Annotated in this window: 54 protein-coding genes and 1 pseudogene (2 of these 55 running past the window's edge); 30 read left to right on the plus strand and 25 right to left on the minus strand. The window is 52.1% G+C overall.

Features of this window, described 5'->3' with window-relative positions:
• The 3 genes and pseudogenes from HA51_RS03255 to HA51_RS03265 all read right to left on the minus strand — a co-directional run.
• Positions 1 to 363, minus strand: partial view of an ABC transporter permease gene (locus HA51_RS03255; RefSeq protein ID WP_084931837.1) — the beginning only. 504 nt of this gene lie to the left of the window's left edge; only the first 363 of its 867 coding nucleotides appear in the window; it begins with the start codon at positions 361 to 363; the stop codon falls past the left edge of the window.
• Complete coding sequence (locus HA51_RS03260) at positions 363 to 1,283, minus strand: ABC transporter permease (protein ID WP_084931838.1); 921 nt, start codon at positions 1,281 to 1,283, stop codon at positions 363 to 365. Before HA51_RS03260 ends, HA51_RS03255 begins: the two co-directional genes overlap by 1 nt.
• Before the next feature lie 3 nt (positions 1,284 to 1,286).
• A pseudogene (locus HA51_RS03265) lies at positions 1,287 to 2,821 on the minus strand (ABC transporter substrate-binding protein).
• A gap of 201 nt (positions 2,822 to 3,022) precedes the next feature.
• On the opposite strand from HA51_RS03265, the gene HA51_RS03270 reads away from it, so the two are divergent.
• The 3 genes from HA51_RS03270 to HA51_RS03280 are packed head-to-tail and all read left to right on the plus strand — an operon-like array spanning position 3,023 to position 7,396.
• Complete coding sequence (locus HA51_RS03270; protein WP_084931839.1) at positions 3,023 to 4,156, plus strand: ROK family transcriptional regulator; 1,134 nt, start codon at positions 3,023 to 3,025, stop codon at positions 4,154 to 4,156.
• A 10-nt stretch (positions 4,157 to 4,166) separates the two neighbouring features.
• A complete protein-coding gene (locus HA51_RS03275) occupies positions 4,167 to 5,609 on the plus strand; it encodes a M81 family metallopeptidase (RefSeq protein WP_084931840.1) in 1,443 nt (480 codons plus the stop codon).
• Positions 5,606 to 7,396 (plus strand): ABC transporter ATP-binding protein, encoded by a 1,791-nt coding sequence (locus HA51_RS03280; RefSeq protein ID WP_084931841.1) that lies wholly within the window; start codon positions 5,606 to 5,608, stop codon positions 7,394 to 7,396. Before HA51_RS03275 ends, HA51_RS03280 begins: the two co-directional genes overlap by 4 nt.
• Here HA51_RS03280 and HA51_RS03285 read toward each other — a convergent pair.
• The 3 genes from HA51_RS03285 to HA51_RS03295 all read right to left on the minus strand — a co-directional run bounded on the left by HA51_RS03285 (position 7,393) and on the right by HA51_RS03295 (position 8,672).
• A complete protein-coding gene (locus HA51_RS03285; RefSeq protein ID WP_084931842.1) occupies positions 7,393 to 7,851 on the minus strand; it encodes an acyltransferase in 459 nt (152 codons plus the stop codon). The two genes, HA51_RS03280 and HA51_RS03285, sit on opposite strands and share 4 nt — an antisense overlap.
• Before the next feature lie 108 nt (positions 7,852 to 7,959).
• Positions 7,960 to 8,364: a tautomerase family protein gene (locus tag HA51_RS03290; RefSeq protein ID WP_084931843.1), complete on the minus strand. Its 405-nt coding sequence runs from the start codon at positions 8,362 to 8,364 to the stop codon at positions 7,960 to 7,962.
• The gene (locus HA51_RS03295) at positions 8,364 to 8,672 is read right to left on the minus strand and encodes a carboxymuconolactone decarboxylase family protein (RefSeq protein ID WP_084931844.1); all 309 of its coding nucleotides are present in this window, start codon (positions 8,670 to 8,672) and stop codon (positions 8,364 to 8,366) included. The genes HA51_RS03290 and HA51_RS03295 overlap by 1 nt, the downstream gene beginning before the upstream one ends.
• Before the next feature lie 99 nt (positions 8,673 to 8,771).
• Here HA51_RS03295 and HA51_RS03300 point away from each other — a divergent pair, with 99 nt between their 5' ends.
• Both HA51_RS03300 and HA51_RS03305 read left to right on the plus strand, forming a co-directional pair.
• Positions 8,772 to 9,656 (plus strand): LysR substrate-binding domain-containing protein, encoded by an 885-nt coding sequence (locus tag HA51_RS03300; protein ID WP_084931845.1) that lies wholly within the window; start codon positions 8,772 to 8,774, stop codon positions 9,654 to 9,656.
• 9 nt (positions 9,657 to 9,665) lie between these two features.
• On the plus strand, positions 9,666 to 10,391 hold the full coding sequence (locus tag HA51_RS03305) for a GNAT family N-acetyltransferase (RefSeq protein ID WP_084931846.1): 726 nt from the start codon (positions 9,666 to 9,668) through the stop codon (positions 10,389 to 10,391).
• 12 nt (positions 10,392 to 10,403) lie between these two features.
• Here HA51_RS03305 and HA51_RS03310 read toward each other — a convergent pair whose 3' ends face one another.
• Positions 10,404 to 11,573: an ROK family transcriptional regulator gene (locus tag HA51_RS03310; RefSeq protein ID WP_084931847.1), complete on the minus strand. Its 1,170-nt coding sequence runs from the start codon at positions 11,571 to 11,573 to the stop codon at positions 10,404 to 10,406.
• A gap of 308 nt (positions 11,574 to 11,881) precedes the next feature.
• On the opposite strand from HA51_RS03310, the gene HA51_RS03315 reads away from it, so the two are divergent.
• The 5 genes from HA51_RS03315 to HA51_RS03335 are packed head-to-tail and all read left to right on the plus strand — an operon-like array spanning position 11,882 to position 16,864.
• Entirely contained in the window at positions 11,882 to 13,081 is a 1,200-nt protein-coding gene (locus HA51_RS03315; RefSeq protein WP_084932095.1) for an extracellular solute-binding protein, read from the plus strand.
• A 9-nt stretch (positions 13,082 to 13,090) separates the two neighbouring features.
• Positions 13,091 to 13,999 carry a carbohydrate ABC transporter permease gene (locus HA51_RS03320; RefSeq protein WP_084931848.1) on the plus strand — a complete coding sequence of 303 codons (909 nt, stop codon included), beginning with the start codon at positions 13,091 to 13,093 and terminating at the stop codon, positions 13,997 to 13,999.
• Positions 13,989 to 14,828, plus strand: coding sequence for a carbohydrate ABC transporter permease (locus HA51_RS03325; RefSeq protein WP_084931849.1), 840 nt, complete (start codon positions 13,989 to 13,991; stop codon positions 14,826 to 14,828). Before HA51_RS03320 ends, HA51_RS03325 begins: the two co-directional genes overlap by 11 nt.
• 8 nt (positions 14,829 to 14,836) lie before the next feature.
• Entirely contained in the window at positions 14,837 to 15,778 is a 942-nt protein-coding gene (locus HA51_RS03330) for a carbohydrate kinase family protein (RefSeq protein WP_084932098.1), read from the plus strand.
• 3 nt (positions 15,779 to 15,781) lie between these two features.
• Positions 15,782 to 16,864 carry an ABC transporter ATP-binding protein gene (locus tag HA51_RS03335; RefSeq protein WP_084931850.1) on the plus strand — a complete coding sequence of 361 codons (1,083 nt, stop codon included), beginning with the start codon at positions 15,782 to 15,784 and terminating at the stop codon, positions 16,862 to 16,864.
• A gap of 49 nt (positions 16,865 to 16,913) precedes the next feature.
• Here the strand turns inward: HA51_RS03335 and HA51_RS03340 are convergent, their stop codons facing one another.
• Complete coding sequence (locus HA51_RS03340; protein ID WP_084931851.1) at positions 16,914 to 17,837, minus strand: LysR family transcriptional regulator; 924 nt, start codon at positions 17,835 to 17,837, stop codon at positions 16,914 to 16,916.
• A gap of 100 nt (positions 17,838 to 17,937) precedes the next feature.
• Between HA51_RS03340 and aptA the strand changes: the two genes are divergently transcribed.
• Complete coding sequence (gene aptA / locus HA51_RS03345) at positions 17,938 to 19,269, plus strand: omega-aminotransferase AptA (RefSeq protein WP_084931852.1); 1,332 nt, start codon at positions 17,938 to 17,940, stop codon at positions 19,267 to 19,269.
• Between the two features lie 295 nt (positions 19,270 to 19,564).
• Here the strand turns inward: aptA and HA51_RS03350 are convergent, their stop codons facing one another.
• Positions 19,565 to 20,464, minus strand: a complete 900-nt coding sequence (locus HA51_RS03350; RefSeq protein WP_084931853.1) for a LysR family transcriptional regulator — start codon at positions 20,462 to 20,464, stop codon at positions 19,565 to 19,567.
• A 538-nt stretch (positions 20,465 to 21,002) separates the two neighbouring features.
• Between HA51_RS03350 and HA51_RS03355 the strand changes: the two genes are divergently transcribed.
• Both HA51_RS03355 and HA51_RS03360 read left to right on the plus strand, forming a co-directional pair.
• On the plus strand, positions 21,003 to 22,319 hold the full coding sequence (locus tag HA51_RS03355) for an MFS transporter (protein WP_084931854.1): 1,317 nt from the start codon (positions 21,003 to 21,005) through the stop codon (positions 22,317 to 22,319).
• Between the two features lie 52 nt (positions 22,320 to 22,371).
• Positions 22,372 to 23,835, plus strand: coding sequence for an amidase (locus HA51_RS03360; RefSeq protein ID WP_245840133.1), 1,464 nt, complete (start codon positions 22,372 to 22,374; stop codon positions 23,833 to 23,835).
• Between the two features lie 252 nt (positions 23,836 to 24,087).
• Here the strand turns inward: HA51_RS03360 and bamA are convergent, their stop codons facing one another.
• Both bamA and HA51_RS03370 read right to left on the minus strand, forming a co-directional pair.
• On the minus strand, positions 24,088 to 26,526 hold the full coding sequence (bamA, locus tag HA51_RS03365; RefSeq protein WP_084931856.1) for an outer membrane protein assembly factor BamA: 2,439 nt from the start codon (positions 26,524 to 26,526) through the stop codon (positions 24,088 to 24,090).
• Between the two features lie 204 nt (positions 26,527 to 26,730).
• A complete protein-coding gene (locus tag HA51_RS03370; protein WP_084931857.1) occupies positions 26,731 to 28,140 on the minus strand; it encodes an MFS transporter in 1,410 nt (469 codons plus the stop codon).
• Between the two features lie 116 nt (positions 28,141 to 28,256).
• Here HA51_RS03370 and HA51_RS03375 point away from each other — a divergent pair, with 116 nt between their 5' ends.
• On the plus strand, positions 28,257 to 29,126 hold the full coding sequence (locus tag HA51_RS03375) for a helix-turn-helix transcriptional regulator (protein ID WP_084931858.1): 870 nt from the start codon (positions 28,257 to 28,259) through the stop codon (positions 29,124 to 29,126).
• Here HA51_RS03375 and HA51_RS03380 read toward each other — a convergent pair.
• A complete protein-coding gene (locus HA51_RS03380; protein ID WP_084931859.1) occupies positions 29,113 to 30,015 on the minus strand; it encodes a LysR family transcriptional regulator in 903 nt (300 codons plus the stop codon). The genes HA51_RS03375 and HA51_RS03380 overlap by 14 nt on opposite strands.
• Positions 30,016 to 30,109: 94 nt before the next feature.
• Between HA51_RS03380 and HA51_RS27425 the strand changes: the two genes are divergently transcribed.
• Together HA51_RS27425 and HA51_RS03385 are read left to right on the plus strand one after the other, a co-directional pair.
• Positions 30,110 to 30,316, plus strand: a complete 207-nt coding sequence (locus HA51_RS27425; RefSeq protein ID WP_245840134.1) for a hypothetical protein — start codon at positions 30,110 to 30,112, stop codon at positions 30,314 to 30,316.
• Positions 30,261 to 31,118, plus strand: a complete 858-nt coding sequence (locus HA51_RS03385; RefSeq protein ID WP_245840135.1) for a zinc-dependent alcohol dehydrogenase family protein — start codon at positions 30,261 to 30,263, stop codon at positions 31,116 to 31,118. Before HA51_RS27425 ends, HA51_RS03385 begins: the two co-directional genes overlap by 56 nt.
• 174 nt (positions 31,119 to 31,292) lie before the next feature.
• On the opposite strand, the gene HA51_RS03390 is transcribed toward HA51_RS03385, so the two are convergent.
• Positions 31,293 to 31,814: a type 1 glutamine amidotransferase domain-containing protein gene (locus HA51_RS03390; protein ID WP_084931860.1), complete on the minus strand. Its 522-nt coding sequence runs from the start codon at positions 31,812 to 31,814 to the stop codon at positions 31,293 to 31,295.
• Between the two features lie 317 nt (positions 31,815 to 32,131).
• On the opposite strand from HA51_RS03390, the gene HA51_RS03395 reads away from it, so the two are divergent.
• Entirely contained in the window at positions 32,132 to 32,524 is a 393-nt protein-coding gene (locus HA51_RS03395; RefSeq protein WP_084931861.1) for a YgiW/YdeI family stress tolerance OB fold protein, read from the plus strand.
• 300 nt (positions 32,525 to 32,824) lie between these two features.
• Here the strand turns inward: HA51_RS03395 and HA51_RS03400 are convergent, their stop codons facing one another.
• Positions 32,825 to 33,025 (minus strand): hypothetical protein, encoded by a 201-nt coding sequence (locus tag HA51_RS03400; protein WP_084931862.1) that lies wholly within the window; start codon positions 33,023 to 33,025, stop codon positions 32,825 to 32,827.
• Positions 33,026 to 33,245: 220 nt separating this feature from the next.
• Positions 33,246 to 33,368 (minus strand): hypothetical protein, encoded by a 123-nt coding sequence (locus HA51_RS27645; protein WP_281253404.1) that lies wholly within the window; start codon positions 33,366 to 33,368, stop codon positions 33,246 to 33,248.
• Positions 33,369 to 33,653: 285 nt separating this feature from the next.
• On the opposite strand from HA51_RS27645, the gene HA51_RS03405 reads away from it, so the two are divergent.
• Together HA51_RS03405 and HA51_RS03410 are read left to right on the plus strand one after the other, a co-directional pair.
• Positions 33,654 to 33,851, plus strand: coding sequence for a hypothetical protein (locus tag HA51_RS03405; protein ID WP_084931863.1), 198 nt, complete (start codon positions 33,654 to 33,656; stop codon positions 33,849 to 33,851).
• Entirely contained in the window at positions 33,851 to 34,621 is a 771-nt protein-coding gene (locus tag HA51_RS03410; protein ID WP_084931864.1) for a hypothetical protein, read from the plus strand. Before HA51_RS03405 ends, HA51_RS03410 begins: the two co-directional genes overlap by 1 nt.
• Positions 34,622 to 34,694: 73 nt before the next feature.
• On the opposite strand, the gene zinT is transcribed toward HA51_RS03410, so the two are convergent.
• Both zinT and HA51_RS03420 read right to left on the minus strand, forming a co-directional pair.
• Complete coding sequence (zinT, locus tag HA51_RS03415) at positions 34,695 to 35,336, minus strand: metal-binding protein ZinT (RefSeq protein WP_084931865.1); 642 nt, start codon at positions 35,334 to 35,336, stop codon at positions 34,695 to 34,697.
• Positions 35,337 to 35,518: 182 nt separating this feature from the next.
• The gene (locus HA51_RS03420; protein WP_084931866.1) at positions 35,519 to 37,030 is read right to left on the minus strand and encodes a CoA-acylating methylmalonate-semialdehyde dehydrogenase; all 1,512 of its coding nucleotides are present in this window, start codon (positions 37,028 to 37,030) and stop codon (positions 35,519 to 35,521) included.
• Positions 37,031 to 37,161: 131 nt separating this feature from the next.
• Here HA51_RS03420 and HA51_RS03425 point away from each other — a divergent pair, with 131 nt between their 5' ends.
• From HA51_RS03425 to HA51_RS03450, 6 genes are all read left to right on the plus strand, one after another.
• Positions 37,162 to 38,163 carry a LysR family transcriptional regulator gene (locus HA51_RS03425; protein WP_084931867.1) on the plus strand — a complete coding sequence of 334 codons (1,002 nt, stop codon included), beginning with the start codon at positions 37,162 to 37,164 and terminating at the stop codon, positions 38,161 to 38,163.
• A complete protein-coding gene (locus tag HA51_RS03430; protein WP_084931868.1) occupies positions 38,160 to 39,605 on the plus strand; it encodes a PucR family transcriptional regulator in 1,446 nt (481 codons plus the stop codon). The genes HA51_RS03425 and HA51_RS03430 overlap by 4 nt, the downstream gene beginning before the upstream one ends.
• Positions 39,606 to 39,743: 138 nt before the next feature.
• A complete protein-coding gene (locus tag HA51_RS03435) occupies positions 39,744 to 41,168 on the plus strand; it encodes an amino acid permease (RefSeq protein ID WP_084931869.1) in 1,425 nt (474 codons plus the stop codon).
• A 24-nt stretch (positions 41,169 to 41,192) separates the two neighbouring features.
• Complete coding sequence (locus HA51_RS03440; RefSeq protein WP_084931870.1) at positions 41,193 to 42,578, plus strand: NAD(P)/FAD-dependent oxidoreductase; 1,386 nt, start codon at positions 41,193 to 41,195, stop codon at positions 42,576 to 42,578.
• A gap of 12 nt (positions 42,579 to 42,590) precedes the next feature.
• Positions 42,591 to 42,941: a cupin domain-containing protein gene (locus tag HA51_RS03445; RefSeq protein WP_084931871.1), complete on the plus strand. Its 351-nt coding sequence runs from the start codon at positions 42,591 to 42,593 to the stop codon at positions 42,939 to 42,941.
• A 286-nt stretch (positions 42,942 to 43,227) separates the two neighbouring features.
• Positions 43,228 to 44,076: a sugar phosphate isomerase/epimerase family protein gene (locus tag HA51_RS03450; protein ID WP_084931872.1), complete on the plus strand. Its 849-nt coding sequence runs from the start codon at positions 43,228 to 43,230 to the stop codon at positions 44,074 to 44,076.
• A 6-nt stretch (positions 44,077 to 44,082) separates the two neighbouring features.
• On the opposite strand, the gene HA51_RS03455 is transcribed toward HA51_RS03450, so the two are convergent.
• The 4 genes from HA51_RS03455 to HA51_RS03470 form a co-directional block, all read right to left on the minus strand.
• Entirely contained in the window at positions 44,083 to 45,063 is a 981-nt protein-coding gene (locus HA51_RS03455; protein WP_084931873.1) for a LacI family DNA-binding transcriptional regulator, read from the minus strand.
• 98 nt (positions 45,064 to 45,161) lie between these two features.
• The gene (locus HA51_RS03460; protein WP_084931875.1) at positions 45,162 to 46,307 is read right to left on the minus strand and encodes a Gfo/Idh/MocA family protein; all 1,146 of its coding nucleotides are present in this window, start codon (positions 46,305 to 46,307) and stop codon (positions 45,162 to 45,164) included.
• 10 nt (positions 46,308 to 46,317) lie between these two features.
• The gene (locus tag HA51_RS03465) at positions 46,318 to 47,373 is read right to left on the minus strand and encodes a sugar phosphate isomerase/epimerase family protein (RefSeq protein ID WP_084931877.1); all 1,056 of its coding nucleotides are present in this window, start codon (positions 47,371 to 47,373) and stop codon (positions 46,318 to 46,320) included.
• A 16-nt stretch (positions 47,374 to 47,389) separates the two neighbouring features.
• The gene (locus HA51_RS03470; RefSeq protein ID WP_084931879.1) at positions 47,390 to 48,628 is read right to left on the minus strand and encodes an MFS transporter; all 1,239 of its coding nucleotides are present in this window, start codon (positions 48,626 to 48,628) and stop codon (positions 47,390 to 47,392) included.
• Between the two features lie 255 nt (positions 48,629 to 48,883).
• Here HA51_RS03470 and HA51_RS03475 point away from each other — a divergent pair, with 255 nt between their 5' ends.
• The gene (locus HA51_RS03475; RefSeq protein WP_084931881.1) at positions 48,884 to 49,366 is read left to right on the plus strand and encodes a glutathione peroxidase; all 483 of its coding nucleotides are present in this window, start codon (positions 48,884 to 48,886) and stop codon (positions 49,364 to 49,366) included.
• A gap of 47 nt (positions 49,367 to 49,413) precedes the next feature.
• On the opposite strand, the gene HA51_RS03480 is transcribed toward HA51_RS03475, so the two are convergent.
• A complete protein-coding gene (locus tag HA51_RS03480) occupies positions 49,414 to 50,301 on the minus strand; it encodes a LysR family transcriptional regulator (RefSeq protein ID WP_084931883.1) in 888 nt (295 codons plus the stop codon).
• A 156-nt stretch (positions 50,302 to 50,457) separates the two neighbouring features.
• Between HA51_RS03480 and pckA the strand changes: the two genes are divergently transcribed.
• Complete coding sequence (gene pckA / locus HA51_RS03485; RefSeq protein ID WP_084931886.1) at positions 50,458 to 52,083, plus strand: phosphoenolpyruvate carboxykinase (ATP); 1,626 nt, start codon at positions 50,458 to 50,460, stop codon at positions 52,081 to 52,083.
• A 296-nt stretch (positions 52,084 to 52,379) separates the two neighbouring features.
• On the opposite strand, the gene HA51_RS03490 is transcribed toward pckA, so the two are convergent.
• Complete coding sequence (locus HA51_RS03490; RefSeq protein ID WP_084931888.1) at positions 52,380 to 53,099, minus strand: SDR family oxidoreductase; 720 nt, start codon at positions 53,097 to 53,099, stop codon at positions 52,380 to 52,382.
• Between the two features lie 237 nt (positions 53,100 to 53,336).
• Positions 53,337 to 53,969, minus strand: a complete 633-nt coding sequence (locus HA51_RS03495; protein WP_084931890.1) for a glutathione S-transferase family protein — start codon at positions 53,967 to 53,969, stop codon at positions 53,337 to 53,339.
• Between the two features lie 122 nt (positions 53,970 to 54,091).
• On the opposite strand from HA51_RS03495, the gene HA51_RS03500 reads away from it, so the two are divergent.
• The 3 genes from HA51_RS03500 to HA51_RS03510 all read left to right on the plus strand — a co-directional run bounded on the left by HA51_RS03500 (position 54,092) and on the right by HA51_RS03510 (position 57,090).
• Entirely contained in the window at positions 54,092 to 54,973 is an 882-nt protein-coding gene (locus tag HA51_RS03500) for a LysR family transcriptional regulator (RefSeq protein WP_084931892.1), read from the plus strand.
• Between the two features lie 123 nt (positions 54,974 to 55,096).
• A complete protein-coding gene (locus tag HA51_RS03505) occupies positions 55,097 to 55,864 on the plus strand; it encodes an enoyl-CoA hydratase/isomerase family protein (protein ID WP_084931894.1) in 768 nt (255 codons plus the stop codon).
• Between the two features lie 89 nt (positions 55,865 to 55,953).
• Entirely contained in the window at positions 55,954 to 57,090 is a 1,137-nt protein-coding gene (locus HA51_RS03510) for an alkene reductase (protein ID WP_084931896.1), read from the plus strand.
• Between the two features lie 193 nt (positions 57,091 to 57,283).
• On the opposite strand, the gene HA51_RS03515 is transcribed toward HA51_RS03510, so the two are convergent.
• Positions 57,284 to 57,381, minus strand: the 3' end of a protein-coding gene (locus HA51_RS03515; protein ID WP_245840136.1) for a LysR family transcriptional regulator. 814 nt of this gene lie beyond the right edge of the window; the window shows 98 of its 912 coding nt (coding positions 815-912); its start codon lies off the right edge, out of view — the gene reads right to left on this strand; it ends in the stop codon at positions 57,284 to 57,286.

Here is a 57,381-nt window from a genome sequence, read left to right on the forward strand (position 1 = left end):
ATCGATTTTACGTCCCGCCAGGCCGGAGATGATGCCAAGCGGAATACCGATGACCATCGAGATGGCGACGCTCAAGCACACTTCCAGCAGCGTGATACGTGCGCCATAAATCACGCGCGAGAAGATGTCACGACCGTAATCGTCAGTGCCAAACCAGTGCGCTGCCGAAGGCGCTTGCAGCGTGTTCAGCAAATCCTGCTCAATCGGGTCCCAATGCGTCAGCAGAGGTGCCAACGCTGATGCCAATACCACCAACAACACCAGTCCACCCCCCAAAGTGATCGAAGGGTTGTTGAGCAGAAAGCGCAGCAGTTGGCGGCCACGCGAACGCGTAGGCATCAGTGAGGTATCGAGGCCGTTCATCAGTCGAACCTTATTTTTGGATTGAGCAGGCCAATCAGGATTTCACCCACTAAGTTCATCAACACCACACCCGTCACCGCCACCAGGGTTACCCCCTGAATCACCGGATAGTCGCGATACTTCACCGAATCCACCAGCAGGCGACCGATACCCGGCCAGTTAAACACCGATTCCGTCACCACCGCGCCACCAATCAGGCTGCCGAAATTGAGTGCGACAATGGTGACGATGGGGATTAGCGCGTTACGCAGTGCGTGTTTCCAGTGAATGCTTGCCGCCGATAGCCCTTTGGCCTTGGCCGTTCGGATATAATCTTGGCTCAATACATCCAGCATGCTGGAGCGAGTCATACGGGCAATCATCGCCATGGGTAAAATCGCTAACGTGACGGTGGGCATCACGTAGTTTTTCCACGAATCCGCGCCGAGCAGCGGAAGCCAACCTAGTTCTACCGCAAAGTAGTTCATTGCCAGCAGCGCGAGCCAGAAGTTGGCGATGGAGGCTCCAGCGATGGTCAACACCATCACGATTTGATCGGGAATGCGCTGGCGATAAATCGCCCCGGTCATTCCCGCAGGTACGCCGATGGCAATCGCCAGCAGATACGCCAGCGCCGCGAGCGATAGGGTATATGGCAAACGCTCGCCGATTTCGGTGATCACCGGACGCTGTGACTGCAGGGATTCGCCGAGATTACCGTGCAAAGCTTCGGCGGCAAACTTGACGTATTGCAGTGGCAAAGGCTGATCCAGCCCCAGCCGAACGCGCATGCTATCCACTGCTTCCTGCGGCGCTTCCGGCCCCGCCATCAGGCGTGCCGGATCGCCCGGCAACGCGCGGATGGCGATAAACACGATGATCGAGACGCCGAAGATAATCAGCGGCAGCGAGAGCACCTTTTTCGCAACATACGCTTTCATGGATCAGTTCTTCACTGCATCGCGAACCACAATTTGTCCGCCTGGCTGCATGGTGACGCCACTGATATTTTTGCGTGAAGCGTAGAGATCATCCTGATAGAACAGCAGCACCTGCGGAGCCAGTCCGCTGATCTGTTTCTGTGCCTGGAAATAGAGATCTTTGCGTTTCGCATCGTCGAGCGTGGAGGCCGCAGTGTCGATCAACTCATCGGTCTTCTTATCGCTAAAGAAGCCCAAATTGGCGCCGCTCGGTGCAAAGCTGGCGCTGTGATACAGCGGACGCAACTGCAAATCGGAACCATATAAACCTGATGACCACGACGCTAGCACCGCATCAGTGCCCTGCTGGGCTTTCTCTTTGACGTCAGCAAAAGCGGCTTTGGTCCAGACACCGCTTTCCATTTGGCGCACATTCAGTTTGACGCCAATTTTGCTCCACAGCCCCTGCAACACTTGAGCCGTTCGAGCGTCCGGTGCCTGCACCGCGATCGACATGCTAAAGCCGTCGGCGTAGCCTGCTGCTTTCAACAAATCTTTGGCTTTCTGCACATCGTAAGGGTAGTCGTGTAGATTTTTATCGTAGTTAGGATCGACCGGTGCCAGTGAGGAGTTGGCCGGTTGGGCATAACCAAACATGATAGCTTTTACCAGCGCTTGCTGGTCCGTCGCCATATTCAGTGCCTGACGCACGCGCACATCACTCAACGCCTTGCTTTGCGTATTAAGATCAACCCAGAAAACAGCAGCACCTGGTGACTGTTTGAGATTAACGTTGGTGTTATTTTTTAACATGCCAGCAAATTGCGGCGGCACTGGGTTAATAACATCGACCTGGCCTGATTGTAGCGCCATATTCATGACGGAAGGCTCACTGCTCCACGTCCATTTAATTTCATCGGGGCCATTGGATTTCCCCCAATAATCACTGTTCTTTTTCTCCAGCACATATTCACCGGATTTATATTGTTCCAGCTTATACGGCCCGGTGCCGTCCGCCTTATTATTGATGCTACCCGCTTTATCGGCGGTAGGGCTGACCATTAAGCCTGGCCCCGAAGCCAGCACGGTTAAAAAGGCTGGATTGATTTTTTCAGCTGAAACTCAACCGTTAAATCATCGGTTTTCTTTACATCCTGAATAAAGGTACGAATTTTCCCGCTACCCGCCAGCCCGCGCTGGGTATCTAAATGACGCTGGAAGTTTTCCACCACTGCATCCGCGTTAAACGGGGTGCCATCATGGAATTTCACGTTGGGACGCAGCTTAAAGGTCCAGTGCAACCCACTGCTGTCTGCACTCCACGACAGCGCCAATGCAGGAATAATTTTTCCGTCATCACCGAGACGCGTCAGGCCTTCGTACATCGGGTCCAGCACCGTGCCGGTAAAGGTTGCCGTCTGGTTACCCGGATCCATACTGCGCGGTGGTTCGTTCTGCATGATTACCAGCTGGCTCGCCAGTGCTGCCGAACTCATCAGCGACGCCACAATACAACCGGCCAGCGTCAGTACCTTGAAATGCTTTAGTTTGCTTTCCATGAAGGCCCTCAATGAATCATTGAAACGTTCGGTGAATTAACCTCGCTATATAAGGCACACTCTGTAAACAAAAGCCAAGATGTGAGTTCATATATTTTACTTATACTTAGATCTAAGTTCAGAAATTTAACTAAATACCGTTGAATTTGTTTTCTAGCCTGATTATTGTCAGGCCATATCGCTAATGCTGTGAGAACCCGAATGCTCAATGCGCACCAGCAACAAATCTTGCGTTTGCTTATTGCCTCGCACGGTATGAGTCGTACCGAAATGGCAGAAAAGATGAAATTGAGCAAAGCCGCCATTAGCACCCTAGTGAAAGAGATGCTGCATGCCGGACTACTGGAAGAGAGCGTTCCGGAATCCAATGGGCAGGGACGTCCATCGGTATTATTAAAAATGCGCGCCGATAGTGCTTATTTCCTCGGAGCCTCGCTGCTTGGGGAACAGGTCATTTTGGTATTGATCGACATGCACGGATTGGTGTTGGCTAAAACAGAGATGGCACTCAATCCTGATCCGCAACAACTCAGCGCAGCGCTGGCGGCGGCGATTCCCGGTTTAATCGCGCAAAAAGGGATCTCTGCCGATCAGTTAATTGGTTTGGGCGTGACGCTGTCAGGCTTTGTTGATGAAAATCAGGCCATTTGTGTGCAGTCCGCCCTGCTCGGCTGGAAAAATGTTCCCCTGGCCGAGATGCTGAAACAGCAAACTGGCCTCGACGTGTCGCTAGAAAATGATGCCAAAGCCTTAGCCGTCAGCGAGAAGATTTTCGGTGTGGCGAAAAAAGCCCGTAACTTCACCCTGATTTCACACGGCGATGGCATTGGTTCTGCCCATTTCTTTCAAGGCCAACTGCATCGCGGCGCCCACGGTGGAGCCGGTGAGATCGCGCACTGCACCATTGAACCCGGCGGGCGTCCTTGTCGCTGCGGTAAACGCGGCTGTCTGGACACACTTGCCTCACTCACCGCAATTCGGGAAAGCATGCGTGACAAAGCGCTGGCGGCGAACTCCATCGCTGAACTGGAAACGCTAGCGGTGAAAGGGAATAGCGCCGCCATCAGCATTTTGCATCAGGCGGGGCAGGCGTTAGGCCTGTCCATCGCCAATATCATTCAGATGAACGACCCCGAACTGATTGTGATTGCCCATCAACCCCATGCTTTCGACGGCTTACTCAAAACCGTGGTGATGCAATCCATCGACAGCCATGTACTGCCGTCGATTATGGGCAAGACACCGATTTCGACTATCGACATTCACGCTGAGAGCTGGGCGCGCGCCGCGGCGAGCGTGGCGGCATATCGATTTATCATTCAATTACCTGACTAGCGGAGGCTGTATGCGCATTGCTTTTGGTGGCATTCATACGGAGTGCAGTACGTATAACCCGGTGCTGAACTATGCCGACGACTTCCGCATCGTACGCGGTAACGATCTGCTGACTAATCCCTACTTTGCCTTTTTGCAGGATTATGATGCAGAGTTCCTGCCGACTTTCCATGCACGTGCCATTGCGGGTGGTCCGGTGGCTCGGGTCACTTACGATGACTTCAAACAGGATTTCCTCTCACGCTTGCAGGCGCAACTGCCCGTAGACGGTGTTTATCTCGCCATGCACGGTGCAGTGTATGTTGAGGGCATGGAAGATGCCGAAGGAGACTGGATCAGCGCCACGCGTGAGCTAGTGGGCCCGGACTGCCCGATTACCGTGAGTTACGATCTGCACGGGAACGTCACTCAGCGCATCATTGATGCTATCGACATGTTCTCCACTTATCGCACCGCACCGCACATTGACGTGGAAGAAACCATGCGCCGTTCGGTGTCGATGTTGGTGAAAAGCCTGCAAACCGGCGTGAAGCCAGGCGTAGTATGGGCACCGATTCCCGTGGTGCTGCCTGGCGAACGTACCAGCACTGAAGATGAACCCGCCAAAAGTTTGTATGCCCGTTTGCCGGGCATCAATGCGCTGGACGCCATCTGGGATGCATCACTGATGGTGGGTTATGTCTGGGCAGATGAACCACGCGCTACTGCCGCCGCGATCATGACCGGCACAGATGCCGATGTGCTCTCCGAGCAGGCAGCAAAACTGGCGCTGGCTTACTGGCAGGCGCGTGATGAATTCGTCTTCGGCTGCGTGACTGGCAGCACCGAAGAGTGTGTCAGCATGGCGATTGCCAGCGACACCGCGCCGGTGATTTTGGCCGACTCCGGCGATAACCCGACCGGTGGTGGTGTCGGTGACCGTGCAAATCTGCTGGCAGAATTAATTCGTCAGAATGCGCAGGGCGTGATCGTGGCGGGTATCACCGATAAGCCCGCCACTGAGGCAGCGTTTGCTGCCGGCGTGGGCGCCAAGTTGCCCCTTACGGTGGGTGCCACTCTGGATCCGTCGGGCGGGAAAGTCAGTGCGGAATTTGAGGTGCTGTTATTGAGTGACGATCCGCGTTCGTTGGCAAAACAAGCGTTGCTGAAAACCGGAGACATCTCCGTGGTGGTCGCCGACCGTCGCCGTCCTTATCACAATATCGCTGATTTTGAATTGCTGGGCCTCCATCCTGCTCAGGCCAAAATTGTGGTGGTGAAATCGGGTTATTTATCACCGGAGTTAGCGCCGCTGGCCAATCCTAACCTGATGGCACTGTCAGAAGGGGTCGTGGATCAGTACGTTGAACGTCTGGAGCGTAAACGCAAACTGCAGCCTGCCTACCCTTTCGACACTGACTTTGAATTTCTGCCGGTCAGCACCCGTTCAGCTCGCCTTGTGGCGGCCAAATGAATCGCGAGCCGGTTCTGCAGGTGGAAAACCTCACCGTTGCATTTCGTCATGACGATCAGTGGCGCGAGGTAGTGAGGAACGTTTCGCTGACCATCAATGCCGGTGAAACGCTGGCGATTGTCGGTGAATCGGGATCGGGCAAAAGCGTCACCTCGATGGCCATTATGCGCTTACTGAATATGCGCCACGCGCGCGTCACCGGCAAAGTGCTGTTGAACGGCGTTGATCTCCTCAAACTGAGTGAGAAAGCAATGCGGGATATTCGCGGCAATGCAGTGGCGATGATTTTTCAGGAACCGATGACCAGCCTCAACCCCTCGTTCACCATTGGCCATCAGATTGCTGAAGCTTTGATCAATCACCGCAACATCAGTAAGCGTGCGGCGCGTGAAGAGACCATTAAGCTGCTGGAAAAAGTCCGCATTCCCAACGCGGCTAAGCGCTACGATGATTATCCGCATCACTTTTCGGGCGGCATGCGACAGCGTGTGATGATCGCCATGGCGCTGGCGTTGCGGCCAAGACTGCTGATTGCTGATGAACCCACCACCGCGCTGGACGTCACCATTCAAGGGCAGATTCTTGATTTAATCAAAACGCTGCAAGAGGAAGAAGGCACTGCGGTGCTGTTTATTACTCATGATATGGGTGTGGTGGCAGAAGTCTCGGATCGTACGCTGGTGATGTATCAAGGCGATGTGATGGAGACCGGCAGCACGGCGGATATTTTTTCTGCGCCCTCAGCGGAGTATACACGCACGCTGATTGCCACCGTGCCGGAACTCGGCGCCATGCGTGGCGTGGCTGGCCCGCAAAAGTTTGCCCTCAACGGCGATGTGGTGCATCAACTACCCGACCGTCCGGCCTCGCAACAACCACTGCTGTCAGTGAAAAACCTCAGCACCCGTTTTAGCATTCACGAGGGTTTGTTCAGCCGTAAGACGGGAGCGGTGCATGCGGTCGAGAACATTTCCTTTGATCTGATGCCCGGCGAAACGCTGTCGCTGGTCGGCGAGTCCGGCTGTGGTAAATCCACTACCGGGCGTTCCCTCACCCGCTTAGTGAAAGCCGATGCGGGCGAGGTCGCCTTCGATGGTTATGACGTGCTGAGTCTCTCCAGCAGCGAACTGCGCCAGTTGCGCTGCGCGATGCAGATGATTTTTCAGGATCCGTTCGCCAGTCTCAACCCACGGATGTCAGTGCTGGAAGCACTGACTGAACCGTTTTTACAGCATCAACTGGGCAGTAAACAGGCTGCTCAGCAAAAAGCGGCGGGATTGATGGAGCGAGTGGGTTTATCAGCGGCGATGATGAAACGCTATCCACATGAATTCTCCGGCGGTCAGCGCCAACGCATCTGTATCGCACGTGCACTGATGCTCGATCCCAAGATGATCATCGCCGATGAATCAGTATCCGCATTGGATGTGACGGTTAAGGCGCAGATCATCAATCTGCTGCTGGATTTGCAGAGCAGCCTTGGGCTGTCGTATCTGTTTATTTCGCATGATATGGCGGTGGTTGAACGCATCAGCCATCGCGTAGCGGTAATGCTGTTAGGTGAAATTGTTGAAATAGGCCCACGCGTTGCCATCTTTGAAAATCCGCAGCATGACTACACGCGCAAGCTGTTGTCATCGGTGCCGGTACCTGATCCCGCGCGGCGTCATCTCAAACGACATGTGGATGCCAGTGAATTGAAAAGCCCGGTGCGCGGGTTGGGATTCGTTCCGGAGGCACGACATTATCGCGAAGTCAGTACCGGGCATTGGGTGATGGAGAGTTAAAGCAACCGCAGCAAACGCGCCGGGTTTCCGGCGTAGATACCCTTCTGCGTGATGTCTTTCGTTACCACACTGCCCGCGCCGACGACCGCGCCATCACAGATGTTCACCGCCAAAATAGTCGCCCCACTGCCGATTGAGATATTGTTACCCAGCGTGATACGCGCCCAGCTCTCTCGATCTGCATTGGGTTTACCGTCGCGGAACATATCGTTGGCAAACATCACGCCATGGCCAATAAAACAGTCTTCACCGATGCTGACGTATTCACAGATAAAGGTGTGCGATTGCACCTTCGTGCCGCGCCCAATCACCGTATATGCCTGTATTTCGACAAATGGCCCGATAAACACATCATCTTGTAGGGTGCAGCCATACAGATTTGCGGGCTGATATAGCGTGACATTGCTACCCATTTTGACGTTATTTACCGCCACTTCACGTAGGTTTGGCTGCATGGATGCTCCCTATTCCAAGTGAGTTTAAAGGCACATCCTACACAACATGCACTATCTCGTAGGGTTGCCATTGATGAACTTGGCCCCAAAATCGCACACTCTCTCACTTCATTTCAAATCTGATGGAATCATCTCTAACTCAAACATTTTGCCGCCGCTGAAACTCCAATTTTCAGCATGCGTTTGCTGGATGATAATCATTAAATCATCAGGATTAAGGTTCAGTTGCCGTTGTAATCTTTCACTTAAACGTTGATAGGTCAGACGTTTCTGCTCAGTCGTCCGTGCCTTACCAGCCACAATATGCAGCAGCACATAACGCTCACTGCGACCACCACTGAGGTAATGCGTGTCATAAATTAGGCGCTGTGCAGGTAATACGTCTATCACCTGAAAACGGTCGCGCGGCGGCACACTGAATTCCGCCACCAGCACCTCATGCAGCGTGTAGGATAACGTTTGCAGTTCGGATTCACTCCAACCCTCGCGTACCGTAATGCGTGTAAAAGGCATTAGATTGCCTCCTGTTCAAGTACAGTGAGCGCACTGACTGCAGCAGGCCAACCCGCATAAAACGCCAGATGTGTGAAGAGTTCGACTATCTCATCACGTTTGATACCGTTGTGCGTTGCAAAGTGCAGATGCCAAGGCAACTGCTGATCGCGGCCCAGCGCAGCTAACGTCGCCAGCGTAATCAAACTCCGCTCGCGCGAGGTTAATGTGCTGCGCTGCCAGATATCACCAAACAGCACCTGCTGCGTGAGCTCTGCTAATTTTGGTGCAACGCGCTGCAATGATTCCCGATCTAATGGCTGACTCATAATTGACTCCTGCAATGATTATGCAGGCATTGTGTTGCACTGTTACAATCCTGAAAATTGAATTATTCGGGAATAATAGTCCTGCTTTTAAGGATCGTTATGGAAAAGCTCTCGGTATCGCTCGACAACGATGCGCTACGCAGTTTTGTATTGGGTATTGAATGCGGCAGCTTTGCTTTGGCCGCACAGCAATTGTGTCGATCCACTTCAGCCGTCAGTGCCCAGTTGAAAAAGCTGGAACACCAGTGCGGAACATCCTTGGTGGCCAAACAGGGTCGCCATTTGGTGCCAACTGAAAGCGGTGAGATCCTGCTCAGCTATGCCCGGCGAATGCTCGCGTTGAATGATGAAGCCTGCCGAGCGATACGGGGTGAATTGCTGCAAGGTGATGTGCGTATCGGCATGCAGGAGGATTTTGGCGAGTCGCTAATGCCCAACATTCTTGGGCCATTTAGCCGCCAACATCCTGGCGTACGTATCAGCGCGCGGGTTGATCGTAATCAACCTCTCTTGCAGGCGATGGCGGAGAAACATCTCGATATGGCTTTGCTCTGGCAAGGCGATCATTTGCCCTCGCAAAGCCAATTTCTGGGACAAACAGCATTGACCTGGATTGGCGCAGAAACCCTGGATATCACAGATTATCTTGTAGGGGGTGAGCCGCTGCCTTTAGTCATGTTCGAGGCGCCTTGTCTAATGCGCACACGTGCTATTAGCATTCTGGAACAGGCTGGTATCGCCTGGCGGGTAGTGTTTACCAGTCATAGCCTCAGTGGGGTATGGGCGGCAGTGCAAGCCGGACTGGGCGTGACTTTGCGCAGTTATATTGGATTACCTCACAATCTGCGCTCTCTCAGCGCAGCGTTGCCATCACCGGGTCATATGGGCATTGCATTATTACAACAGCAATCTAATGACACGACGCAGCAGATGCTGGCACAGCTTACTCGCCATGCCGTACACAACTATCTTCAACCCCGTTAAGGACAGACGATGACACAACTTAATCAATACGGTCAACCAGTGGGTTTTGCTCTGCCTGATTGGCAACCGCTGGCCCCGCCTGAGGCTGTCAGGTTACCAGGCCGGTTTTGTTCGCTTGAACCATTAAACACTGAGCACAGCACCGCGTTATTGAGTGCTTTTTCACTCGCACCAGACGATCGCGACTGGACATGGCTGGGTGCAGCCAAACCCACCTCGCTGGCAGAGATGGAACAGTGGATTAACGGCAAGTGCCGCGACAGCGGGTTAGTGAGCCATGCGGTGATCGACCATCGTAGCCAACAAGCGGTAGGCGCCGTATGTTTCGCTAATATCGACGGCCAAAATGGTGCGATTGAAATTGGGCATGTGACGTGGTCGCCGCTGATGCAGCGCAACGTGCTGGGTAGCGAAGCGATCTTCCTGCTATTGCAGCAGGCCTTCCAACTCGGTTATCGCCGCGTGGCCTGGCGCTGCGATTCCACCAACCTCGCTTCACGTCGTGCTGCAGAACGCCTCGGCTTCACGTTTGAAGGATGCTTCCGTCAGGCGATGACGCGCAAACAACGTAATCGCGATACCGACTGGTTATCGATGATTGACAGCGAATGGTCAAACGTTCGGCACGCGTTGACGGCGTGGTTGTCGCCACAGAATATGGATGATAGCGGGCTTGAACGGCAGAAATTGCACGCCTACTTTGCGAGTGGGCCAAAACCCGTCCCTGTTGCATAAATCTCATTGGCGCTATTTCATCAGCACCTGAAACTGTGGATTAAACTCATCAAAAATCGGCAGCGCTGCTGCGCCAAGTGCCGCGGTGTCACTGCCCGTGAGCCCGATTTTCAAACGTGTTCCAGTGAGATAACGTCCGCGCACCGACTGATAGAGCGGAGGCAAACGCTGAATGATTTTATCCAGCAGCGCGGCAGGCATCATGCCACCGATGATGACGCTCTCGGCATCGAAAATACTTTCTAACATGCTGATGGCCTGACGCAGCGGCGTCAGCATGGTGTCGACCCAACGATCAAACAGTGCAGGGTCGACCTCCAGCAGATCTTCTGGCAACGCTGTCATCGGATCCAACCCGCAAAATTCATACGCGGCTTGCAACGAGACGTAACGCTCAAGACAACCTCGATTGCCGCAATAACACTCGCGCCCGCCTGGCTCGATCACCGCGTGACCGATTTCACCGGCGTTATGCGCATGGCCGCTGTAGACATGGCCATCCATAATGATGCCCGCTCCCAAGCCGGTGCCAATGTACAGGTAGATAAAGGAGTTGAGGTGGCGTGCCACCCCATGAAAGCGTTCACCAATTGCCGCCACCGTGGCATCGTTCTCCAGAGTGACCGGTACATGACTCAGTTCTGCCAGCCGCGCCTCAATATCCACCTGTTCCCAGCCGTGCAAGGTCGTCGGCCCAACTGAGGAGATGCCCTCCACGCCAAAGGGGCCGGGCATCACCACACCCATCCCCAACACCTTCTTCCAGTTCGTACCAAGTTGCGTTTTGATCTCGGTTAACACCTCAGCAATGCGCGCTAAGGTGGCATCCGGCTGGGGCTTTTGCACCAGAATAAGGCGACGGAAGTGAATTTCACCGGTGAGATCCACCAGCACAATCAGCAGTGTTTGATGATCAAGATGAATGCCAATGGAGTAAGCACTGGCCGGATTGAGCGCCACCGGGATCGCCGGTTGTCCTCGTCCCTGCTTGCGGGGTTGCCGGCTGGTGAGCAGTTCAGCGTCTTCCAGTTCAGCGACAATATTGGACACGGTTTGCGGTGTCAGCGCGGTGAGGCGCGCCAGCTCGGCCCGCGTCAGCTCGCCATGCAGACGAATCGCTTCAATGATCACGCGACGATTGTGCGCGCGCGCGTGCTCCAGATTGGTTCCCGATGTTTTCACCCTGCTTCCTTCTCTCCACGCTCGCGACTGACCGCGTCACAATATCTATGATCGGCGGCACATTTTACAACCTGTTTACCTGACAGCGGCAAAATTCTGTGCAAAGTAGTGTCCAGCGGCTAACGATATTTATGCCCTGGCACGTCACTTGCTTTAGCTAACTGATGTCAGCCGCAGCAATCTGACAACCTGTGCGCGTTATTAAATCAATCAAATTGATTTAATTAAATACCCTCTTCTTGCATCAAGGCGGAAAATGTTATGAAAATCCGGTTTCGACCACATTGAAAGGCTGTGCCATCGCGGTGATGTTAGCCAGCGCCGGCAGTGCGGCAGCCGCAACCACTCTCAATGCGCTGTTTATGACCCAAGCGGCCTACAGCGAAAACGATATTCGTGCCATGACGCAGGAGTTCCAGAAAACTCACCCGGATGTGCAGGTCAATCTGGAATTTGTGCCTTACGAAGCGCTGCATGACAAAATTGTCGCGGCCCGTGGCGCGGGCGGTAACGGCTATGATGTCGTACTGTTTGACGCCATCTGGCCTGCTGAATTTACCAAGTTCGATCTGCTGCAGGACGTTAGTAGCCGCATCGCCGCAGATGAAAAAGCGCAGATCTTCCCTGGCGCCATGAATACCGTAGTGTTTAACGGTAAAACCCTCGGTATGCCGTGGATCCTCGACACTAAATATCTCTACTACAACAAAGCGATGTTGGAGAAAGCCGGTATCACCACGCCTCCACAAACCTGGCAGCAGGTGATTGATGATTCACGCATCATCAAGCAGAAAAACATCGTCAAGTATCCGCTGGTGTGGAGCTGGTCGCAGGCGGAAGCGCTGGTGTGCGACTACACCACGCTGGTGTCCGGCTTTGGCGGCAAGTTCTATGACAATGGCAAGCTGGACTTCTCCAGCCCAGCATCCTTGCAGGCGGTGAAGCTGATGAAAAGCTCGCTGGATGAGGGGCTGACCAATCCGGCATCACGTGAATATCTGGAAGAAGATGTGCGTAAAGCCTTCTCGAATGGTGATGCCGCTTTCGCACTGAACTGGACTTACATGTACAACATGGCTAACGATCCAAAACAGAGCAAAGTGGCCGGTCAGGTCGGTATTGTCCCGGCTCCAGGCGATGCGCCGGGCAAATTTGGTGCGGTAAACGGATCGATGGGCCTTGGCATCGCCAAAGGCAGCACCCATCCGGATCAAGCATGGCAGTTCATTAGTTATATGACCTCACAGCCAGTGCAGAACAAATACGCCACGCTAAGCCTGCCGATTTGGAAAAGTTCTTATCAGGATCCTGCTGTACTGAAAAACCAGGAAAGCCTGATTGCGGCTGCTGACAAGTCACTCAACGTCATGCTGTCACGTCCAGAAACCGCCGATTATTCCCGTCTCTCCAACACCTTGCAGCAGCAGTTGCAGCAAGTGCTGGTCGGTAGCGCCACACCGGACGCCGCCATGCAGACGGTGGATAAAAGCGCGGCGCGTTTGCGTTAAGGAGTGGGCATGCTGAGTTTGCGTCAACGCGAACAACGGCAGGCATGGGTGCTATTAGCACCCATGTTACTGGTGATGTTGTTACTCACCGCCTGGCCGCTGCTGCGCACCATCTGGCTCAGCTTCACCGATGCCGCCTTAATTGGCAGCGGTGAAGCGCCTGGCTGGGTGGGCGTGGAAAACTATCTGTTCGCTCTAACCGATCCCGATTTTCAAGCTTCGCTGTGGCGCACGCTCTATTTCACCGTGGTGTCGGTGGCGTTTGAAGGCGTTATCGGCGTGTTAGTGGCGCTGCTGCTGAATCAAAAGTTCGCGGGTCGTAATATCCTGCGCGTGCTGGTGATTCTGCCGTGGGCGCTGCCAACCATCGTCAATGCCATGATGTGGCGTCTTAACTTCAACCCGGATTACGGCAGTATCAACGCCCTACTGACCCAGCCAGGCATTATCGATGGTTATCGCAGCTGGTTGGGTTCGCCCGATTCCGCGCTAAATGCCGTGATGTTTGCTGACATCTGGAAGAACTATCCGCTGGTGACTCTGCTGGTATTGGCCGCGCTGCAATCGATCCCAGACGATCTGTTTGAGGCGGCCAGGCTGGATGGTGCATCAGCATGGCGACGTTTTCGTGCCATCACTTTCCCAGCGATTGTCGGGCCGCTGAGTGTGGCGCTGGTGCTGCGCACCATCGACGCCTTCAAGATTTTCGACATCATCTACGTGATGACGCGCGGTGGTCCGGTCGATAGCACCAAAACCCTGAGCTTTTATGTCTATCAGGAGTCGTTCAGCTATTTACGTGCAGGCAGCGGCGCGGCCTACGCGATGTTGATGACCTTGCTGTGCGCAGTGCTGATCACTTTGTACATGTTGTTATTGTGGCGTCAGCGCCGTAAAGGGAGCGCGCATGAAGGCTAAAGTACGCATTGCCGCGAAATATTTTGCCGCACTGTTGGTCGCCATCTCGGTGCTCGCGCCGATGGGTTGGCTGTTCCTAATGAGCGTCAGCGCCGCCAGCGATCTCACCCGCGTACCGTTGGAATGGCTGCCGCGCCAGTGGGATTTCAGTCGTTACAGCAAGTTGATTTCTCTCGAACCTGGCCAGCCTGGTACGTTGTTCCTGCACGCTTTGGGTAACAGCCTGCTGGTTGCCACGGGTGCAACCATCATCTGCTTGCTGCTAGCGATTCCGGCAGCGTTCAGTTTTTCTCGCTATCGCGGACGCGACGGTTGGCTGTTTGCCTCGTTGGCGATCTACATGGTGCCTCCGGTGGCCTTTGTACTGCCGCTCTACTTCCTGTTGCAGCAGTTTGATCTCCTTAACACCCGCCCTGGTTTGATCATCGTCTACTGTTCGCTGATCCTGCCATTTCTCACCTGGATGCTGAAGAATCAATTTGATGCGCTGCCACAGGATATCGAACAGGCGGCACGCCTCGATGGCCTGCGCGTGTGGCAGGTGCTGCTGCGTATTACCTTGCCGCTGGCGAAACCGGTGCTGGGGGCAGCAGCGCTGTTTGGCTGGCTGCTGGCGTGGGATGAGTTCTTCTATGCCCTCCTGTTTACCAGCAATATCGCCGCGCAAACTCTGCCGGTGACCATTGCAGGCTTCACCGCCGGGCGCGCCACCGATGATGGCCTGATTGCCGCCGTTGGGATTCTGGCATCACTACCCCCGTTATTTATTGCTATCTGGCTGCAGAAAACATTGGTAAGCGGCTTAGCCAGTGGCGGGAGCAAAGGATGATCGCAAAAATGGATTCGACCTCCACTCTCTATGTGGTGGGCAATATTAACGTTGATTTGATCATGGGCACGCTGGATAGCTGGCCACAGCGCGGTACCGAAGTGATGTTGAATCACAGTGAACTGCGCCCAGGTGGATCGGCGGGCAACTGCGCGCTGGCGCTGGAAGCGATGCAGATCCGCCATCGTGCGGTGGCGAATCAAGGCGATGACGGTCTGAGTACCTGGCTGGCGAGTCACTTCCCGCATAGCGCGGCGCACTGGACACGCTACCACTGTGAAACATCACTGACTGTGGGTGTGACGCATTCCGATCATGAACGCTCTTTCCTCAGCAATCTCGGCCATATTGTGCGGCTCACCGCAGAGGATGTGCTCAACCAGCTGCCGCTGCGCGCCAGCGAAGGCGACATTGTACTGCTGTGTGGCACTTTCTTGTGCCTGCACTTGTACGACGAATATCCGATGTTACTGAGCGAATTACAGCAGCGAGGATATTTAACCGCCGTTGATACCGGCTGGCCCACCCAAGGCTGGACAGATGAGGTTCGGGAGCAGTTTTCCCACTGGCTGCCACTGTGTGACTGGCTGCTGTTAAACGAGGTTGAGACACTCGGGTTGGTGAATTTGCCCGATCTTGAGACCTGTGCGCAGCAACTGGTCAAGCAACTCAGCGGGCGCGGCGGCTGCGTCGTGAAAAGCGGCTCGCAAGGCGCGGGATGCTGGCAATTACAGCAGCACATCAGCCAGCCTGCGCGTCCCGTCACCGTGGTGGACACCATTGGCGCGGGCGACAGCTTCAATGCGGGATTTCTAGCCGCACTGCTGCATCAGCAAGATATCACCACCGCGTTGCAATGGGGCATCGCGGTGGCTTCACTGGCAATCAGTACCTTGCCGCGTCGCTATCCCGACTGGCATCAACTGCAACTTTCCGCACAGGAGCGCTAAATCATGGCCAGTGTTGAACTCGTAAATGTGGCGAAGCGCTACGGAAAACAATCGGTGCTGCATCCACTGGATCTCACCATTCCCGACGGCAGTTTTACCGTGCTGGTCGGCCCGTCCGGTTGCGGTAAGTCCACCTTGCTACGTCTGCTGGCCGGGCTGGAAAGCCTTTCTGACGGCACGATCATGATGGATAAAGTGAAAATTAACGATCGCGACCCGGCTGATCGGGATATCGCTATGGTGTTCCAGAGCTACGCGCTTTATCCACACCTGACGGTCGCCGAAAACCTCGCCTTCCATATGCAAGTCAAAAAAGTGAAGCGCGAAGAGCAGCAGAGCAAAATTGAGCGCATCGCCGGGATTTTGGGCATTGATAAGTTGCTGCAACGCTATCCTCGCGCATTATCTGGCGGACAGCGCCAGCGTGTGGCAATGGGCCGCGCGATGGTGCGCAATCCGCAGGTGTTTCTGTTTGATGAGCCGCTCTCTAACCTTGATGCGCAATTGCGTATGGAGCTGCGGGCAGAGATCAAATCCCTGCATCAACGTTTTAAAACCACCATGGTATATGTGACGCACGATCAGGTCGAAGCCATGACGCTGGCCGATCAAATCGTGGTGATGCGCGAAGGCCGCATTGTGCAACAGGGTGCGCCACTGGCGATTTACGACCGTCCAGCGGATACCTTCGTCGCACGCTTTATCGGTTCTCCGCCGATGAATCTACTGCCCGCCCAATTGATCTCCCGCGAGGGTATTCCCGGCGTACAGTGCCATGATCTCTGGCAGCCACTTCCACCACGCTGGCAAACCGTGGGACGAGAACGCGAAGGTGATAACGTGACCCTCGGCGCACGGCCCCATGACCTCATCGAAACGGAATCTCGTGCACTGGCCTCAGTGAAAGTCGTTGAGATTACGGGTGAATCGACCTTATTGCATCTCGACTGGCACGGACATGCGCTGCACATGCAGGTCGCCGGACGCCATCATGCTGTCAGTGGCGATGAGATGCGAATTGGGTTTAATGCGGAGAGGATCCACCTGTTTGATGCGGAAACGGGATTGCGCTTGCGCGAGAGTTGAACGCATGAATACGCGCCCAGCGACAACGTCGGGCGCGCAGGAATAACGATCATGCGTCTGTCAGGCTGGGTGAAATGTCGAGAAATTGCAGAAATCGGTCCAGAATGGCATTCGTTCGCCTTCCCGTACGCGTTGCGATGGCGATCTGACTACTGAAAGTGAGGCTCTCTGGCGCGACAGCTCGCATCTGCTTTTTCTCCTCCCACTGTGCGGCGTAGTGATCCGGTAAAAAACCGATAAAACGGCCAGTCAGAATTAAAAATGCGATGCCTTCGCGGTCTGACGCCGTGGCAGTACAGTTGAGCAGGTGATGCATGCCAATCGCCTCTGGCGTCATGCGGAAGCTGGGAGCAATAGCATCATATTGCATCAGCCGTTTCTCTTCAGGCGGCATGTTTTGGCTGAACAGCGGGTGTTTATCGCTGCAGTAAAGATTGGATATCTCGTCATAAAGATGGGTGTATTCAAGCCCGGAGATCGGCGATGTCAGCGGCAACGCACCCACATGTAGACGCCCATCCATCAAACCCAGTTCAATCTCAGCAGCAGTCATCATGCTGATGTTAAGACGAATATCAGGACCTTTTGCGCGCAACGAATCAAGCGCATGTGTGATTTTCATCTTCGGCTGTGTCACCAGATTGTTGATAATGCCGATATTTAATTCACCACGTAGCTGCTTGTGCATCTGATTGACCTGCTGACGAAAATTCTCGACCGCCGCCATCATACTGTCGCTGTGACGCAAAATTTCCCGCCCTTCATCGGTCAGAGCAAAACCGGCCCGTCCCCGCTGACACAATCGCATCCCCAGTCGCTTCTCTAAATCACTCATATTTAAGCTAATCGCTGAACGAGTTATGCCCAGTAAGCTCTCGGCCGCGGAAAAACTGCCGCACTCGCTCACGGTTTTGAACGTGCGCAGCAACTTCAGATCAAAATCAGTGACCTGGGCCAGCGATTTGCTTTTCATATAGGTGAGAATTTCCATAAGTGAAGGTGAGTTTATATGCATTTAACTTAACCAATACTTAAATGCAAACTCTTCACACACCCGTCGAGAGGTAACGAATATGTCTGAGTCTGTAAATACTGCGTCACTCAATCTGCAAGCGCACTGGATGCCGTTCAGTGCAAACCGGAATTTCCAGCGCGACCCTCGCTTTATCGTTGCTGCGCAGGGCCGCTGGCTGACCGATGATAAAGGTCGTCAGATATTTGATAGCCTGTCGGGGTTATGGACCTGCGGTGCCGGCCATACGCGCAGTGAAATTCAGCATACCGTGGCGAAACAGCTTGGCACGCTCGATTATTCGCCAGGTTTCCAGTATGGGCACCCCCTTTCCTTCCAGCTGGCCGAGAAGATTGCACAGCGCATGCCCGGCGATCTCAATCACGTGTTCTTTACCGGGTCGGGTTCTGAGTCAGCAGATACTGCCGTTAAAATGGCGCGCGCTTACTGGCGCATTAAAGGTCAGCCGAGCAAAACCAAATTGATTGGCCGTGCGCGTGGTTATCACGGCGTAAATATCGCCGGAACCAGCCTGGGTGGCATTGGTGGTAATCGGAAGATGTTTGGACAGTTCATGGATGTCGATCATATTCCGCATACGTTGCAGAGTGACCTGCCGTTCACTGCCGGTCAGGCTGAAACCGGTGGCGTAGAACTGGCAGATGAAATGCTGAAGCTGATTGAATTACATGACGCCTCAAATATTGCGGCATTAATTGTTGAGCCGTTATCAGGATCGGCTGGCGCGATTATCCCGCCACAAGGCTACCTGCAACGTCTGCGCGAGATCTGTACGCAGCATAACATCCTGCTGATTTTCGATGAGGTCATAACCGGATTTGGCCGTATGGGCCGATGGAGTGGCGCGGAGTATTTTGGCGTGACGCCTGATATCCTCAACTTCGCGAAACAGGTCACCAATGGGGCCATCCCGCTCGGCGGTGTTGTTGCCAGCAGTGAAATCTATCACACTTTTATGTCACAGCCGCTGCCTGAGCATGCCGTCGAGTTTGCCCATGGTTACACCTATTCAGCCCATCCGGTGGCCTGTGCCGCCGGTTTGGCCACGGTCGATTTGCTGGAGAGTGAGGCGCTGATTGCACAATCCGCCGAACTGGCTCCCTATTTTGAGCGCGCACTGCATGCATTACGCGGTTGTCCAAACGTAGTGGATATTCGCAACTGCGGCTTGGTCGGCGCGATTCAGTTAGCACCTCGTGATGGCGATGCGACGATACGTCCGTTTGATGCGGGCATGGCGCTGTGGAAAGCCGGGTTCTACGTGCGTTTTGGCGGCGATACCCTGCAATTTGGCCCGATGTTTAATACGCAACCTGCGGAACTGGATCGCCTGTTCGACGCGGTGGGTGAAGCACTGCATCACACGTATTGAGGCATGCATGATGAACACCACAACGCATTTGATTAACGATCAAATGCGCAAGCGTGATGGACGCCCGCCACGCACAGGCCAAAGTCTACATTGAGAATGGCGTAGCAGAGGGAGCCCCCTTGGCGTTCGAAGGGGGCTTCCTCTCTGTTGTCTGATAAGAAAGCAACGGCATGATTAGCCTATGGCTATTTGAACGTTTCACGCAGCGTTTGATGTTTTGTTTGGCCGGTAAGCTGGGGTTGCGTGCGTAGTGCTTTGGCTGCACACGTTTCAAACATCAGGTTTAAGTGGCATGTTAATAATTCTGACTTTCAATACGGCGCGCAATCATCTCGTGAAAAATACGTGTCGCTAAAGAGATAGAACGCTGGCGTGGTAAACACAGTTCTACTTTTACTTGGCCCATCATCGGGTCAATCAGTGGCAATGCGATTAATTTTTCATGATCGTTGACGTCATTAACATTTAATTGTGGTTGGATGATTAGCGCTAATCCCATCATGGTAAGGCGTTTTTGCACATCCAACGAACTGGTTGTGAATCTGATATCAAAGGTGAAACCTTCACGTTTTGATGCCGTTTCCATTAGTTGCCGCACAGCATAGTTGGAAGGCGGTATTGCGATCGGGTGTTCAGAAACTTCTTTGAGGGTCACATAACTCTTATTGGATAATGGATGGTCGATTGACATTAAAACTTTGTGCTTCAGCTCGCAGTAATTTGTGACTTGTAATTCGGCGTTAACTGGCATGTAAAATGTGAGCGCGACATCGGCCTTCCCGCTGATCAAATTTTCAGCTACATACAAAGCACTCCCGGTCTCAATCTCGAATTGCACTTTAGGATGGAGCGCGCGGAACTCATCAATGACAGGTGCAATAAAGGGGGTAACCAAGCTTTCAGCCGAAGAGATCTTAACAGTGCCCGAGACAATACTTTGTGAAGTTGAAATACGTTCTTTTACTGCATCCAATTCAGATAAAGTGGCCTTTACCGCCTGCGCGAGCAGCTCTCCTTCGCGTGTCAATTTTACCCCTCTTGGTCCACGCTCAATCAGCGATGCACCGTAAAAATGCTCCAACAGCTCAATCTGACGTGTTACTGCCGTCGGCGTAACAAACAACTTTTCCGCTGCCTCTCGTAAAGAGGTCGAGTCGGCAACCATGCTGAAATATCTCAATGCCCTTAATTGCATGTTCCTTTCTCCACGTAAGTTTTATAAATAACTTCAGCTTATGCCTGCTATAGAGGGGCTTTGATGCTCATATGAGATGGATAAAATTTGATAATGAGACACGTAAAATAAATCCCTTCACCCTATGAAATAATTTTTTTATTATAAAAAACAACCTGCTCTCCTTCACATTTCCACGTCGCAAAATCATGACATAGCGCACAAAATTAGTGCGCTATTTCATTTTAACTCCAAAACTATAATGATTAGACAAGAACAAAAATACATAGTTTACATAGGAAATTCATATGGATATATGAAGACATCATTAAACCATTATCTACCCGACTCGCATAGAGTGCCCACATTTTGTAGACACCAACATCGCAACAATGTGCTAGTGCTCTGTTAAGCGCTTTGCTATACCTCAATGACATTTATTAAATCCGGGTTAATGGTTATCCGTCATTACATTGACAATACATGGGTGCAATGAATGCATTTTGTTTGTGCAGACATGCCAGCAAAATCTAATATTTACTTTCCGAGGTATTAATTAATGTCAATATCAATAAATTCCTACCAGGAACAACCGAAAGCAACAAAAAAAGAATTTGCCGCGGTCGTGCTTGGTGCTGCCGTTGAATTTTTCGACTTCAGCGCCTATGCCATTTTTGCCGTCATGATCGGTAATACTTTTTTCCCCTCTGCGAATGCTTTCACAAGTTTACTGCTATCGGTGTCCGTTTTTGCTATCGGATTTATTGTGCGTCCATTGGGGGCTATTTTCATCGGCAGCTATGCTGACAGGGCGGGCAGGAAACCGGCCATGCTGCTCACGATGGTTTTAATGACGATTGGCACCGGCGGTTTAGTTATTCTTCCAGGCTATGAGACCATTGGTATAGCTGCACCCATATTATTGGTGATTGTCAGGATGATGCAGGGACTCGCTTGGGGAGGCGAAGCTGGCCCCTCAACGACTTATATCATGGAGGCCGCTCCAGAAGGTCGCAAAGCATATTACATTAGCTATCAGATCGTTGCGCAAGGTATTGCAGGCATCATGGCCGGGACCATCGGTTTCTTATTGACGAATTTACTGACCTCCGAACAGATGTCTGTATGGGGTTGGCGAATTCCGTTTGCTATTGGCCTTATCATTCTTCCTATCGCCATTTACATGCGTAGAAACCTGAATGAAACGTTTCAAAACCCCCAGGATAGCCGTGACCCTACCACGCGCTCACTTCTTTCTGAGGTATTCAAGAATTACAGAGGCTTAGTTATTACTTGTGTTTTTTTGATTTCAGGCAACGCCATCACCATGTATTTTCTCAATTACATGACCACATACGCTTTGAAAGAGTTGAAATTCTCACCCAGCATAGCGATGGAGACATCCATTCTTATCGGCGTCATTATCATTATCTTTTCATTGCTCGGGGGTTATCTGGCTGATCGGTTTGGCAGAAAAATGCCAATTTTGGTACCGCGCATCCTGCTCACAATATTGATTGTGCCTGGTCTTGAGATCGTCAACAAATTCAACAGCGAATCAGTATTTTTTGCAGTGATCTCCGTGTTAGCCATTTTACAAGGTCTCAGCGGTGCAGGTGTAGTAACAGTACTGTGTGAAAATTTCCCAAAATATATTCGATCGACCGGTTTTTCGATTGCTTATGCATTTGGAATCACCATTTTTGGTGGCACTGCACAAATCGTGTTCTCTTGGCTAATCGAATTGACAGGTAACCCAAGTTCACCGGGCTACTACTTGATGGCGGCAAATATTCTCGGACTCACTGCGCTGATATTATTGAAAGAAAGGAATTCATCTAACAGCGAACACAATATTGTTGCCTACGAAAAATAATGCAACAGCAGAATAATCAAGCGATTAAATCGAGGTCTAAATGAATACCATAATGAGTTGGAATGAATGGGCGAACGTTGATGCTACGGACCTTGCTGCATTAATAAAAAAAGGTGATATCACTGCGAGTGAAGTTGCGCAGCAGGCAAGACTGGCATCAGCCAAAACCAATCCAGCTATCAACGCGGTCATTGAAGTCTTTGATGATGCCGTTAACAATCCCGATAAAAAGACGATAAACGCAGGCGGCCACTTTTCTGGCGTCCCTATTATGATGAAAGATTTAGGCCCAGGCGTAAAAGGTCGTTTACAGGAGCAAGGTTCTCGTTTTTTTAAAGGCTATAAACCTTCTGGAGATGCTTTTTTAACTACGAAAATTCGTCAAGCAGGCTTTAATATTATCGGCAGAACCACAACACCGGAATTTGGCGTATGCAGTTCAGCGGAAAATCCAGAAATCTATGTCACGCGCAATCCATGGAATACGGATTATACGTCATTTGGGTCTTCAGCCGGTGCCGCCACATCCGTTGCGGCAGGTGTTCTTCCTATCGCTCACGGCACTGATGGCGGTGGCTCCATTCGCATTCCGGCTGGTGCGCAAGGTCTGGTAGGACTGAAATGCTCAAGAGGAGTCTTCTCTGTTTCTCAATCCATCTCTGATATTACCGGTTACGTTTCGACCCAAGGCTGTATTAGTCGTTCTGTTCGCGACACGGCAGGTTTTGTAGATGCTTGCCGTGGGGGCGCGCCCGGAGAGTTTATGCCCTACTGGAAGAGCGATGAGCCTTATACGCAAACTATTCAAAAAGATCCCCGTAGATTAAAAATCGCTGTTTCCAGCGAATGGGGAGATTATAAAGCAGATCCACATTTTGTGAGCGAACTTGAGAAAACAGCTGAGCATTTACGTGCTTTAGGCCATCAGGTTGAGTGGGTTACTCCTGACATAGACTTTAACGCATCATATAAAGCACAGACATTATGCTACATTTCAAACTTCGCCCAGTTTATTCAAAATCAACTTGAAGCCAAAGGATTAACAGCCCCGACAGAGGATCTGTTCGAACCTATTAATATTTTACTTTGGGAAAAAGGGAAAGATATTCTTTACCGTGAACGCTGGTTAATGCAAGACACTTTTAACCAAATATCCCGCCAACTGGGTGCATTTTATGAAGCCTGGGATATTATCCTCACACCTTCAATCGCAAAAGCTACACCGCTGATTGGGGAAAAGAAATACCTCACTATTAGTCATAATCAAGATGTGATGGATTGGTTCAGAGGGATATGGGGTATTTTTGCTTTCACACCATTGGCAAACCAAACAGGTACTCCAGGCATTTCGCTACCGCTTGCCTGGCAACAGTCAGGCATACCGCTGGGGATGCATTTTCAAACCCGACAGGCTAATGATGGGCTCTTATTGCAGCTAGCGGCTCAATTAGAACGCGCTGCGGGTGGGCGATTTAATAAAAACATTTTCCCTAAGGTACATGTTACACGCGATTAAGCTTGTCACTAACTTTATGATGTCAAATGGTTGGCGTAATGATGGGTGCAACCATCTTGTAGCAGTTGATAAAAAAGCCACCCATTCGGGTGGCGAAATATATTCATTAGAAAGGCATAACAACGATGGTGGCAGGCACTCATTCCTTGAGCGCCGTACCCTGACTATTTTACTCAAACGCGTATTTTGTTCTGTCTTATCTGTTTAAAGATAACGTAAAACTTGCTTCTTGATTTAACAAACAAATAACCATCACCAAGTTTTACCAATATTAAACTGGAACTGCTCTGATTTGTCGCCTTCATATTTTTTGATTGGCAAGGCATACGAGAATACCAAAGGACCCAACGGTGACTGCCACTGCAAGGCAACTCCGCTCGATACGCGAATTTCACTCGGATCGCCATAATCAGGAATACCTGCCGCACGGGTTGCCGCTGTATTTTCCCATTTGGTATCCCACACGGTGCCCGCATCAACGAACAAAGAAGTGCGCAGTGAATCAGCATAGCGTTCACTGATAAACGGCGTGGGAACGATCAATTCTGCACTCGCTACGGCCATGGCGTTACCGCCGACCGCATCATCCGATTTATTCACCGCACAGTTTCCATAGCTGCTTTCACTGCCCGTACAGCTGTAATAGGCAGCTTTTGGACCGATGGTATTCGATGAGAAACCGCGCACAGAACTTGAACCGCCAGCATAGAAGTTGTCATAAAATGGGACTTCTTTGCCGCCTAATCCATCCGCATAACCTGCTTTGGTGCGACCCATCAACACCCAACGATGATCGCTACTTAGCGGTAAGTAAGCATTAGCACTTAGTGTACTTTTGTAATAACTGTTGGTCGATCCGGGGATCGTCACTTTGGTATTGAAGCCCGCCGAAACACCCGATGTCGGGAAGAAGCCCCGGTCTAATGAGTTATAGTTCCAGCCAACATTCCAGAAGAAATCGTTGGCAACAAATCTCTCATCGCTGGTGGCATAATCATCATCATCATCCGTATCGGTGGTGATCACTTTAGGATGGATGCCCTGCGATCCCAGATAACGCCACATCGATACTTGGGGTGCCATATTGCTGACGCGGTTATAGACGTAATCCAGCCCGGAACTCAGGTTGCTGTTTTCGCTGATCGGGAAGCTTAATGTGCTACTCGCACCCAAGCTCTTCAACGTATATTCAGACAGATCGTTATCTTCAGCACTGTAATCGTTGTAGAACAGCTTGCCACCTAGACTGACACCATCAACGGTGAAGTAAGGGTTAGTTGCCGCCACTTCCACGTAGGTTTGATAATCATTTTTGGTCCCGCTGAAGCTGACGGTATTCCCGGTGCCCATCCAGTTATCCTGGCTGACGCCGAGCTGATAACTGATACCGCTGTCAGTGCCATAACCCAAGCCAACGTTAAAGGTGCCGGTGTTACGTTCTTTAACCTTGTACACCACGTCCACTTGATCGGGACTGCCAGGCACGCGCTGAGTATCTACATCGACGGTTTCAAAATAACCGGTACGATTAAGACGCACCTTGCCCTGCTCAACCTGATCGCTTGCCAGCCACGCACCTTCCATTTGGCGCATTTCACGGCGCAATACCGAATCTTTTGACGTGTCATTGCCTGAAAACTTCACCTGACGCACATACATGCGATGGCCAGCATCCACGTTGATATGCAATTTAACGGTTTTATCCGCATCGTTGATTTCGGGTTGGGTATTCACCTGCGGGAAGGCATAACCGTAACGACCCAGCAGTGCTTTAATCGCCCCTTCCGTCGCGGTAATTTTTGCCCCACTATATAAGGCACCGGCAGGTAGGTGGACGAGTTTTTCAATTTCCGCAGAGTGTCCGGCCATATCACCATTTAAGATGACATCCGACACATGATAAATATCACCCTCATGTAAATTAACCGTCAGATAAATGCTTTTCTTATCTGGCGTTAAACTCACCTGAGTAGAGTCGATATTAAATCGCGCATAACCGCGATCAAGATAATAACTGCGTAGTGTCTCTAAATCGCCAGAGAGTTTCTGTTTTTGATATTTCTGATCGGCAATAAAATTCCACCACGGTACATCATCTCGCAGCTGGAAATGTGAAATCAGCTCATCAGATGAAAAAGCATGATTGCCAACAATATTGATTTGCTGAATTTTAGCGGACACACCCTCAGTGAAGATGAACTTCAGGTCGACGCGGTTGCGTGGCAGCGGCGTGACGACGGCTTTCACGCTGGCGGTATATTTACCCACGCTGTAGTAGAAATCTTCCAGGCCCTTTTCGATGTCCGTTAAGGTGGTGCGATCCAGCGCATCGCCCACACGAACGCCTGAAGCGTCCAGATTCTGTTTAAGCTGGTCGTCCTTTATCGCCTTGTTGCCGGAAAAGGAGATGCTAGCAATCGCTGGACGCTCTTTTACTTTAATCAACAATACGTCGCCGTCGCGCAGCACCTGCACATCTTCAAAGTTGCCCGTGGCAAACAGTGCGCGGATGGTGGAGCGAATATCATCGTCACTGACGCGATCGCCCACACGAACCGGCATACTCAACATCGCTGCTCCCGGTGCGACGCGCTGTAGGCCGTCGAAGTGGATATCCTTAAGGGTGAAATCCTCTGCACCAAAGGCCGTGGTGGTTACCATGAAAAGTAACCCGGTTAACATCTTTTTCATCTGCTATGAGCCTGCCGTTTTTCCATTCAACGCATTTCTGCCGCACCACAAAAAACGGACTGAACACGCGGTTCAGCCCGTTAGTTGCGGCGTAATGTTCCGGAAAAAAGACCACTGCGCCAAAGGTAAATTCAGCGCATCCAGCGGATTTTCACTTACCTTACAGTAAGCTGAAAGGCCGCTGCGGAAATCACAGCAGAAGGATTACCCTTCCACTGTCGCAGGCAGGAAAGTACGACGGTTAAGGCTGGTGACGATCACCAGCAATGCCATCATCAACAGCTCTACACCCAAGGTGCCCGAAATGGCCGCCAGATGATTACCGTGCAGGTTAATCTGGGTGAAAACGCCTCCTAACAACATCGGACCTAAACCCAGTGCCGACTGCTGCACCGTTGATAATACAGCGCTACCCGCACCCGCCTGATGATGCGGCACGCCGCTCATACCAATACGATAAAAGGTACTGACGATAAACGACTGACCAAAACCGATCAGGATCGTGGCGGGAATCAACGTAAAGACACCCACGTCCGGCCACGCCAGCTGGAAAGTGCCAATCAATGCCATCAGACCCACCATTTGGATACCACAGCCGGCCAGCAGCGTGAGGCGTTTGCCGAAGCGCTCGACCATTCGCGTTGAACGCATTGCCCCAATGAAGTAGGCCGCGCCCAGAGCGATAAAGGCATTACCCGACTGGAACGCACTCAGCCCCAAACCTGATTGCAGCGTGAGCGCCACCGCAAACATGAAACCGCTCCAGCATGAGAAAAACAACACCGCCAGTGTCAGGCCGAAACGAACACTCGGCAGACGCAGCAAGGATGGCGGCAGCAAGGGTGCGCCACCCGCCGCCTCCAGTCGCAGCGAACTCTGACGCAAACGATGCAATAACACCGGGAACAGCACCAGCAGCAGAATGCACGGCCAGGACCAGTGCAGTAACGGGCCAAGCGCCAATGCCAACATCAGGCAACCAATGGCGCCCGCCAGCAGTAACGTACCGCTAACGTCCACCTGCACACGTTGATGGTTATGGGTTTCCGGTACGAATCGACGCGCGGTAATCAGCACAAACAGGCAGATCGGCAGATTAATCAAAAACACACTGCGCCAGCCATAGCCGCCGAGATCCGCCTTGATAAGAAATCCCCCCAGCACCTGGCCAATAATAAACGCGAGCCCTCCGATCCCACCGTAAAGGCCAATGGCACGCGCGTGATCCCTGCCCTTTAAGGTGACATGCATGGTGGCGAGGATCTGTGGCACGATAAAGGCGGCACCGACACCCTGAAGTGCGCGGGCAAACATCAACAAACCAACGCTGTTAGCGATGCCGCATAATAAAGATGCAATACCAAAGACCCATACTCCTGCCAGGAAAACTCTACGACGACCATAGTTATCACCCAGGCGGCCGCCCATCGCCAGGCAAATGGCGAAAGCAATGCCATACACGGCAACAATCAGCGCCAGCTCAATCGCTGTGGCGCGCAACGTATGCGCCATGGCATCTAGCGCCACGTTAACAATGGAAAAATCGATCATGGGCAGCAGTTGCCCAGCTAGCAGGACCACCAGTCCCGCACGTTGAAGTTGCGATGTTTGCATCGGTTTTAACCTTGTTTTTAGTTGCAGTACGGCATAGCATCACCTAACCGTTAAACGGGTACCAGTTCTTGTTTATCATGGTATAAATACTACCCGTCTCGTCTGGAGATTCGCTTATGAGCCTGGCTGCCACCCTCGTCAACGCCGAACATAATAACCGCAAACTATTGGGCACCTTTCTGCGCACGCGCCGTGAAAGCCTTGATCCCAATCGGCTCGGTTTGCCGCGCATGCGCCATCGTCGTACGCCCGGTTTGCGTCGGGAAGAAGTGGCGCAGTTAGCAGACGTCGGCGTGACCTGGTACACATGGCTGGAGCAAGGACGCGACATCAAGGCTTCTCCCAAAACGCTCACCGCGATTGCCACCGCATTGCAGTGCAATGATGTCGAGACTCAGCACCTGTTTTCGCTCGCCGGTCATTCGCTACCCTCAGTGCGGGTGGCTGCCGCGTGCTGCAAAATTGCGGCACATAATCAGCAGATGTTGGATGCCATCCAGTTACCGGCAATTATTGAAACCCCGCGCTTTGATATCCTCGGCTATAACGCGGCCTGGTGTGCGCTGATGGGTGTCGACCTAGCGGAAATCGCGGTAGAAGACCGCAATTGCATCTGGCTGGCCTTCAATCATCCTGGTTGGCGCAAAGCACTTAATGACTGGGAAGAAGTGATGCCGCAGATGGTGGCGATGTTTCGTGGACAAATGGGCGAACATCTCGGCGATGCGCACTGGGAGAGTTTCCTTGCCCGTTTGCTCAATAGCTCAGATGAGTTCGCCCAAACCTGGCAGCGCTATGAGCTGGGCCAGGTGGAAAACCGCGTGAAGCGCTTTTATCGTGAGGAAGTCGGTGAGCTCACGCTGCGGCAAAATAACTGGTGGTCTGCCTCTCGCAATGGTGACCGCCTGTTGGTGTATGTGCCTGATGATGAGCAAAGCGCGGTGGCGCTGCAAACCTTGATCAATCCGGCACTCACCACCGCTTAATAGCAAACCAGTCCACCAGCCACTCAGTCAGTGCCGTGATTTTTGCTGACTGCAATTGGCTAGATGGCTTCATCAGCCAGACGCCATCTTCCCCAATGGCCTGCCAGTCTGGCAGTACCTGCACCAGCGATCCCTCTGCCAGTTCCTGCTGTACCAACCAATTGGCAGCCAGTAACACTCCCTGCCCCGCTTTGGCGGCCAAGGTCAGTGCATCCATCTCGTCACTTTCAAAGCGCGTATGAACAGGTACCGCTATCTGATGCCCCTCTTTTTCCAGGCGCCACTCTGGCCAGCTGTGCATAGGCGTAAATCCCAGGCAGTCATGCTGGCGAAGATCATGCGGGTGAATCAGCGCAGGGTGCCGTTCCAGATAGTCCGGCGCGACGCACAGCATGCGACAGGTATCCGCCAGTTTCCGTGCAATGAGCCTGCTATCCGCCAGAACACCGATACGAATGGCCATATCAAAATTATCGCCGAGCAAATCGACATAACGGTCGCTGCAGTTCAACACGATACGTATATCGGGATAGGCCTGCAAAAATCCTGGTAACGCCTGCGCCACCCAACTACGGCCAAAAGAAGCTGGAACCGACAAACGGATAGTACCCGCCGGACGCGCAGCCAACGCGCGCGCTTCCTCTTCCGCCTCACGCAGCAGCTCATCGGCCAGTTCGATTTTACGCCGATAGCGCTGCCCTTCTTCCGTAGGGCGAATGCGTCGGGTGGTGCGTTCGATGAGGCGTATACCCAGGCGTTTTTCCAAGGCCGCTATACGGCGGGAAATCACCGATACATCACGCCCCAGCTCACGCGCCCCGGCACTGAAACTGCCTGCTCGCACTACCGCCAAAAAGGCTTCACGTTGGCGAAAATCATCATCCTGCATTATTGCTCCTGACACAAAAGTCATTTGGATTTGGCAAGGATTATAGCGCCATTTTTGCGGCACACTGAGTCTACTTTGCATACAGGAGAAGCAGATGAAAGCGATTCAACTAACCACACCCACGATTGATGCCCTGACCTTGAGCGATTTGCCTTGCCCAAAGCCTGGCGCGGGTGAGGTGTTAATTCGGCAGCATGCGGTGAGCCTAAATTACCTTGATTTGGCGCTGGCGACAGGCCAGTTTGGTGCCATCAGCCAACCCCCTTATTCCCGGCGCAGACAGCGCGGGGGAAATCGTTGAACTGGGGGCCGGCGTCAGTGGCTGGAAGCCAGGAGAACGCGTCGTGCCGGGCATGATGTCCAGCTGGCATGCTGGTGAAATTCGCGCGGAACACCATCATGCATTGCGCGGCGTCACCCACAATGGCGGACTGGCGGAATACGCTGTGGTTCCTGCTGCATCTTTGGTGCGTATTCCTGAATTTCTGAGCTGGCAACAGGCTGCCACCTTGCCTATCGCCGCAACAACCGCATGGAACGCCATCGTGCGCGCGAATATTCAGCCCGGTAGCACCGTACTCTTACTCGGCACCGGCGGCGTGAGCCTGTTTGCGTTGCAATACGCTAAAGCAGCCGGCGCTCGCGTAATTATTCTCTCGTCATCCAATGAAAAACTAGCGAAGGTCAAAGCGTTGGGGGCTGATGAAGGTATCAACTATCGCGAAGATCCCGAATGGGACAAGCGCGTATGGCAACTCACGGACGGCCGAGGAGCAGATCTGGTGTTGGAATCCGTGGGGGCTTCAACCTTTGCCAAATCAATCAATGCTGCAGCCTACAACGGCACCCTTTTTGTCATTGGTTTTGTGGGGGGAAGCGAGTTGAAACTTCCCGTTCTGCCGATTATGCAGAAAATGTTAAATATTATTGGCAACAATACCGGTTCAACAGCCAATCTGCGCGCTGCGGTGAGAGCCATTGATACTTGCCGGATTCAACCTGAAATTGACCGTGTCTTTGCATTTGATGAGACTCAGGAAGCTTATCGCTACCTGCAATCGGCGGGGCACGTGGGGAAAGTGGTGATTGATTTGTCTGTGTGAGTGTCAGGCTTAACGACGCACTGGGTGTACTCACCGAGTGCGTCCAGTCTTAACGCGTGGCACTCTCCATATGGAACCGCCAAAATCGAAGCGGAGAGCAACCTAAAAGCTCGACTCCATCTTCAGTACTGGGCCTGCGGAAAATGGATAGCATTCGAAAACAGTTTTTAAAAATTAAGTTGCATTGAGGATCCGCAGTGCTTCGCGATTAAATGCGGGCAGATCATCGGGTGTACGGCTGGTGACCAACTTATCGTCATCAACAACCACCTCTTTATCATAAAAGTCTGCGCCAGCATTGCGTAAGTCGATGGCAATGGCCTTCACACTGGTCATCTTGCGCCCCCGCACACCGTTGGCACTGATCAGCAGCTGTGGCCCATGACAAATGGCGAAAACCGGCTTACCGCTGGCGACAAATTCTTTGGTGAAATTCACAAATCGATCGTCACCACGCAGCGAATCAGGAGAATGCCCGCCAGGCAATAGCAGCGCGTCGAATTCGGCGGCATTCACGTGATCAATATCCCTGTCGATTTTTACTTCCGCTTTACCTTGCTTCCCTTTAACCGTTTTACCTGCCTGCATTTCAATGGTAACCACCTCATGACCTGCTTTTGTATAGGCCTCTGCCGGTGAGGTGAACTCAGAATCTTCAAATTCATCGGTAATCAGAACAGCGATTTTCTTACTCATTTCTTTCTCCTGACTGGGAGCAAACGCTAAAGATTTGTAGCTCGGATATCCATCTAGTCTGGTAGCCATAGTTTAAAACGCAAGCCAGACGGTGGGGGCACAAATTCACTGCGTCTCTTATTAATGCAACATGCATACACTGAATAAGGATCGTGAAATCATATGCATGGCAATACATTTTCCTTGCCTATGTGCACAGGAATACCGACTGGCGGGTCATCCGGCCAGGGGTATTAAGAGGAATTTTCTTACCGCTGCGAACATATTTCATTTGCTGTGCCAGGCTTAATAAAATCCTAACCAATACAGAGAGTGATATGAATAAAGTTGCCTGGGTAGCGATGCTGCTGCCATTAAGTTTTGGAGCTTATGCTGAAACGGGTGGATTCGAGGCAGGTAAAACCCCACCACCGCAGCACAAAGAAGATGCTGGTTATAAAGGTTCAGAAGACACGGCAGAAACGCCAGTGAAGCTGATTAAAGATTTCCGACAAGGAGGATATGCCACTTTAGAGGGCTATATTGTCAAAAAGGTGAAAGGAGATATGTATCAGTTCCGGGACGCAACCGGAACGGTGAATATAGAGGCGCCAGCGACCACCTTCAAAGGAAAAACATACAGTGCTGAGGATAAAGTCCGCGTTAGCGGTAAAGTCTTTGGTAAGGGTGAAAATACTCACCTGAAAGTTTCAAGGATTGATGAACCCTAATCATGTTAATCCTTACCCCTGCTGCAAAGGCCAGCCCGGTTGGCCACCACTACCGGGCTTCTTTATTTTCATAAAACATCCGCTTGGCAGCGTGTTTGAGACAGCTGATTTGATACGCATGGCAGCGAGATGAATGCTGATACCAACCATCTGGCTGGGGTTCATAAAGAGTAATCGATTCCTTAAGAGGGAAATCTGGGGTTGTCAGTAGAATGCAGCGACTAAGGCATTAAGTCTTAGGGATTGATCACACTCGCGTCCGCTTTCCAGCATCGTTGGTGAAGGGGATAAATTAGTCTACTACTTATCTTTAAATGGATCTCGCGTGTGGTCCTTACTGTCATCACGCGTACGCGGGATCTCACCATGCTCATTCGGATTATCCTTTGCGGGATGGTCATCCTCTTCATAGGCATTTCCAGCGTTGGGTGCAGCCTCGGGTAATCCTTTTCGCGCATCCCCTTCTTTTTTACGCTGCTCATTCGTGTTGTGGTCTTTCATAAATACCCTCGCAGATTAATTCTGTTAACAGTAGGTCATATCACAGGCTTTGGATTAAAAGTTAGGTAAATTTTACTTTCGGAAAAAACCTAAAGTAAGGGGAATAAAATAGCTCGTAATAATACAGGTTTATATTTCCGATTTAATTTTCCCTTCTTAACGTCAAAAATCCAATCGATAACCTGAGAAAAAAATTGAGCCGCCATTGGCGGCTCATCTATCAGATGAGGGGTTTATTCTCATCTGGCAAGTTCTCATCATCATCGTCGTCATCCGGTAACGGTTCACCTTCTCCGGGAAGGGGCTGAATTTTATCTGGATCTGCATCAGGACGTTCTGACATATTTACCTCCAGTTACCCTTAATGGGTGATTAAAGCTTAGCTACTGCATTTTAAGCCCGCTGAACCCCAGACACGAATTGTGAGAGAGGTTTCGGATAAAAGATATTTGTGTCTAAGCGCTTGGCTTAAAGTAGACGAGTGAAGTAGGGAAAAAACTAACGGCTTCGTTTATATTAGACAGATTATTCCGTAAATTGACATTCTATCCTTTTATCACTGTCCTGAGTGATATGACTATCCTATTTTCTGCCATAATTCACTTAAATCACCATCATGGATATCATTATGCTTCGTTTCCTCTCCTCCCTCTTCAGCAGCCCAGAATCCCTTTTACAAGTTATGAGTCAACAGGATATGAAAGAGTCTATTGAAGAAGGCGACCGCATTATTATTGACGAAGATGGCAATGTATCCGTCAATCCGTTAAGCCCAAAAGTACAACGAGATTTTACACAGCATGTTAAAACGTTAAAGGATATTTAATGGGAACCGCAATTTTTATGGTATTGATGGTCTGCGGATATTGGTACACCAGTCGCGACATGTCGAGCCGGTTAAAAATAAAGCGCTCGTTCGGTTGGGATGTTTATTTTCTGATTGCACTGTATGGCTGTATTTTTGTCCTACAGGGCGTCCTGGCGACAGGTTTCATTTGGCTGGTCCTTCTGGCTGCTTCAGCCATGAATAATACGTTTGGCTTATCAGAGATAATACATGCGCGTTGGCATGTTGAATTTATGACATGGAGCTTTTTGGGTATTCAGGCACCCGTAGTGATAATGCTGGCGTTTGCCGTGACGTTTTGTGTTTACCGCTCCAACTGGGCAAACAGTGCTCGCCTGACCGCCAGCAGTCGCAGGGATCTCTATCAGCGGCTGTCCCGCTCAAACGGGATCGAGCAGATGCTGCTGCAGTGCATGGAAGAGGGCGAACTGGCTTGGGTCACACTTAAATCTCGACGCATTTATATCGGCATGATTCATGCCGCCACTTTTGAACACGCCAGTACGGCCAATATTGTGCTCATACCCATGCTCAGTGGTTATCGTGACGCCCGCACGCTCAACCTTGCTGTTGAGCACAACTACAGCCATTGGTATCACATGCATGAGATTGATTTCACATCAAAGCCGAAGTCCGCATTGGAGTTTCGCAAGGTCATCATGGTGGACCAGATCGAAAGTCTGTCTTTGTTTGATCCGGCTAGCGCCAGCGCGCTAGCCATGGATGCGAATGAGAAGGAACCCGCCTGATCGTATCGCTACTCATTCATTTAAGTAAAGTTGGTCGTCAAGCGCCTGAAAGGTAACAGGCGTTCACGCGCTATCAGTGATGAAGCAGGTCATCAACAATTTCATCTTTCTGCATCTGGTAGGGGAAAAAGGTAGGCCAGTTTTCCAGCTCTGCGAACAGGGCATCCTGTGATGTGTTGCCAGTGAAGATATGGAAATGACCTGATTTTTTCGGGCTAATAATATGGTCGCTGAACTGGACAAACTTGGGCGCTTTACTGTTTTTGGCAGTACATTCGAAGAGATAACGGACACCTCTTTTCCCCGACACATAATTGAGCACTTTATAACCTTTGTAGTCATATTTACAGGCGTTAACTTCACCCTTTACGGTAAATTCCATGGTGCCGTTTTCAATGCCAATATCGGTAATATCGCTGGCATAACCTTTCAGATAGTAATCTTTAATCTCGGCAAAAGATTTGCCCTGACCCGATTCGGCTTTCTTACGGAACACGGGATCCAGGCTCCCATCTTTGGCATAAGGATAAATAGACTGCCAGACACCATCCCAGTCAGACAGTTGGCGATCTTTTATATCACCATCGTTAAACACGCCATTCGCGGCATTCACCTCTTTCTCGGTTAGGGGGGCGCCATGCGAATGGTGGCCATGAGAGAAAGATTGTGAGCTAAAAAGTAATCCCAGAAGTACGACATAACGATTGAGTTTCATAAGGTTAAGCACTTATCATTGTTTATTGATGTTATAACATAACATAATTGAGTGACGAAGTGTTACACCGTATTTCATAATATGTTTAGCGCCCTGCAGCTCATCCCTCTTATCAAGCAAGACCCGTCGACAGGCGTTAATCAGTAAGCCGCAGTATGGTCTGCGGCTTACTCTATTGCTCTTTACTTGGTGGTTGGCATGGCGAATTCTGCACCTTTAGAAGTAGACTCCGGCCAGCGCTCCATAATGCTTTTCTGACGGGTATAGAAACGTACCCCTTCTTCTCCGTAAGCGTGCATGTCACCAAACAGACTCTTTTTCCAACCGCCAAAGCCATGCCATGCCATCGGCACGGGAATAGGCACGTTGATGCCAACCATACCGACTTTGATGCGGCGTCCAAACTCACGCGCAATGTGGCCGTCTCGCGTGTAGCAGCTCACGCCATTGCCAAACTCATGGTCGTTGATCAACTGCACCGCTTCGGCGAAATCTTTCACGCGCAGGCAGGCCAATACCGGTCCGAAGATCTCTTCGCGGTAGATGCGCATGTCAGTGGTGACCTCGTCAAACAGCGTGCCACCCAGCCAGAAGCCCTGCTCACAACCTTCACCCGTACTGGCTGCATCAAAATTGCGCCCGTCTACCAGCAGTTTGGCACCTTCCGCTTCGCCCGCGGCAATGTATCCACTGATACGCTCTTTCGCCGCTCGCGTTACAATCGGTCCCATTTCGGCATCAAGGTTTGTGCCGTTCAGCACTTTTAACTGCTTCGTGCGTTCGATAAGCGCTGGCAGGACTTTCTCCGCCGTGCCTTCACCAACAAACAACGCCACGCTGATAGCCATGCAGCGCTCACCCGCTGAACCGTAAGCTGCACCTGTCAACGCATCTACCACCTGATCCATATCCGCATCAGGCATCACCACCAGATGGTTTTTCGCACCGCCTAGCGCCTGTACACGCTTGCCGTGACGCGCGCCGGTTTCATAGACATAGTTGGCAATGGGCGTAGAACCAACAAACGACAGCGCCTCAACGTCAGGGTGTTCCAGCAACGCATCCACAGCGACCTTATCGCCCTGCACCACGTTGAAGACGCCATCCGGCAAGCCCGCTTCTTTCAGCAGTTCGGCAATAAACAGACTGGCGCTAGGATCGGTTGGGCTTGGTTTCAGAATAAAGGTGTTACCACAGGCAATCGCCACTGGGAACATCCACATCGGCACCATCACTGGGAAGTTGAATGGCGTGATTCCGGCCACTACGCCTAACGGCTGGCGCACCGTCCAGTTATCGATGTTCGTGCTGACCTGCTCAGTGAAATCACTCTTCAGCAATTGCGGAATGCCGGTCGCAAATTCCACCACTTCAATGCCACGCATCACTTCACCCTGCGCATCGGTAAACACTTTTCCATGCTCAGCAGTGATCAGACGGGCTAACTCATCGCGGCGTTGATTCAGCAGGTCGAGAAAGCGGAACAGCACACGTGCGCGACGCAGCGGTGGCAGATTGCTCCAGGCAGGGAATGCGGCTTTAGCAGATTCAACAGCGGCGTTCACGTCAGCCACACTGGCGAATTGCGCCTGACCGGTGACTTCGCCGGTGGCGGGATTAAATACATCCTGATGTTTTCCGCTGGTCGCTTCGACGCGTGCACCATTAATCCAGTGAACGATTGATTCGGTCATTTTGCTGTCCTCATGTGATGTAAACCCCAAGTCTGATGAGACCGGGCAGTTAAAAAATATTAGGGATTGACACCATGATTGAAAAGAACAACAAATAAACAACATTGTTTTAAAAATAGAACAAAAGAATTATGAGCGAGATTTCAACGTCTCCGGACGCATTAACCACCATTCCTATTTTTTCCGACCTGCATATTTTGACGGTGTTGTCACAAACCCGAAATTACACTCAGGCCGCTCAGCGGCTTAATATTTCCAAAACCACCGTCAGTCTGCGCATTGCTGCGCTGGAACGCGCCGCAGGTGTGGCGCTGGTGCACCGATCCACGCGCTCAGTCACGTTAACTTCAGCCGGGCAGATGCTGGTAGACGAGATCAGTGCACCGTTTCGCACTATTACGCAGAGCTTCTCGTCCATTAAGGATTTTGCCTCTGTGCCGCGTGGACTGGTGCGACTCACCGCGCCCGTGGCGCTGGGCAGACAATTTGTGATGCCCGCCTTAACGCGCTTCCTGACGGCTTATCCTGAGATCCAAATCGAATTAGACCTCAATGATCAGCTCAGCAATCTGGCCAATGACGGCTTCGATTTGGCGATCCGCCACACCACCTCACCGCCTGAGAACTATGTTGCCTGGCCCTTGTGCACCACACGTTCAGTACTGGTCGCCAGCCGCGACTATTTGGCACGTCGCGGCACACCGCAACATCCAGCTGATTTGGCGGAACATCACTGTCTGCCCTATTTGCGTGGTAAAGCGCTGCAACATGAATGGGTGCTGGAAAAAGTCGCCTCTGACCATGACGAAGCCGATGTGCTGGTCCCGGTACGTGGTCCGCTCAAAACCAACAACAGCGAGGCGATACGTGCAGCGGCAGTGGCGGGTCTGGGCATCGCGCTGCTGCCAGATTTCAGTGCTATCAACAGCGAACCCGAACTCCAGCCATTGATGCAGGTTCTGCCGAATTGGCGGGTACGCGGTTTTTTTGGCGAGCAGATTTATGCCCTCCGGCCTTGGGCCCCTCAGGTGCCGAGGGCGGTTCAGTGTCTGGTGAATCATCTTAAAGACGAGTTTCAATCTGGATTTTTGTTGCCCGTCGCGAACCACCACGCTGAGGAGAAGCATGCATGATTAAAGTGCGGGAATTAACCGCCAGCCTTTCGCTCGGGCTGCAACTTATCGCCGGGAAAAAAGGTGAAGAGCGGCAAATTACCTGGGTACACACTGTGGACTTACCCGATCCCTGGCGTTGGATATCACCCGGCAACCTGGTCATGACGACCGGTGCGGGTTTGCCTGTTACTGCTTCACATCAAACTGAATGGCTGGAGAAGTTAGCGTTGAGCAATGCCAGTGCACTGGTGATCGCCCGGCACCCTTCCGCGCCAGAAATCACACCAGCACTATTGGAGACCGCCGACAGGCTAATGTTTCCGGTATTAGAAACGGGCTTTGAACAAGAGTTTGTGAAGCTTTCACGCGCCATCATTGAAGGCATCCTTCAAGTCCAGCAGGGGCAATACACTGCTGGAGAACAGCTTTTTCAAGCCTATGCAAAGACGCTGCGCGAAGATGTCGATTTGGACGGCCGCTTGCGGCTTCTGGCTGCATCGCTAAAAATCGATCTTGAAATCGAGGATGCGCTAAGCGGCACGATTCGATTTTCCTCGCACCCCTCGACGTTATCGGCATCGCCGTCAGCATTGCCTATGGAGCGGGTTCCCCTGGCGGGTCGATCGCGTACCCATCTTATTCTCTACCGCACGGATGCCAACTCGCTCAAAGACCCTCTGCTCGTCCGTTCCCTGACAGGGTTGCTGGAAATTGAACTTGAGCGGCTGATGATTGAACGCGACCAACAGCGTCGTGAAGGAAGCGCCTTGCTGGATAGTCTTTTGCGGGGTGAAACTTCCCTCGCACTTATCAGCCCGATTCTGCAACAGCGGGGGCTTTATGGCACGCTGGTTTGCCTGGCGCTGGAGCCAGCCGAACAGGGTGACTGGAACGCGGATAACATTCATCACGCCCCGGGCCTGAAAGGCGCCTCCCTCTTGATCAAACACGATGAAAGGTTGCTAATTCTCTGCCCAGATACACCTGAGATCGCGCTGGCCATTCGCAAGGGGCTGGGAGCCAAAACAGTGTGCGGCATGAGCAGTCCGGTGAATTCGGCAACGGGACTCGCTGAAAGCTTCAGGCAGGCGCGTCTCGCCTGTTCCCAAGCAAAGGAGCTGCATAAATCCGTTCTGCGCTATGGTGAAGCAGATACGGGACTAGCCGTGTATCCCACCTCATTATCCGCCGCGAGGGCTATCGTTGACCGTTATCTCAGCCCGCTGATTGAGCACGATCGCCACAGTGACGCCAACTTACTCGTGACCTTGGTCAAATTTCTGGAAAATGATGGCAGCTGGAAAAGTACATCATACGAACTTCATATACATCGTCAGACACTGGTTTACCGTTTGAAGCTCATCACAAAATTGACCGGCCTCTCTCCAACCTCAACCGCCGGGACAGCCTTGCTATGGCTGGCATTGGAAGCAGGAAGGTCTACAAAGCTGCTGCCCTGAGCCATTAACGCTCAACGCTGTCGGTTTTTACATTTGTATGAAGGGGGCAGCTTTTAACTGTAACTTTTGCGAATAGCGCCCTGCTCTCCACTTGATTTACATCTGTCTCCTGACAATTCCGTTAACCAGGAGACAACAATGCCGATACAAACGGAACACGAACAGAGATTCATAAATACACTTAAAACCCGGCACATCAGTATGCTGGCTTTGGGTGGCGTGATCGGTGCTGGCTTATTCGTGGGCTCCAGTGCCGTCATTGCCTCAACGGGACCGGGCGCATTCATTACCTACCTGATCACCGGCATCATGGTCGCGTTAATTATGCGCATGCTGGGCGAGATGGCAGCGGCCAGGCCCCTTAAAGGCTCTTTTGTTGAATATGCCCGCCTCGCTTTCGGCAATGCTGCGGGGTTCGCCACAGGCTGGCTCTATTGGTATTTCTGGGTCATCGTGGTGGGATTTGAAGCGGTTGTCGGCGGACAGATTATCCATGGCTGGACCCCGGAACTGCCTGTCTGGCTGATTTCTCTGGGCCTGATGATTCTGATGACCTCACTTAACCTCCTGTCGGTTCGGTCGTTTGGTGAGGCAGAGTACTGGTTTGCGGGTATCAAAGTCGTCGCCATCGTGATTTTCCTGCTGGTTGCGGGCGCCTACGTCCTTCACCTTTTTCCACATTCGACGGCAAATTTCAGCAACCTGACCTCTCAAGGTGGTTTCTTTCCCCACGGGGCTGGCACGCTGTTTACTGGCGTGGTGACAGTCATCTTCTCCATGACTGGCGTTGAGGTCGCCACCATTGCGGCAGCAGAATCCGAACATCCGGCGGAGAATATTCGCAAAGCGGTAAATACGGTGATGGTCCGCATTCTAGTGTTCTTTGTGCTGGCAACATTCCTAATCGTTGTCGCGCAGCCCTGGACAGATGTCGTCCCGGGTAAATCCGCATTTGTCACCACCTTCGATAAGATCGGTATCCCCGGGTCCGGCACGATGTTGACCATTGTCATACTGGTTGCCGTGTTATCGGTACTCAATGCGGGCCTTTACACCTCTTCTCGTCTGCTTGCGGTTTTGAGCAGCAATGGCGAAGCACCGGCATGGATGGCACAGCGCAGTAAACGCGGCGTTCCCTCACTAGCTGTTATCACCTCCACTCTTGTCGGCTATGCCGCCGTGGTCATTGCTGCACTTTGGCCAGACACCGTTTTCCTTTTCCTGCTGAATTCCTCCGGCGCCGTATTCTTGTTTGTCTATCTGATGATTTGCCTGTCGCAACTCAAGCTCCGCAAAACCTGGGAGCATGAGGGCACCCTGAAATTCCGCATGTGGGGACACCCTTGGATACCGTTGCTGGTCACTGCATCAGTCATCGCCGTGCTGGTCAGTATGGCTGTCGATGCGGACAAACGTCTAAGCCTCCTGCAAAGCATCCTCGCCTTGATGGTGATCCTCACTTCCTATGCCGTTCTGTTGTTTGCCCGTAGCCGAAGCCAGCGCCGTACACGAGAGATTCGCGCTGGCAGGCCCAAAGCCGCCATCAGTCACCGAACCCTTTAAAGTTGCCTTATTCCTGGAGTAAAAATGGCCCAGACTCATCAAAAAATCCTTAGCCTACCAAACCGCCCTTTCTGGTATGAAGAATCCCTTGAAAGGCCTGCCTTATCTGGCTTGGTGGACGCTGACATAGCGATCGTAGGCGCTGGCTATACCGGACTGTGGACGGCGTATTATTTACTTAAACGCTACCCGTCTCTGCGGGTTGTGATCCTCGAGCGTCAGCGTGTCGGATTTGGTGCCTCCGGACGTAACGGCGGCTGGGCATCCGCAATTTTTCCTATTTCACTGTCGCGGGTCGCGCAGATGTATTCGCATTCAGCGGCACTTAGCCTGCAACGGGCGATGAACGATACCGTTGATGAGATTGGTCGCGTGCTGGCAGAAGAGAACATCGATGCAGATTATGTAAAGTCCGGCTTTCTTTCTCTGGCGCGCACCAAACCACAGCTAGAGCGGGTAGCGGCCGCAGTTGAAAGCTCAACCCGTTTTGGCTTGCCCGAACAATGGCAGGCGATTGGCGCAGCCGATGCGGCGGATAAGGTTGGCGCTGACAACGTGCTTGGCGGACTCTATACCCCACACTGTGCGCTGGTTCATCCCGGCAAACTGGTTCGCGGACTGGCACATGTGGTTGAAAAGATGGGTGCCACCATTTATGAACAGTCACCGGTTATCAGCATCGCACAGGGCCATGTGCAGACGGCGAATGGCGCCGTGCAGGCGGAAACCATTGTCCGAGCCACCGAAGCGTTTACCTGCCAGCAACAGGATCAACGCCGTTCTGTCATCCCACTTTACTCACTGGTTTTAGCTACGGAACCCCTTTCTGCTGAACAACAACGTGCAACCCGGCTCGAGCAGCGAATGGCATTCAATGATATGCGACATCTGCGTATTTACGGCCAGATGACGGCTTCAGGACGTTTGATCTTTGGAGGTCGCGGCGCTCCTTACCACTTTGGTTCTCGCATAACGGATAAGGACGATTTGGTCGATGGTGTTCACACCAAAATTTACGACACCCTGCTCGAACTCTTTCCTCAATTAGACGAGCTTTCCATTACCCACCGCTGGGGCGGCGCTTTAGGGGTGTCTCGGGACTGGTGTCCAACGGTGAGCTTTGATCCCGCTAAACGTATTGGCTGGGCAGGCAATTATGTTGGAGATGGTGTCGCCACCAGCAACCTGGCGGGCAGGATCCTCAGCAATCTTATCTTTAATCATGATGAGGAAATTAATCGCCTGCCCCTAGTCAATCACCACTCCCCAATATGGGAACCGGAGCCTTTCCGCTGGCTAGGTATCAACAGTGGTCTGTTTGCCGCAGGGCTTAGCGACTTTGAGGAACGCCTCACCAATAAACCCTCACGTGCCGCGCATCTGCTTGAAAAATTAACGGGCGCACATTAAAAGGAATTCCCTATGAGCCAATTCACCATCATCAAATCTTCATCCATCAAAAATAACCCACTGACTTCCGCGGGACAACGCGCCGGGGCGGATCACGGCGATCCTCAGATCGCCCTCCAGACGCTAGCGCCAGATGCAACGGGCAGCTTGGGCATCTGGGAGTGTCAACCGGGAGGATGGCCCGTTCACAATCGCCCTGACACAGAGTTCACCTATATCATCTCGGGCGTGGCAAAGCTGACCGACGAGAAAACCGGCGAGGTAGTAGAGATTACCGGTGGCGATCTGGTGATTCTGCCTCCGGGCTGGAGCGGACGCTGGGACATTATTGAGCCCGTCAGAAAGGTTTATGCCATTTATTGAGTAAGCAGGATCCCTGACGAAGCCCAAGCCTCTGATGCAAACGTGTAAGCATAAGGGATAGGCTACCTAGCAAACGCCATATGTTGCTAGCGTGTGCGTTGCCTCTTGCCTTTCGCGCTCAGGAATCAGCGCTTCAACATGCTTGAAGCGCTGTACTTGTTAATCCGATCTACAGATTTTGTATGAGACTCATCACATTTCGTTAAATCGACAGGCTCACGTAAAAGTAATCGATTACTTTTTAATATATTTTGTAATCGATTACTTTTCATAAACAGGAAAAATTATGCTTGCCCGATTACTGTTGAGTACCTGCCTGCTTGCTTCCACTGCTCTAATTTCATTCGCCGCGTCGGCAACGCAGGTTGATGATGAAATAGCGCTTCAGATGTACACCTTGAGAAATGTAGGCACGGCGGAGAAACAGTTCGCCATGGCGCACGATGCGGGTTTCAAACACGTCGAAATTGTGGGAACCCATGATCTCAGTGCGCAACAGATGAAGTCTTTGCTGAAGAAGAATGCGCTGACTGTCACCTCCGCCCATGTCCAGCTCTCGGCACTGGAAAAAGAGTACGCTCAAACCGTCGCTTTCAATAAATCTGTTGGTAACAGCACCATCATCGTTCCTTGGATCGAACCGGAAGATCGCCCAGACAGCACCCGCGGCTGGATTGACTACGCTAAACGTTTAGACGCGATGGGGGCGAAGCTGCGCCATGACGGAATACAGTTGGCCTATCACAACCACAACTTTGAGATGAAAAAGTACAACGGCGTGACCGCACTGGAAATTTTGATGAACCATACTTCACGCGACAACCTGAAGCTGGAGATGGATGCCGCCTGGGTGTCACGTGGCGGTCAGGATCCGGTGCGCTTTCTGAAGGAATATCCAGGCAGAATCTATGCCATTCATGCCAAGGATAACGCCGCTATCGGCATTCGTGATGATGAGATGAACTTTGCCCCGCTGGGTGAGGGTTTGCTGGACTGGTCTGCCATTCTGCCTGCTGCGAAAGCAAACGGCGTGAGATGGTTCATCATTGAACATGACAAGCCAAAGGATGCGTGGAGCATCATCACGACATCGCTGCAGAATCTACGCGCGGCACTGCAAACGCTGCCGCACTAAGCTCGCTTATGCACTGGCACGCTCAATCAGGTGCCCTTGCATGATTACGCGCTCGGGTGGGGATTCCGGCTGATCAATTTTTTGCAGCACCAGCCTGCAAGCCTGACGACCAATATCACGTGATGGCTGCGCCAGCGTTGTCAGCGGTGGCGTGACCATCTCCGCCAGCTCGGTGCCATCGAAGCCAGCCACGGCAATATCTTCTGGGACGCGTAAACCCGCCGCCTGGATCGCCGCCATCGCGCCAGCCGCTAGCGTATCCGACACCGCGAACACCGCGTCAGGACGCTCTTTCCCTTCCAGCAACGCCATCATGGCGCGTTTGCCTGCGCTAAAGCTCAATTCGCTGGCATAACTTATCGCCTGCCAGTCGAGCTGATGGCGCTCAAGTTGCGCCAGATATCCTTCCTGACGCAGCTGGGCATATTTATAGCTGAGATCATGATTGATGATGGCAATGCGTTTGCGTCCTTTATCTGCCAGATAACGCACTACCTGCTGTGAGGCATCGCTGTCGTTAATTCCCACGCAGGAGATCTCTCCCGCATCCGCATATTCGGCACACTGCACCCAAGGCGTGTTGGCAATCAAGTGGCTTAACTCAGGCAGTTTACTGAAGGCGTCCATGGTGATGATGCCGTCAACCATCTTTCCTGACAGCAGTTGCAGACTGGAGCGGGAACGCTCGATATCAGAACCCGAGTTGCACAGCAGAATGCGGTAGCCGTTCTTCTCGGCTTCCTCTTCGATGCCCTTCACCACTTCGGCACAGAAAGGGTTAGAAATGTCAGAAACCATCACCAGAATCATCGAGCTACGCGCGGTGCGCAGTTGGCGGGCCAGCAAATTGGGCTGATAGTTGCTCTCTTTGATCGCCTGCAGCACTTTCTCGCGATTTTTATCTTTAACCGTGTCGCTGTTATTCAACACACGTGACACCGTCGCGACGGAAACCCCCGCCAGACGAGCGATTTTTTGAATGGACATGGCAGCAACTCATACGGAATCAGATGTTACGCAGGCTACCATAAATCTGCGTGAACAATAAGTTAGCCCGATCGGCCAGCAGCAGATCGGGCCAAATATTACGGGTTTACGCGCACCCAGCGCTGCTGCTGATGGCTTTGCACAATAGCATCAACTATCGCCATCACCTGAGCACCATCATGGAAGGTCGCAAAGTTGGCGGTTGGCGAGGGTTCGCCTTTCGCTACCGCTTGGTAAAACTGATGCATCATGGCTCGGAACGCATCTGGCCAGCCTTCGATATGTCCTCCCGGAAAACGCGCCCTGTCCGCCACATCGGGATTCATCAACGCTGGGTCATCCGATAACAGCTGATTGGCCTTGTGCCGATGTCCCAGCCAAAGCTGTTGCGGCACCTCCTGATCCCAAGCCAGCGCACCCAAGCTGCCGTTCACTTCCAGGCTGAGCCGATTCTTGCGCCCGGCAGAAACCTGCGACACGCTGAAGCTGCCTTTACTGCCGTCATCAAAACGGAACAACACAAAGCCCATATCTTCCGTAGTCACTTCACGGGATTCATACTGTGTTTCGTCTGATTGCACGCCAAAAGTGGCCACATCAGCGAGATTTTCCTTACGCGTAGGCCAGACAATCGACAGATCGGCCATCACCTCGACGATTTTGCGCCCGGTCACAAACTGAATGGTATCGCACCAGTGAGAGCCAATATCCGCCACGGCGCGCGATGCGCCGCCCTTTTCTGCATCCACACGCCAGTTGTAATCGGTCTCTTCCAGCATCCAGTCCTGCAGGTAACTGCCCTGCGCCGAGAAAAGCCGCCCCAGCTGCTGATAACGCACTATGCTCGCGGCCTGCTGCACCATGGCAAACTGGCGATAAACAAAGCTGACACCATGCACCACGCCCGCCTGCTCTGCCAAAGCCACCAGCTCTCTGGCTTCATCCATCGTCATGCACAGCGGTTTTTCCGAGAACACATGTTTGCCAGCTGCGATGATTTGCCGGTTAATCGCCGCGTGCAGATGGTTCGGCGTGCAGTTATGCACCGCATCCAACCCTGGGTGCTGCAAAAACGCAACCACGTCGCTGTAGGCATGCGGCACGTTCAGCTGGGCCGCGCGGGATTCTGCACTGCTCTGGTTTGAATCACACAGAGCAACCACGTTGACGTTGCCCAGGCGACGCAATGCTTCAATATGTGCCGGGCCGATAAAGCCCGTGCCAATGATTCCTACGTTAAACACCTAAAGCTCCTTATTTCAGGCCAAGCTGCGCGCGAAGGCTGGATGTCGCATCGTGCTTCGCGGCAAAATCATCAAACGCACGGTTGGCGACTGGAATGATATGACGCTGAATGAATTCGGCACCTTCACGTGCCCCGACATCACTGTCTTTCAAACAACATTCCCACTCCAGCACCGCCCAGCCGTCGTAATTATATTGTGCCAGCTTGCTAAAGATCCCTTTGAAGTCGACCTGGCCGTCACCGGGCGAACGAAAGCGTCCGGCACGTTCTGCCCATCGCTGATAACCGCCGTAGACGCCACTGCGGCCATTGACGCGGTATTCGGCGTCTTTAACGTGGAAGGCTTTGATACGCTGATGATAGATATCGATAAATTGCAGATAATCGATGTGTTGCAGTAGCAGATGGCTGGGATCGAACAGAATATTGCAGCGTGGATGATGATTGACGGCCGCTAAGAAACGCTCAAACGTCACGCCATCATGCAGATCTTCCCCCGGATGCAGTTCATAGCAGACATCAACACCGTAACGGTCAAATTCTTCTAAAACGGGCAGCCAGCGGCGCGCCAGCTCGGCGAACGCCTCTTCAAGCAGCGCCGGGTTATGTGGCGGCCACGGATAAAGATAAGGCCACGCAAGCGAACCGGAAAAAGTGGCATGTGCGCGCAGCCCGAGTTTCGCCGATGCCGATGCCGCTTTTTTTACCGTCTCGATGGCCCACGCGGTGCGCTTTTCGTTGTCACCGCGCACCTGTACTGGCGCGAAGCCATCAAATGCCACGTCGTGGGCAGGATGGACAGCAATCAGCTGACCTTCCAGGTGGGTCGATAACTCACTCACCACCAAGCCGTATTTCTCCAGCAATCCCGTAATTTCATCGCAATAGGTCTGGCTGGTAGACGCCAGTTCCAGATCAAATATCGCCGAATGATTACAGGGGATCTGCAATGCTTTATAGCCAAGCCCCGATGCCCATTGCGCCAGTCCTTCCAGTGTATTGAACGGCGCCTGTTCCCCGATGAACTGCGACAAAAAAATACCAGGTCCTTTTAACGTTTTCACGTACACCTCCAGTTAATCAAACCTTTTCATCCCGATACTTAAAGGTGAAGAGGAAAATAATGGCGATCGCTGCCGCCGCAATAGCGGGGATCCACCAGAATGTTGCCCAGTTTTCAGCCGTGCCCTGCCCAGCAACCAGGCGGTTATAGAGTGCGCCGGAGATTTGCGAACCCAGCAGCATGCCGATGCCGTAAGTGAACATCACCACCATGCTTTGCGCCTGCCCCTTCACTTTTTCGCCTGCAATGCGGTCGGTGTAGATGAAGCCCACCACGAAGAAAAAGTCATAACAGACACCGTGCAGCAGAATACCCAGATAGATCAGCGCGCGCCCCTCATCGCCCATCCCCATTGCAAACAGTGCATAACGCACGAACCAGGCCACCATGCCGACCAGCAACATGTACTTCACGCCCAAACGTCGGAAGAGTAAGGGGATCACCAACATGAAGAAGATTTCTGACATCTGACCGAAGGACATCGCGGTACTGATATTTGTCACGCCCGCATCCGCCAGCCAGGAGGCGGTATAAGCGTAATAGGTGCCTAGCGGGATCGAGATTAGCGTGGCGCACAGTGCGAACACGAAAAAGTGAGGGACTTTGAGTAGAGCAAAGGCGTCGGCACAGAACAGATCGCGCACTTTTAACGGCATTCCTTTAGCCGGTGCCGGCGTATGTGGCAGCGTCAGGCTGTAGATCGCCAGCACAACCGAGCAGATAGCCGCGAGGGTAAAGATCGATGAGCTGGAAGCAATGCCAGTAACACCGATAAAGATGCCTGCCACTATCCAGCCAATGGTGCCAAACACGCGCACCACAGGAAAACTTTTGTCACTTTTCGCCAGGCTGTGGAAGGCAATGTTATTCGCCAGCGCCAGCGTAGGCATAAAGCACAACGTATAACCAAACAGCAGGGCAATCAGCTGAGCGCCATTTTCTGCCGCCAGCGCCGAAGGCACAAACCACAGGATCACCGCCCCTGCCAGGTTCATGACGGCCATGACTTTCTGCGACGGGAAGAACCTGTCTACCAGCATGCCCAGCACAAACGGCGACAGGATCGAGGCGATCGGCCCGGCTGAGAACGCATCGCCGATCAGTAATGACATGTTGTGTTGCGTCATCACCAAGCCGAGCGTGACCGACCAACTACCCCAGATGAAGAACTGCATAAACATCATTAAAGAGAGACGTGGAATCAGCATCCGCTGCTGTTTCACCATGCTCTCGGTATTTGTTACTGTCGTCACCATGTTGGCCTCTCACCAAAAAGTAATCGATTACATTTATGTTAAGACAACAAAGTAATCGATTACAAATTATGATTCCGCTCATTGGATCACAGTTTGAGTAATCTATAAAAGGGTTGGATCCTTATTTTTCGGGAGCATTTACGCCACCACATCAGCAAAAGCTGCTAATTGCCTCGCTCAACGCAATTTGCACTTTCAGTGGCGCGCCAGGTAACATCGTCGATATCAAACGGTTTCTGTTCTGAGGATCCCAACATGACACCCTTTCATCAACTGAATGCCGTCGGGCTACGTGGTCAGCCTATCTCTATGGCCGACTACGCCGGTAAACTGGTTCTGGTAGTCAATACCGCCAGCCACTGTGGATTTACGCCGCAATATGCCGGCCTTGAAACGCTCTACAAAAAGTACGCTGCGCAAGGTTTAGTGGTGCTGGGTTTCCCCTGCAACCAGTTTGGCAAGCAGGAGCCCGGCGATGCGGACGACATCTCGCAGACCTGTCACATCAACTACGGTGTGACCTTCCCGATATTCGAGAAAGTCGAGGTGAACGGCGCCGCGACGCACCCCGTGTTTCGTTATTTAAAAGATGAATTACCTGGCGTGCTGGGCGGTCGAATCAAATGGAATTTCACTAAGTTTCTTATCGGCCGTGACGGTAAACCGCTCAAGCGTTTTGCACCAATTTGTACCCCGGAGAAAATGGAAGCCGCAATTATTGCAGCATTAGGAAATTAGCGAAGACTTCCATGTAAGCGATTCTATTCAGACTGTACGGCAATCTCTTACTCAACATTTCGCCCCTTCACATAACGCCAGAAGCGTTCCGCCGTGAGATTTAAACGTGCGCCGGAACGATAAACATAAGCCGAAATCTTCAGTGAAAGGCTGTGGTCCATGATCGCCAGCCTTCTCTCCTCGAGCTCACGCTGAATCGAGTAGTCTGGAAGCCAGCCTACAGCATCGCCTTTCAGTATCATTCTTTTCAGCAATTCACTCATGGATGAGACAAAGGTCAGAATAAAGGTCGTGTTCGGTATGCGATCAATGACCTGATTGACTTGACGCCCCATATAGCTGTCATTGGCGTATTTGACCAGTGGCAGCGTATCGCCATTGATCGAGAAAAGCGGCTTGCCGTGCTGATCACAGGGGGAGACTAGGTGCAAAGCGGAATCGAAGATTTTATGGTTGATGAACGGGTAATTCATCAGCTCTTCATTATAAAAGGACAGGATAAAATCACTTTTACCTTCCTTAAGATTAAACACTGCATCGTTCACGTTAATCGATTCAACAAAGAACACCTTATCCGGGCTGTCGCGGTAATCCGCCAGGATATCGGGAAGCAGCAGGACAGACAGCGAAGGCGCCGCGTCAATACGAATGCTTTGCTTCAGCTTATCCTCTCCCTTGATTCGGCTGATCTGGAAGTCCATATCGTCGAGCATATTTCTGGCATAGCCGACAAATATCCTGCCCTGTGGCGTCAACTGCGGCGGATTCACTTCACGATTAAAGACGCTGAAACCAAGGTTAGATTCCAGTGCCTGGATCCTTCTGCTGAATGAGGATTGCGAAATATTCCGTTTCTCTGCCGCCAGCGTAAAGCTGCGGCACTCATCCAGTGCAATCACATCATAAAACCACTTCACTTCGAGATTACTTAGCACTTCTCTGCTCCGATTACAGCCCCCATTTCTATGCAATTTTTACATGACAAATGATTTATATGCAATTTCTGCATCACATAGCCAGTGCTACTATCCGCTCCTCAATCGGGTCGGTTACTGCCGCCTCGCCATACATGCAATGATTCAAGGTATCCTATGAGCGCAATTACATCTGTCATGCAACATCTCTCCAGCCTTGGCATCAACGATGTCAGCGAGATCGTCTACAACCCGAATTATGAATTGCTCTTCGAACATGAAACCGCAGCCGACCTCAAAGGCCCGGCGCGAGGTTTCCTGACCACTTCTGGCGCGGTGACCGTTGATACCGGCGAGTTCACTGGCCGTTCTCCGCGTGACAAGTACATCGTTCGCGACGATGTCACTCGAGATACCCTGTGGTGGTCCGATGCAGGCCAAGGCCGCAACGATAACAAACCGATGTCCGTTGAGGTGTGGGCACACCTGAAAACGCTGGTTGCCGATCACCTGTCGGAAAAAGCGCTCTACATCGTTGATGCCTGGTGCGGCGCGAGTTCAGATACCCGCCTGGCGGTGCGTTTTGTCACTGAAGTGGCGTGGCAGGCGCACTTTGTCAAAAACATGTTTATCGCACCTACTGCCGATGAGCTGGCAAACTTTACCCCGGACTTCACGGTCATCAACGGCGCGGGTTGCGTGAATCCGCAGTGGCAGGAGCAAGGGTTAAACTCTGAGAATTTTGTTGCCTTCAACCTGACAGAAAATATTCAACTGATCGGTGGTACCTGGTACGGCGGTGAGATGAAAAAAGGGATGTTCTCGGTCATGAACTACCTGCTGCCGCTGAAGGGCATTGCTTCAATGCACTGCTCAGCAAACCGCGGTGAACAAGGCGATGTGGCACTGTTCTTCGGCCTCTCTGGCACCGGTAAAACCACACTGTCGACCGATCCACGCCGCCAGCTGATTGGCGATGATGAACACGGTTGGGATGCAGACGGCGTATTCAACTTTGAAGGCGGCTGCTATGCCAAAACCATTAATCTGAAGGCTGAGTCTGAACCGGAAATTTATGGCGCTATCCGCCGTAACGCGCTGCTGGAAAACGTCGTGCTCAGAGAAGATGGTAGCGTGGATTATGCCGATGGCAGCAAGACTGAGAACACTCGTGTCTCTTATCCGCTGTCACATATCGAGAATATCGTGCTACCGGTTTCTCGCGCAGGTGCCCCTTCTCGCATCATCTTCCTTGCCGCAGATGGCTTCGGGGTACTCCCACCAGTTTCTCGCCTGACGCAGGAACAGATGCAGTATCACTTCCTGTCCGGCTTCACTTCTAAGTTGGCTGGTACCGAGCGCGGCATTACAGCCCCTACCCCGACGTTCTCCGCCTGCTATGGCGCAGCGTTCCTGATGCTGCACCCAACGCAGTATGCCGATGTGCTGCAGGAGAAAGTCGCGCAGAGCGGTGCTGAGGTGTGGTTGGTGAATACTGGCTGGAATGGCAAAGGTGAGCGTCTGTCGCTGAAGGATACACGCCAAATCGTTAATGCCATCCTCGAAGGGGAAACCGGTGCGTTGCGCGAGGAAGCCTTGCCGATCTTTGGCCTCGCCATTCCGCAGGAAATTGCTGGTGTGGACGTGAAAACCCTTGACCCGCGTAACGGCTGGGAAACCCCGGCACAGTGGCACGAAGCTGCCGAGAAACTGGCGCAGTTGTTTATTAACAACTTTGAACAGTACAGCCGCAACGAAGCCGGTGCGCGCATTGCCCAGGCTGGTCCGCAGTTAGGGCAGTAAGCTTGAGGCAGAGTGTAAAAAGGTGACACGTTGTCGCCGAAAATAACGTGCTGAAATATGACAGATCTAACGCTGCCCTGCGCAAAAACGCCGGGCAGCATTTTACTTTGTCATTAAACTGCGTTTTGCCGAGTGAGATGCCGGGATGAAGCGAATTCAGCATGCCTCCCCCAACCTCCCAAAGACTTTGCTTTATAAAACGCGCTGAGGTCAGCTTCGTGCCAACAGCGGAAATTAAAAAACACGGGCGTTTCCTTGAGGAAATAATCAAGTCATCCCCTTAGAACGCCAGGTTTTCAGAAAAGTAAGTTCCCTATCGATGCACCGCCATCCACATACAGTGTCTGTCCCGTCATAAAGGCTGCATCCTCTGACATCAGAAAAGCAATGGTTGCAGCGATTTCTTCTGGTTTGCCAAATCGTTTCATTGGTACGCCTTTAAGATATCTCTCTTCACCCACGCTCCCCGGTTGATTGTTCGCCCGAAACAGATCCGTTTCAGTCGGGCCCGGCGCAACCGCGTTTACGGTTATCCCTGTCTGAGCGAGCTCCAGTGCCCAATTACGGGTAAAGCTGATCAGTGAAGCTTTTGCAGCAGCATAAGCGGTCCGCTCTACGCTTCCAAGCGCAGTAAGGCTGGAGATATTGATGATTCTTCCCCAGCCTCTGCCTTTCATACCGGGGAGTAAGGCCTGAGTTCCCAGTATTGCAGGGTTGAGATTGACGCGCATAACCTCTTCGAAAGAGGCTAAGTCAATCTGACCGAGACGCTGCGGCTTAACCAGTCCCACATTGTTGACGATCCCATCAAATGCATACCGCTGGCTTAGCTCCTCCAAGGCTCTTTGTGTCTGCTGAACATCGGCAAGATCTGCACTGATCAAAGTACCGGGGAAATACTCCGAAGCTCCCCGAGCGATACCTACTACATGATGACCTGCCCCGGTCAGTCTGTGAGCCAGTCCTAGCCCGATACCTTTGCTGGCACCCGTAATTAAAAAAGTTCTTTTCATCATTCACTCCAGTAAATCACATCAGGCATATCCTGTTATCGACCAGGATGGGGTTCACTGGCCAGGAATGCGTCGTAAAGAACGAGGCGTCTATTTCTGCTCTGGCTGACGAGTATTATCTGGCCTTCTTCAGGCACAAATTATCGGTCCTCTTTGATAGTCCATAGTACGGGCTGCATAAGTAGTTCCCGAAGACTGAAAGCGTTTAACGAGGCTTTTGACTGTAAAGGCAGCTAATACTTACTCTGGAACAAGTGCGTTAACGCGTTGCACTGCACGCTGTACGGCGGGTCGATCAAATACCTCATTAAACCAGCGCGCCACATTCGGGGCGTTTTCAAGGCTAACTCCAGCAAACTCACGACGCCAGAGCCAGCCAAAGTGCGCAATGTCTGCAATAGTGAACTCCTCTCCGGCAACAAATTGGCGACTCGCCAGAAGGGAATCCAGTACATGCAAGGTGCGGTCCGCTTCAGCAGTGAAACGCTGAATCGCAAGCGGCTGAGGTTCGGATACCTGGCGCTGAAAGAAACCTGCCTGGCCAAAAGCTGGCCCCAACCCTGAAGCATGGAAGAACAGCTGCTCAAACACCCGGGCTCTTGCCAGTCCTGAAGCAGGTAAGAGCTTTCCGGTTTTTTCAGCCAGATAAATGAGGATTGCCGCAGACTCAGTCAGTAACAAAGGTTGAGATGAAGCCTCAGTATCGACAAGCACAGGAACCTTACCATTGGGATTTAAGGCGAGAAATTTGGCCGCCTTTTGCTCCCCTTTACGCACATTCACTGCATGCAAACCATACTCCAGACCAAGCTCTTCCAGCGCGACAGGTACCTTGATGCTGTTAGGCGTGGCGAATGCATAAATATCAATCATGGTCGTTTCCTTGGTGAGATTTTGCCGGGCCAGTCCCGACAAATTGAAAATAATAATGGCTCGCCCATTTAAGGAATGGTAGGTAAGCTCATAGGATAATCCCTATTCTCATGAGGAATAACATGGACCGTTTTCATGCAATGGCAACGTATGTCCGTGTCGTCGACACGGGCTCTTTTTCTGCAGCAGCCCGACAACTCAATATCGGCCAGCCTGCGGTCTCCAAAATTGTTGCCCAGTTAGAGTTACGATTGCAGACCCGCTTGCTGACACGTTCAACGCACGGCCTGACACCCACCGAGGCCGGGCAGCGCTACTATGAGCGGGCACTGGCTGCCTTGCAGGAAGCCGACGAGGCTGAGCTAGCCGCCCGGGGGGCAGGAAAAGGGTTATCCGGAAAGCTGCGGATTTCAGCCGCAACTACATTTGCCCGACTGCATATCATTCCTCAACTCCCGGCGTTTCTTGAGGAACACCCGGAATTGGATGTCGACGTGATTCTTGATGACAGAGTGATCGACCTGATTGCTGAAGGTATCGATGTCTCACTGCGCATGGGGAATCTACCCGACTCAGGTGTCGTAGCCCGAAAACTGGCAACGGGAGCCCGCTCGGTGATCGCCACGCCAGGCTATCTTTCAAAAAAAGGTGAACCGACAACCCCAAGTGATCTCGCAGAGCATAATGCCATCCTCTACAACCCACAGCCCAGTCTCTGGACATTTACATGTCAGGGAGCCGTTGTTTCCACTGCCCTGAGCGGTCGCATTCGCGTCAGCGCCGCTGAAGGACAGCGAGCTGCCGTGCTAAGTCATATGGGTCTGTGCATTGCCTCCGACTGGATGTTTGCAGAGGAATTAAGGAATGGGGCTGTTCGGAAGGTGCTGACGTCTTGGCAACTGCCTTCCATCGATCTGTGGGCCGTTTTTCCTAATGGCCGCCTTGCCAGTGCCAAGGCGCGACAGTTTGCAGGTTTTGTCGAAGCCATCATGGCTGTAAAGTAGAAATAATCATTCCACACAGGAATATCCATTATCCTTTCATGAGGCGATCCCAACTTTCAAGGAATGACATATTGTTGTTTCACGGCCAGCCACTCCGGACTGGTAACAACAAGGATCGCCACCATGTCAACGTTTGAAACTTATCGTAATGCTTTCCCAAACGCCGTTTTAACCCGTAAAAAAAATGGCGTACTGGAAGTGAAATTCCACACCGACGGTGAAAAACTGGTTTTCAACGGCCATACCCATGAGCAGTTCGTTGAGTTGTTCCATGCTATCGGTGAAGACCGTGAAAACCGCGTGATTATCCTCACCGGTTCGGGTGATGCCTTTATGGACGCAATCAGCCCTGAAGGATTTGATTTCTTTACCCCAACAGGTTTCGACAAAATCCTGCGTGAAGGTAGAAAAGTGCTGAGCAACATTCTGGATATTGAAGTTCCGATGATCACCGCGCTGAACGGCCCGGTTCTGCTTCACAGCGAGTACGCCCTGCTGACCGATACCATTCTGGCTACCCCGGAAACCGTTTTCCAGGACAAGCCGCATTTCGAATTTGGAATTGTCCCCGGTGACGGCGTTCACATTCTGTGGCCGGAAGTCATTGGCTCAATTCGCGGCCGCCACTTCCTGCTGACCCGTCAGGTGCTGGATGCTGAAACGGCGAAAAACTGGGGTGTCGTCAATGAAATTGTGCCGGTTGATAAGCTCCTGGTCCGCGCCCATGAAATTGCCGACGGGATTGCAGCCCTTCCCCCACTGACTTCGCGCTATACCCGGATTGCACTGACTCAGCGTCTTAAGCGTCTGGTAGATGAAGGTCTGGGTTACGGCCTGGCGCTGGAAGGTATCAGCGCGGCTCAGGTTGCCCACTCTATGGCCCAGCAATAATTCCATCAGATTGTCAGTATTCCTGAATTCATTTTGATTTGCGCCAGAGCCTTGTGATATGGGCCCTGGCCCACCGTGGGGAGCCTATTTTGAAAACGTTATTCTCACCTGTTACAGCAGGAAAACTTCAGCTGGATCACCGTGTCGTCATGGCACCTACCACACGCATGAGAACCCTGCAGGGCGGTATTCCTGGCGACCTGATGACTGAGTATTACCGCCAGCGTGCAAGTCGCGGCGGACTCCTTATCGCTGAAGCCACGGCCGTTTCGCCCTTTGCAAATGCTTATGAAGATGCGCCGGGTATCTTCACTGACGAGCAACAAGCGGGATGGCAGCGTCTGGTAGAGGCTGTACACGCTCGCGGCAGTCAGATCATGCTGCAGCTTTGGCACCCGGGCCGTCAGTCTCTGCCTGAACTGTCATCAGGACGCCAACCCATAGCGCCATCCGCACTCATCGCCAGAGAGACCTATGGTGTGGTCAAAAATAAGCAGGGAGCCTATGAGGGTAAGCTTTTCCCTGTTCCGCGCACGTTGGAACTGGATGAAATACAGCTGCTTATGGATGAATTACGTCAGGCAGCCCTTCGGGCAAGAGCCGCAGGGTTTGATGGCGTAGAACTCCATGCAGCCAATGGCTATTTGCCCGAACAATTTCTGCTGGATAGCAGTAACCAACGCACCGACATCTATGGCGGTTCACGTGAAAACAGGGCGCGCTTTCTGCTTGAGTCCGTTGATGTCCTTACGGATGTCTGGGGGCCGGGGCGTGTTGCTGTGCGTATCTCTCCGAGTGGCATATACGGTGATATGCATGACAGTGATCCAGCGGCTACCTTCCGTTATCTTGCCGAACAACTGAACCGTTCAGAACTGGCCTATCTGCATATCATAGAGCCCCGCATCGTAGGGCCGGAAGACAGGGAAGCGGGCCATTATGCGGAGCCGGTCGCCAGTCGCGATTTACGCGCTTTTTATCAAGGGAAAATTATTGCAGCGGGCGGCTTTAAACCGGAAGATGCCGAGGACATACTGAGTAAAAATGAGGCCGACCTGATTGCTTTTGGTCGTCTGTTTACCTCAAATCCGGATCTTCCAGAGCGTATTCGAAACGCATATCCCCTTGCGGCGTACAACCGTGAAGCTTTCTTCGGCGGAGATGAACGAGGTTACACCGATTTTCCAACTTATCAGCCATTAGCGACAAAACCACTGTTGGTCTGACTATATCGTCTCAAGTAATGGGCCTTAGAGCGTTATACGCAATCCGGCATTGATGTTAAATGCCGGACTTCTTTTGCATAACACACCGTTCAAAATGCCCATTGGTTAACTCAGTCAAAATGTCCGTTGTTCACTCATCGCGGACCTTGTCTCTGTTGCTATCTGCCGTAAGAGGGCATCATGTTCACCAGAATCAATGGGCATCCCCTCGGATTTGGGTGCCATCTAAAGTCTCAGCGATAAAATCCACGAAGCTACGTACCTTAAAAGGGATGCGTAACGCGCTGGGGT

Source organism: Pantoea rwandensis (genome assembly GCF_002095475.1).
Lineage (GTDB): Bacteria > Pseudomonadota > Gammaproteobacteria > Enterobacterales > Enterobacteriaceae > Pantoea > Pantoea rwandensis.

What these genes read in the sequence shown, in the direction of transcription:
- HA51_RS03260 (WP_084931838.1), bottom strand. Translation starts at nt 1,283, where the DNA reads ATGAAAGCGTATGTTGCGAAAAAGGTGCTCTCGCTGCCGCTGATTATC.
- HA51_RS03270 (WP_084931839.1), top strand. Translation starts at nt 3,023, where the DNA reads ATGCTCAATGCGCACCAGCAACAAATCTTGCGTTTGCTTATTGCCTCG.
- HA51_RS03275 (WP_084931840.1), top strand. Translation starts at nt 4,167, where the DNA reads ATGCGCATTGCTTTTGGTGGCATTCATACGGAGTGCAGTACGTATAAC.
- HA51_RS03280 (WP_084931841.1), top strand. Translation starts at nt 5,606, where the DNA reads ATGAATCGCGAGCCGGTTCTGCAGGTGGAAAACCTCACCGTTGCATTT.
- HA51_RS03285 (WP_084931842.1), bottom strand. Translation starts at nt 7,851, where the DNA reads ATGCAGCCAAACCTACGTGAAGTGGCGGTAAATAACGTCAAAATGGGT.
- HA51_RS03290 (WP_084931843.1), bottom strand. Translation starts at nt 8,364, where the DNA reads ATGCCTTTTACACGCATTACGGTACGCGAGGGTTGGAGTGAATCCGAA.
- HA51_RS03295 (WP_084931844.1), bottom strand. Translation starts at nt 8,672, where the DNA reads ATGAGTCAGCCATTAGATCGGGAATCATTGCAGCGCGTTGCACCAAAA.
- HA51_RS03300 (WP_084931845.1), top strand. Translation starts at nt 8,772, where the DNA reads ATGGAAAAGCTCTCGGTATCGCTCGACAACGATGCGCTACGCAGTTTT.
- HA51_RS03305 (WP_084931846.1), top strand. Translation starts at nt 9,666, where the DNA reads ATGACACAACTTAATCAATACGGTCAACCAGTGGGTTTTGCTCTGCCT.
- HA51_RS03315 (WP_084932095.1), top strand. Translation starts at nt 11,882, where the DNA reads ATGTTAGCCAGCGCCGGCAGTGCGGCAGCCGCAACCACTCTCAATGCG.
- HA51_RS03320 (WP_084931848.1), top strand. Translation starts at nt 13,091, where the DNA reads ATGCTGAGTTTGCGTCAACGCGAACAACGGCAGGCATGGGTGCTATTA.
- HA51_RS03325 (WP_084931849.1), top strand. Translation starts at nt 13,989, where the DNA reads ATGAAGGCTAAAGTACGCATTGCCGCGAAATATTTTGCCGCACTGTTG.
- HA51_RS03330 (WP_084932098.1), top strand. Translation starts at nt 14,837, where the DNA reads ATGGATTCGACCTCCACTCTCTATGTGGTGGGCAATATTAACGTTGAT.
- HA51_RS03335 (WP_084931850.1), top strand. Translation starts at nt 15,782, where the DNA reads ATGGCCAGTGTTGAACTCGTAAATGTGGCGAAGCGCTACGGAAAACAA.
- HA51_RS03340 (WP_084931851.1), bottom strand. Translation starts at nt 17,837, where the DNA reads ATGAAAAGCAAATCGCTGGCCCAGGTCACTGATTTTGATCTGAAGTTG.
- aptA (WP_084931852.1), top strand. Translation starts at nt 17,938, where the DNA reads ATGTCTGAGTCTGTAAATACTGCGTCACTCAATCTGCAAGCGCACTGG.
- HA51_RS03350 (WP_084931853.1), bottom strand. Translation starts at nt 20,464, where the DNA reads ATGCAATTAAGGGCATTGAGATATTTCAGCATGGTTGCCGACTCGACC.
- HA51_RS03355 (WP_084931854.1), top strand. Translation starts at nt 21,003, where the DNA reads ATGTCAATATCAATAAATTCCTACCAGGAACAACCGAAAGCAACAAAA.
- HA51_RS03360 (WP_245840133.1), top strand. Translation starts at nt 22,372, where the DNA reads ATGAGTTGGAATGAATGGGCGAACGTTGATGCTACGGACCTTGCTGCA.
- bamA (WP_084931856.1), bottom strand. Translation starts at nt 26,526, where the DNA reads ATGAAAAAGATGTTAACCGGGTTACTTTTCATGGTAACCACCACGGCC.
- HA51_RS03370 (WP_084931857.1), bottom strand. Translation starts at nt 28,140, where the DNA reads ATGCAAACATCGCAACTTCAACGTGCGGGACTGGTGGTCCTGCTAGCT.
- HA51_RS03375 (WP_084931858.1), top strand. Translation starts at nt 28,257, where the DNA reads ATGAGCCTGGCTGCCACCCTCGTCAACGCCGAACATAATAACCGCAAA.
- HA51_RS03380 (WP_084931859.1), bottom strand. Translation starts at nt 30,015, where the DNA reads ATGCAGGATGATGATTTTCGCCAACGTGAAGCCTTTTTGGCGGTAGTG.
- HA51_RS27425 (WP_245840134.1), top strand. Translation starts at nt 30,110, where the DNA reads ATGAAAGCGATTCAACTAACCACACCCACGATTGATGCCCTGACCTTG.
- HA51_RS03390 (WP_084931860.1), bottom strand. Translation starts at nt 31,814, where the DNA reads ATGAGTAAGAAAATCGCTGTTCTGATTACCGATGAATTTGAAGATTCT.
- HA51_RS03395 (WP_084931861.1), top strand. Translation starts at nt 32,132, where the DNA reads ATGAATAAAGTTGCCTGGGTAGCGATGCTGCTGCCATTAAGTTTTGGA.
- HA51_RS03400 (WP_084931862.1), bottom strand. Translation starts at nt 33,025, where the DNA reads ATGAAAGACCACAACACGAATGAGCAGCGTAAAAAAGAAGGGGATGCG.
- HA51_RS27645 (WP_281253404.1), bottom strand. Translation starts at nt 33,368, where the DNA reads ATGTCAGAACGTCCTGATGCAGATCCAGATAAAATTCAGCCCCTTCCC.
- HA51_RS03405 (WP_084931863.1), top strand. Translation starts at nt 33,654, where the DNA reads ATGCTTCGTTTCCTCTCCTCCCTCTTCAGCAGCCCAGAATCCCTTTTA.
- HA51_RS03410 (WP_084931864.1), top strand. Translation starts at nt 33,851, where the DNA reads ATGGGAACCGCAATTTTTATGGTATTGATGGTCTGCGGATATTGGTAC.
- zinT (WP_084931865.1), bottom strand. Translation starts at nt 35,336, where the DNA reads ATGAAACTCAATCGTTATGTCGTACTTCTGGGATTACTTTTTAGCTCA.
- HA51_RS03420 (WP_084931866.1), bottom strand. Translation starts at nt 37,030, where the DNA reads ATGACCGAATCAATCGTTCACTGGATTAATGGTGCACGCGTCGAAGCG.
- HA51_RS03425 (WP_084931867.1), top strand. Translation starts at nt 37,162, where the DNA reads ATGAGCGAGATTTCAACGTCTCCGGACGCATTAACCACCATTCCTATT.
- HA51_RS03430 (WP_084931868.1), top strand. Translation starts at nt 38,160, where the DNA reads ATGATTAAAGTGCGGGAATTAACCGCCAGCCTTTCGCTCGGGCTGCAA.
- HA51_RS03435 (WP_084931869.1), top strand. Translation starts at nt 39,744, where the DNA reads ATGCCGATACAAACGGAACACGAACAGAGATTCATAAATACACTTAAA.
- HA51_RS03440 (WP_084931870.1), top strand. Translation starts at nt 41,193, where the DNA reads ATGGCCCAGACTCATCAAAAAATCCTTAGCCTACCAAACCGCCCTTTC.
- HA51_RS03445 (WP_084931871.1), top strand. Translation starts at nt 42,591, where the DNA reads ATGAGCCAATTCACCATCATCAAATCTTCATCCATCAAAAATAACCCA.
- HA51_RS03450 (WP_084931872.1), top strand. Translation starts at nt 43,228, where the DNA reads ATGCTTGCCCGATTACTGTTGAGTACCTGCCTGCTTGCTTCCACTGCT.
- HA51_RS03455 (WP_084931873.1), bottom strand. Translation starts at nt 45,063, where the DNA reads ATGTCCATTCAAAAAATCGCTCGTCTGGCGGGGGTTTCCGTCGCGACG.
- HA51_RS03470 (WP_084931879.1), bottom strand. Translation starts at nt 48,628, where the DNA reads ATGGTGACGACAGTAACAAATACCGAGAGCATGGTGAAACAGCAGCGG.
- HA51_RS03475 (WP_084931881.1), top strand. Translation starts at nt 48,884, where the DNA reads ATGACACCCTTTCATCAACTGAATGCCGTCGGGCTACGTGGTCAGCCT.
- pckA (WP_084931886.1), top strand. Translation starts at nt 50,458, where the DNA reads ATGAGCGCAATTACATCTGTCATGCAACATCTCTCCAGCCTTGGCATC.
- HA51_RS03490 (WP_084931888.1), bottom strand. Translation starts at nt 53,099, where the DNA reads ATGATGAAAAGAACTTTTTTAATTACGGGTGCCAGCAAAGGTATCGGG.
- HA51_RS03495 (WP_084931890.1), bottom strand. Translation starts at nt 53,969, where the DNA reads ATGATTGATATTTATGCATTCGCCACGCCTAACAGCATCAAGGTACCT.
- HA51_RS03500 (WP_084931892.1), top strand. Translation starts at nt 54,092, where the DNA reads ATGGACCGTTTTCATGCAATGGCAACGTATGTCCGTGTCGTCGACACG.
- HA51_RS03505 (WP_084931894.1), top strand. Translation starts at nt 55,097, where the DNA reads ATGTCAACGTTTGAAACTTATCGTAATGCTTTCCCAAACGCCGTTTTA.